Annotated in this window: 30 protein-coding genes and 2 pseudogenes; 21 read left to right on the top strand and 11 right to left on the bottom strand. The window is 41.4% G+C overall.

What is annotated here, in order from left to right; translation table 11 throughout:
• From Q4Q49_RS19710 to Q4Q49_RS19725, 4 genes and pseudogenes are all read left to right on the top strand, one after another.
• Window positions 1–1,132 (top strand): site-specific integrase (locus Q4Q49_RS19710; protein WP_312000229.1); only part of this gene is annotated, 1,132 nt, incomplete at its 5' end.
• Between the two features lie 651 nt (window positions 1,133–1,783).
• Window positions 1,784–2,209: a GNAT family N-acetyltransferase gene (locus Q4Q49_RS19715; protein WP_312000230.1), complete on the top strand. Its 426-nt coding sequence runs from the start codon at window positions 1,784–1,786 to the stop codon at window positions 2,207–2,209.
• Window positions 2,210–2,327: 118 nt separating this feature from the next.
• Complete coding sequence (locus tag Q4Q49_RS19720) at window positions 2,328–2,906, top strand: hypothetical protein (protein ID WP_312000231.1); 579 nt, start codon at window positions 2,328–2,330, stop codon at window positions 2,904–2,906.
• A gap of 208 nt (window positions 2,907–3,114) precedes the next feature.
• Window positions 3,115–3,708, top strand: a pseudogene (locus Q4Q49_RS19725) (tyrosine-type recombinase/integrase).
• A gap of 288 nt (window positions 3,709–3,996) precedes the next feature.
• On the opposite strand, the gene Q4Q49_RS19730 reads toward Q4Q49_RS19725, so the two are convergent.
• A complete protein-coding gene (locus Q4Q49_RS19730) occupies window positions 3,997–4,935 on the bottom strand; it encodes a diguanylate cyclase (protein ID WP_312000232.1) in 939 nt (312 codons plus the stop codon).
• Window positions 4,935–9,833 (bottom strand): PAS domain S-box protein, encoded by a 4,899-nt coding sequence (locus tag Q4Q49_RS19735; protein WP_312000233.1) that lies wholly within the window; start codon window positions 9,831–9,833, stop codon window positions 4,935–4,937. The genes Q4Q49_RS19730 and Q4Q49_RS19735 overlap by 1 nt, the downstream gene beginning before the upstream one ends.
• Window positions 9,834–9,944: 111 nt before the next feature.
• On the opposite strand from Q4Q49_RS19735, the pseudogene Q4Q49_RS19740 reads away from it, so the two are divergent.
• Window positions 9,945–11,019 (top strand): annotated as a pseudogene (locus Q4Q49_RS19740) (IS3 family transposase).
• A 203-nt stretch (window positions 11,020–11,222) separates the two neighbouring features.
• Here the strand turns inward: Q4Q49_RS19740 and Q4Q49_RS19745 are convergent.
• Genes Q4Q49_RS19745 through Q4Q49_RS19755 form a run of 3 tightly spaced genes read right to left on the bottom strand, consistent with a single transcriptional unit; the run spans window position 11,223 to window position 16,937 of the window.
• The gene (locus Q4Q49_RS19745; RefSeq protein WP_006083689.1) at window positions 11,223–12,662 is read right to left on the bottom strand and encodes a sigma-54 dependent transcriptional regulator; all 1,440 of its coding nucleotides are present in this window, start codon (window positions 12,660–12,662) and stop codon (window positions 11,223–11,225) included.
• 8 nt (window positions 12,663–12,670) lie between these two features.
• Complete coding sequence (locus tag Q4Q49_RS19750) at window positions 12,671–16,090, bottom strand: PAS domain S-box protein (protein ID WP_312000234.1); 3,420 nt, start codon at window positions 16,088–16,090, stop codon at window positions 12,671–12,673.
• Complete coding sequence (locus Q4Q49_RS19755) at window positions 16,035–16,937, bottom strand: phosphate/phosphite/phosphonate ABC transporter substrate-binding protein (protein ID WP_006083686.1); 903 nt, start codon at window positions 16,935–16,937, stop codon at window positions 16,035–16,037. The genes Q4Q49_RS19750 and Q4Q49_RS19755 overlap by 56 nt, the downstream gene beginning before the upstream one ends.
• A 321-nt stretch (window positions 16,938–17,258) precedes the next feature.
• Between Q4Q49_RS19755 and Q4Q49_RS19760 the strand changes: the two genes are divergently transcribed.
• The 12 genes from Q4Q49_RS19760 (at window position 17,259) to Q4Q49_RS19815 (ending at window position 31,411) form a co-directional block, all read left to right on the top strand.
• Window positions 17,259–18,497, top strand: coding sequence for a SpoIIE family protein phosphatase (locus Q4Q49_RS19760; protein ID WP_006083685.1), 1,239 nt, complete (start codon window positions 17,259–17,261; stop codon window positions 18,495–18,497).
• Complete coding sequence (locus tag Q4Q49_RS19765; RefSeq protein ID WP_006083684.1) at window positions 18,490–18,885, top strand: ATP-binding protein; 396 nt, start codon at window positions 18,490–18,492, stop codon at window positions 18,883–18,885. The genes Q4Q49_RS19760 and Q4Q49_RS19765 overlap by 8 nt, the downstream gene beginning before the upstream one ends.
• Window positions 18,886–19,169: 284 nt before the next feature.
• Window positions 19,170–19,526, top strand: coding sequence for an STAS domain-containing protein (locus Q4Q49_RS19770; RefSeq protein ID WP_006083683.1), 357 nt, complete (start codon window positions 19,170–19,172; stop codon window positions 19,524–19,526).
• A gap of 23 nt (window positions 19,527–19,549) precedes the next feature.
• Window positions 19,550–20,791 (top strand): polysaccharide biosynthesis/export family protein, encoded by a 1,242-nt coding sequence (locus Q4Q49_RS19775; RefSeq protein WP_006083682.1) that lies wholly within the window; start codon window positions 19,550–19,552, stop codon window positions 20,789–20,791.
• 13 nt (window positions 20,792–20,804) lie between these two features.
• The gene (locus Q4Q49_RS19780) at window positions 20,805–22,220 is read left to right on the top strand and encodes a hypothetical protein (RefSeq protein WP_006083681.1); all 1,416 of its coding nucleotides are present in this window, start codon (window positions 20,805–20,807) and stop codon (window positions 22,218–22,220) included.
• Entirely contained in the window at window positions 22,175–23,416 is a 1,242-nt protein-coding gene (locus Q4Q49_RS19785; RefSeq protein ID WP_312000235.1) for an O-antigen ligase family protein, read from the top strand. Before Q4Q49_RS19780 ends, Q4Q49_RS19785 begins: the two co-directional genes overlap by 46 nt.
• 241 nt (window positions 23,417–23,657) lie before the next feature.
• Window positions 23,658–24,998 (top strand): oligosaccharide flippase family protein, encoded by a 1,341-nt coding sequence (locus Q4Q49_RS19790; protein ID WP_063883078.1) that lies wholly within the window; start codon window positions 23,658–23,660, stop codon window positions 24,996–24,998.
• A complete protein-coding gene (locus Q4Q49_RS19795) occupies window positions 24,995–26,050 on the top strand; it encodes a glycosyltransferase family 2 protein (RefSeq protein WP_063883077.1) in 1,056 nt (351 codons plus the stop codon). Before Q4Q49_RS19790 ends, Q4Q49_RS19795 begins: the two co-directional genes overlap by 4 nt.
• A gap of 277 nt (window positions 26,051–26,327) precedes the next feature.
• Window positions 26,328–28,265, top strand: a complete 1,938-nt coding sequence (locus tag Q4Q49_RS19800) for a WecB/TagA/CpsF family glycosyltransferase (protein ID WP_312000236.1) — start codon at window positions 26,328–26,330, stop codon at window positions 28,263–28,265.
• Between the two features lie 10 nt (window positions 28,266–28,275).
• The gene (locus Q4Q49_RS19805) at window positions 28,276–29,721 is read left to right on the top strand and encodes an NDP-sugar synthase (protein WP_312000237.1); all 1,446 of its coding nucleotides are present in this window, start codon (window positions 28,276–28,278) and stop codon (window positions 29,719–29,721) included.
• Window positions 29,722–29,723: 2 nt separating this feature from the next.
• A complete protein-coding gene (locus Q4Q49_RS19810) occupies window positions 29,724–30,155 on the top strand; it encodes an adenylyltransferase/cytidyltransferase family protein (RefSeq protein ID WP_011846891.1) in 432 nt (143 codons plus the stop codon).
• Between the two features lie 8 nt (window positions 30,156–30,163).
• A complete protein-coding gene (locus Q4Q49_RS19815) occupies window positions 30,164–31,411 on the top strand; it encodes a CDP-glycerol glycerophosphotransferase family protein (protein ID WP_312000238.1) in 1,248 nt (415 codons plus the stop codon).
• Here Q4Q49_RS19815 and Q4Q49_RS19820 read toward each other — a convergent pair.
• On the bottom strand, window positions 31,404–31,841 hold the full coding sequence (locus Q4Q49_RS19820; protein ID WP_011846890.1) for a hypothetical protein: 438 nt from the start codon (window positions 31,839–31,841) through the stop codon (window positions 31,404–31,406). The two genes, Q4Q49_RS19815 and Q4Q49_RS19820, sit on opposite strands and share 8 nt — an antisense overlap.
• 270 nt (window positions 31,842–32,111) lie before the next feature.
• Window positions 32,112–32,249 (bottom strand): hypothetical protein, encoded by a 138-nt coding sequence (locus tag Q4Q49_RS19825; protein WP_227257753.1) that lies wholly within the window; start codon window positions 32,247–32,249, stop codon window positions 32,112–32,114.
• Between the two features lie 867 nt (window positions 32,250–33,116).
• On the opposite strand from Q4Q49_RS19825, the gene ltrA reads away from it, so the two are divergent.
• The gene (ltrA, locus tag Q4Q49_RS19830) at window positions 33,117–34,589 is read left to right on the top strand and encodes a group II intron reverse transcriptase/maturase (protein ID WP_312000239.1); all 1,473 of its coding nucleotides are present in this window, start codon (window positions 33,117–33,119) and stop codon (window positions 34,587–34,589) included.
• Window positions 34,590–34,847: 258 nt separating this feature from the next.
• Here the strand turns inward: ltrA and Q4Q49_RS19835 are convergent, their stop codons facing one another.
• The gene (locus Q4Q49_RS19835; RefSeq protein ID WP_011846888.1) at window positions 34,848–35,057 is read right to left on the bottom strand and encodes a helix-turn-helix transcriptional regulator; all 210 of its coding nucleotides are present in this window, start codon (window positions 35,055–35,057) and stop codon (window positions 34,848–34,850) included.
• A gap of 127 nt (window positions 35,058–35,184) precedes the next feature.
• On the opposite strand from Q4Q49_RS19835, the gene Q4Q49_RS19840 reads away from it, so the two are divergent.
• Genes Q4Q49_RS19840 through Q4Q49_RS19850 form a run of 3 tightly spaced genes read left to right on the top strand, consistent with a single transcriptional unit; the run spans window position 35,185 to window position 37,460 of the window.
• Window positions 35,185–35,400: a hypothetical protein gene (locus tag Q4Q49_RS19840; protein WP_011846887.1), complete on the top strand. Its 216-nt coding sequence runs from the start codon at window positions 35,185–35,187 to the stop codon at window positions 35,398–35,400.
• Between the two features lie 9 nt (window positions 35,401–35,409).
• Complete coding sequence (locus Q4Q49_RS19845; protein WP_312000240.1) at window positions 35,410–36,588, top strand: Arm DNA-binding domain-containing protein; 1,179 nt, start codon at window positions 35,410–35,412, stop codon at window positions 36,586–36,588.
• On the top strand, window positions 36,585–37,460 hold the full coding sequence (locus Q4Q49_RS19850; RefSeq protein WP_011846885.1) for an HD domain-containing protein: 876 nt from the start codon (window positions 36,585–36,587) through the stop codon (window positions 37,458–37,460). The genes Q4Q49_RS19845 and Q4Q49_RS19850 overlap by 4 nt, the downstream gene beginning before the upstream one ends.
• Before the next feature lie 12 nt (window positions 37,461–37,472).
• Here Q4Q49_RS19850 and Q4Q49_RS19855 read toward each other — a convergent pair whose 3' ends face one another.
• The 3 genes from Q4Q49_RS19855 to Q4Q49_RS19865 all read right to left on the bottom strand — a co-directional run bounded on the left by Q4Q49_RS19855 (window position 37,473) and on the right by Q4Q49_RS19865 (window position 44,066).
• Window positions 37,473–40,565: a site-specific integrase gene (locus Q4Q49_RS19855; RefSeq protein WP_312000241.1), complete on the bottom strand. Its 3,093-nt coding sequence runs from the start codon at window positions 40,563–40,565 to the stop codon at window positions 37,473–37,475.
• The gene (locus Q4Q49_RS19860) at window positions 40,550–42,820 is read right to left on the bottom strand and encodes a hypothetical protein (protein ID WP_312000242.1); all 2,271 of its coding nucleotides are present in this window, start codon (window positions 42,818–42,820) and stop codon (window positions 40,550–40,552) included. The genes Q4Q49_RS19855 and Q4Q49_RS19860 overlap by 16 nt, the downstream gene beginning before the upstream one ends.
• 62 nt (window positions 42,821–42,882) lie before the next feature.
• Window positions 42,883–44,066 (bottom strand): IS3 family transposase gene (locus tag Q4Q49_RS19865; RefSeq protein WP_312000243.1). Its coding sequence is split into 2 segments (ribosomal slippage): window positions 42,883–43,811 and window positions 43,811–44,066, totalling 1,185 coding nucleotides; the frame shifts between segments, so codons are not numbered across the junction.
• Window positions 44,067–44,118 lie beyond the last annotated feature (52 nt).

Raw genomic sequence — 44,118 nt, forward strand, 5'->3', positions numbered from 1 at the left:
TTCAAGCATGGCGAGAGGAGCACACTCAACCGAGCATGAGTGCTTCGCCTCGCCTCGTTTTGATGTGTTTGTTGAACAAACATGGAAGCCGATGATTTTTGAACACTGGAAACCCAGTACAAAACGGTCAGTCTTGCCCGCGCTGAATAGACGCTTGTTAGCTCATTTTGGCCGTTACCCGTTGCACATGATTAACCATAAGATGGTGCAAGCATGGTTTGATGAAATAAGTAAAACGCGCAAAGGTGCCGCGAACCGTAACCTTGATACATTACAATCCGTCTTCAAGTTAGCATTGAGGCAGGGGCATTGCCTGACTAATCCCTGTATTGGTATTCGGCAAAACAAAAGGCGGGTATTAAATCGCTTTTTGAGTGTTGCTGAAATGCAGCGTTTATCTGTGGCGCTTGATGAATGTGAAGCGGTCGGCGGCAGTATTGCTCAATGTGCTGATATTTTGCGGCTTTTACTGCTAACAGGCTGCCGATTATCGGAAATAACCTTTTTAAAAGGGGAGTATGTTCGCGGCAATGAATTGCATTTACCCGACAGTAAAACGGGAGCAAAAGTGCTTTATATTGGTCAAGCCGCAGTTGACATATTAAGTCGCTATTACTGTAAGGCCAATACAGAACTTTTTCCGATGAAACAGGGCGCTTCCACTTCATTGGTACAGTCGCTATGGCTAAGGTTGCGAAAACAGATAGGGATTGAAGATGTGAGATTGCATGATTTAAGGCATACCTTTGCAAGTTATGCCGTCATGGACGGATGCAGTATTCCGATGGTGGCCTCTTTACTGGGGCATAAAAAAGTCACTATGACGTTACGATATACCCATGTTGGGGATGATAGCGTAGAGCAAGCCGCTGAGATTATTGGGGCTGTCTTCAAAGGCATTTTTACTCAGTCTGAACCCCTTAAACCCTTAATACCTCAAACTAATGAGGCTCCAACGCTAGCCGTAAAAGTAAAGCAAAAGCGTCTGCCAGAAAGAAAACCAACAGCGAAGCCAAAGCCTAAAGCGGTGAAGACAATGAAGCAGGTTAAACCATTACAGACACCGGCCTCTTTAACGAAAGAGGAGAGCCGAGCGGTACAACGATTTAGGGATCGTGAACTATTCTTGTAAAGTTAAACGTTGAAAGGGGGCATAAAGTAAACATATTTTTGCCCCAAAGCTTGTTTCAAAGTTAAAAATGCAAGTAGGGCGAATAAAGCTGTGGCTATATAAAAGCTAATGTCACGAGGTTACTTTCAACCTAGAAGTCATGACCGTCTGATCTTTCAAAAGCCAGCCGGTACGCATGTCAGGATAGCCACTTCCACAAGACGAAGCGAAATGACCGACTGCAAAAAGCAGCCTGCCTTATGGGGTTAAACCTATGAGGGGATAGGGTGCAAGTGTCAGCCTAAATGTGGGGCCAAATGCAGTCAACCAAGGTCAGTAATCAGTCGATAGTGAGCGTGAAATAATGAGAAAGCTAAAACGATATCAAGTAATTACCTACCAAACGGCATAAAAAACCGCTACCGCAAAAAAGCAAATTCCTATAGCATCATTCATACCCATTTACACGGATGTGGCTGCGGCCACAACAAGCGTTTTATACCCTGCAAACAGCGCAGCGCATAAATACTAAGAAGTTATACATCACTAGTTCTAACTCTGGAGTAAATAAAAATTATAGACAACATAAAATCAAATCGTATTGAATTAATATCATCTTCAGCTACGCACATTCGAATAGAGCTTGAAACACCACACTTACTTGCTGCCAAGTTGAATTCAATTGTTTCAGAAGACTGGCCGACTGGAGAATATGATCGGGATGCAATGTCGTTCTTTCTATCTTGTTTCGAAAGCGGTGGAAAAGCTGTCGAAGGTTGGTATGGATGGTACGCAATTAATATTGATACTGTTTCAGGAGAAAGATCTTTAGTTGGTTCAGGTGGTTATTTCGGACCTCCAGATGATAAAGGTACCGTAGAGATCGGTTACTCTGTATTACCAGAGTGGCAGCGTCTTGGCTTTGCAAAAGAAATAGTAATTGCGTTAGTTTCTCATGCATTGTCGTTTAAAAATACAAAAAGCATTATTGCTCACACCTCACCTGAAAACGAAGCGTCTAAAAGAGTATTGATTTCTAGTGGTTTCAGAGAAACTGGAGTTAGTGAGGATAATTTACGTTTTGAGCATGTGCGCTAGCTAATACTATTTTTATAATGAGGTGGTTGCGTATAACAAGCGGTTCAAATCGTTCGCTTCGCTCACTTGGACTGCGTGCCGCAGCCCCTTAACCTAAACGTTATAACGTAGGGAAAGTATGAGAATAATCCAAAAAATAGGTGTTTACTTTCTAATGCTTATTTTCGCAGCGGTTGTAGCAGGAATTTATGGCATGTTGCACGACCAAATAAGTTATACATTTTCAGAAGAGTACTTTACCCAATTCAAGTTTAAGCAATTCGGTATTCCTTGGGCGTATGAAACTCCACGTTTGGGGGCTGCTTATGTAGGTGCCTTAGCTACATGGTGGATAGGTGTATTAGTTTTTATTGTCTTAGGTTTTTTTGGGGTCATGTTCCATTCGCCGAGGCAAATGGCAAGCAATCTAAGCAAATCATTTTTAGTTGTAATAGTTGTAGCTCTTTTAACCGGTTTAGCTGGTCTTGCATTAGGTTATTATCAGGTCAACGAACAAACAGTATCACAATACATGCAATGGGTAAGGCCAGACGTAACTAATCCCGTACAATTTGTTCGTGTAGGTTTTATGCACAATGCCAGTTATTTAGGTGGTTTAACAGGCTTGCTATCTGGCATTGCTTATCTAGTTATTTGTAAGCTACGTTATAACAAGTTAAGCCGGCAGGACGCGCAAAAAGCGCGCGCCTCTGCTTAAGACGTTACCCATAGACATTTTAATTCGAAACTCACTAATTCGAGCTAAAAATTTAACTTGGAAATGCCCCAAAGCAATTCAGCGCTTCATTTTTAGACTCCGCTTTAATTTTATTTATGCATGAGATTTTATAATCCATATTTGTTCAGTTAAGAGCGCTATTTCCTATACTTCAAGTGTCTATTCATTACAACCTGAGGAGGTTTGTATGGACGCTTGGAATAAAGGTCATCCCATGGGACAAAAACGACCTTTTAAATTGGAAGAGATTTGGCGCATTCGTACTCGTTTGGAGTTAGAACATAATATTGCTGAGTTAGCGTTACTTAATCTGGCGATTGATTCAAAATTGCGAGCCTGTGACTTATTACACTTGAAGGTCCAAGACATTACCCAGGCATAATAAATCCGCGAGTGCGATTAATACAGCGTAAAACCCATCGTGACGTTCAGTTTGAAATTACTCCAAAAACTCAGCACAGCCTGACATCTTGGTTGCTTGAAAAGGGATTAACCGTTGAGGATTATCTATTTCCTAGCCCAAGGAGTATTCATCAGCCGATGAGTTATAGCTATTACCGCTCAAGGGTAAAAAAACTGGGCGAGTCAATTAGGGCAGAATAGTGAATTGTATGGCACGCACTCGTTGCGTAGAACCAAGGTGACATTGATTTATCGTCGAACCAAGGATATTCGGGCGATTCAAATCTTGCTTGGACATGTCAAGTTAGATAACACCGTACGCTATTTAGGTGTCGAGATTGAAGATGCACTGCGGATTTCAGAAGCTATTGAAGTATAAATTTATCAAGTGTGATTATGATTAAACCATCATAGCTGCACTCTTTTGAAAGGAAAATGAAATTAAACAAAGTGCTTTCACTTTGTTGCTAAGGTGTGTTTATTTTTATCCAGAAATGAGTTAGTGAATCAGACTTACCTCGTCTGATTCACACGCTAACATATTTAATGTTATGTATTTTTTGGTTTACAAAGCCGTAGCCGAATTCAGTCGAACACTATGAATGTTAAATTTCAGTTTTTATAATTTCAAAAATCAAAATTTACAATTTGTACTCAATAATGCTGTTTACCGTAACAGGCTAACCCCGCTAACTTGATTACGACCATGTTCTTTCGCAAGGTACAATTGCTTATCTGCCGATTCGATAAGTGTTTGCCATTTTAAATGCCGATGAGGCTGCATGCTCGCAACGCCAGCACTAATAGTGACCTCTTGGAAACTGGAGCCTAAATGCTCGATGTGTAAGGCTTGCACTGCGTTAACGATGAGTTGTGCGATGTGCATCGCGCCTAAATGCTGAGTGTCTGGTAATAGGCAAATAAACTCCTCACCACCATAGCGCGCCACTAAATCGTTCGGGCGGTGTATCGCTGTGCGTAGCGCTTTCGCTACGAGACGTAGACATTGATCTCCTTCCTGATGACCATAGCGATCGTTGAAAAGTTTAAATGAATCGACATCTAACATCACCACTGATAATGGTGCACTATTTCTGCAGCAGTACTTCCATATTTCGGGAAGTCGTTGCTCAAACATGTGCCGATTCGCAACCCCTGTGAGCCCGTCCAGTAAAGCAATCGACTGGAGTAAATCGGCTTGTTGTTTGAGGATAAATTGATTATTCACCCTTGCATTCGTAATAATCGGATTGATAGGTTTATGAATAAAATCGGCGGCACCAAGCTGAAAACCTTGAACCTCTTCTTGTTCATTAAAATGCGCGGTAACAAAGATAATGGAGATATTGGCTGTTGCGGGATCGGCTTTGAGCCGTTGACACACTTCATAGCCCGTCATACCGTGCATTTCTATATCCAAAAGAACTAAATCAGGCAGTTCATTCTGACAGACGTTGATGGCTTGCTCTCCGTTTGTGGCCATAAACATTTCATAATTTTCATGAAAAAGCTGATGTAATATTTTTATATTGAGGGGTTGGTCATCAACGATAAGAATTTTTCCCTTCATTCGATTGGCTTGCGGGATGATTTCCGTAGGATGCATTATTTATTCTCCAACATGATGATGCGTAAAGTGTCTGATGCCTTATCGAATTCGAGTGCTTGTACTTGTCCCTGTAGTGTTATCCACTGTGGATGGTGTGGTAATTTTTTGATTAATCGGTCAACGAAAGTCATGGCTTCTAAATTGTTCGCTTTTAAGAGGAGCATTAGGGCGTTCAGTTCAGTCCAAGCACTTGGCATCGATTCTTGAGAATCGATGGTATGTGCTATTTTATCTTGAGCTAATGCAGTCGATTCAGGCTCGGGAATGTAGGTAGAAAGTTGCTGAGTACTTTCATTGATTAATAATTCTAATTGTTCGGTCCATGCTTTTATCTCAATAAACTCAAAGTCTTTTTGTTTGAGCTGTTTTTCTAAAAATGCGGCATAAGCGGCTAAACGCAGTGCACCAAAATTACTGGCAAGACCTTTGATACCATGTCCCACGGCCGCCGCAGTGGGATACTCGAACAGCTTAGTAGACTGCTTGAATATATTTAGTTGTTTCAACATTTCAGGTGCAAAACCTTTCGCCATTTTCTGGAAAAATGCCTGATTATTGCCAAAACGGCGCAGTATCAGCTTGATGTCATCCAGTAATGGCATATCGTCCATATCGTCAACTGGGACTGGTAACTCCGCTGGTTGATGCTGTTGCGCTAATGAGTGGACTTCTTCCTGTCCCACTAAACGCAAAATGCTGGGGAGTAATATCAGCATATCGATTGGCTTACCCACGTGGTCATTCATACCCGCATCGAAGCAATCCTGTTTATCGCTTTGGGATGCATTGGCAGTCATCGCTAAAATGGGCAGCTCCGCAAATCGGCTATCAGCGCGGATAAGCCGTGTTGCTGCTAGGCCGTCCATATCGGGCATTTGTATGTCCATGATCACGATATCGAATACATTTCCACTTTCTAAAACTTGAAACACCCCTTCAACGCCGCCGTTGGCAAGTTGCACGTTTGCCCCTTCATAACTCAGTAGCTCATCAATCACTTGTCGGTTGAGTTGATTATCTTCAACCACTAAAATGGCGAGTGTAGATAACCGTTGTTGCGAGTGTGGCATAGGATTCACTGTCATCGTTTTGCCTTCGATAGCATTGATTATCGCCTCGGCTAAAATCTGTGATGTTACTGGTTTAGTTAAAAAATTCACGAAGGGGACATTTTTTATATGCTGACTTTCGCTAATCACCTCATGGCCGTAGGCGGTGAGCATAACGATGAGCGGAATAGGGCTATCTGAGTGAGAGTTACATATCAAATCAGCCGTTTGTAGCCCATCAAGATCTGGCATACGCCAATCCATTAGTACGACATCGAATGGTCTTGCGTTTATATTGGCTTGTTTTACTTTTTCAAGCGCTTGATATCCCCCCGAGGCGGTTTCTGCACTGCAGCCAAAGTCAGTCAAAATCTTATGCAAAATTTCGACAGTAAGTTCGTTATCATCGACAATTAAAATATGATACCCACTGAGGTCAATGGCCTGAGTGGCTTCAACTTCCATGACGCAGAACGTTACATCAAACCAGAAGCGGCTACCCACACCTACACGGCTGGTGACGTTTAACTGGCCTCCCATGAGTTCGACTAACTTTTTGCTTATCGCTAATCCTAGCCCTGTACCGCCAAATCGCCTTGATGTTGACGATTCGGCTTGTTCAAAGCCCGTAAAAATGCGCTCTATTTGCTCTTCGCTAATACCAATACCGGTATCTGAAATTGAAATCTGCACCGTAACGGTATTGGCCTCATGACGTAAGCATTCCATGGTGACGGTGACTTGACCGTGGCGTGTAAATTTAAGGGCATTACCCGCTAAATTAACCAAAATCTGTTGTAGCCTCAGTTGGTCGGCTAAGAGCCAGGCGGGTAAAGCCGGATCAAGGTCAAACATGACCTCGACATTTTTGTTGCCATGGTTGCCCGACAGCACTATTGCAAGATCTCGCATAAGCAGTTCGATTGAACAAGGGTGTAGGTCGAGTGTTAATTTACCTGCATCGATTTTTGAAAAATCGAGAATATCATTCAGTAATCCTAGCAATGACTTCGCCGCGGTTTGGGTTTTGGTCACATAATCCTGTTGTTGCACAGACATTGAGGTATGTTGCATTAATTGCAGCATCCCTAAGACAGCATTCATTGGGGTGCGGATTTCATGGCTCATATTGGCTAAAAATGCAGACTTTGCCGCATTAGCTGCATCAGCCTCATGTTTAGCCTCTCTCAAGGTTTCTTCCAATTGCCGCTGTTCGGTAATATCTAAATTGATACCGATGACTTTTGTAACCTGCCCCGTGACATCGCGTTCGATTTGGGCGCCAGCTTGCACATAACGAATGGTGCCATCGGTTCTGACGACTCTAAAAATGGGGTCATATTGGTCTTTTTCTTCTACTGCCGCTTTTAGCTTCGCCTCGGCGAAGTCAATATCATCTGAATGGATCCGCATACGCCAATGTTCATAGGTTAATCCGATATCCTGTAAACTTAGGGGTTGATCGTAAATAGCAAACATCCGCTCATTCCATTCGAGGGAGTTATCGCGTAAATCCCAGCTCCAAATCCCAAGCTTGGCGACTTCCGCAGCCTTACTTAAGTGATTACTCGCAGTGATAAGTGCTTTTTGTTGTTGTAGTACTTGGGAAATATCAATCGCAATGCCTAAATAACCAATAATCTCGCCGACATTATCCAGCATGGCCGTGACAGAGAGAGAGACTTGGCATTGACTGGTGTCTTTTCGCACATATGTCCAAGTGCGCGTTTCAGAACCGAGGGTTCTCGCTTTATAGACGAACACATCAAAGCCTTGAATATCTTCACCATACTCACTGGACAATTCAGCTGATCTTGCCGCGACTTCCTCGGGCAAATGTAGCGGTGCCGGTGTTGATAGCCCGATCATATCCACGGCGGCGTAACCGAGTAATTGCTCAGCCCCACGATTGAAAATCGTGATCACGCCCTTTTTGTCCGTTGCAATGATGGACATTTCGGAGGCGGCATCGAGTACGTTCGTTAATAACGAACCTAACTTATTTTTTTCAATTTGCGCCAATTTACGCTCTGTGATGTCGGTTCTTAATGCGACAAAACGTTCTATATTGCCGTTTTCATTAAAGACAGGACCAATCACAGTATCAAACCATTTCAGCATTTGGTGTCGGTCACGATTACAAATCTCACCATGCCAAGATAGGCCCGATTTTATTTGGGTCCACATGGTGCGCCAGAATGCAGCATCATGCTCACCAGAGTTCAAAATGGCATGGGTTTCACCTAACAATTGTTTGCGTGAATAACCACTTACGTGACAAAAATTATCATTCACCTCTAAAATGACGCCATTCGGGTCGGTGGCAGAGTAGAGCAGCTGTTGATTGATGGTGTCGAGCAACGTCTGGTTTTCGAGTAATGCTTGCTGGAGCGCATTGGTACGCTTGGTGACTTCTTGTTCTAAACGTGCATTCAAGCTTAATATATATCGTTCTGCTTCTTGCTGCGCCGTAATATCGCGGATCGTTTGGCTAAGTCCCACAATGGCACTATCCTCATCATATATAGGCAGCGACGTTGTCGAAGTCGATACATGGCTGCCATTCTGTCGTTGATGGGTTGATATTTGATTTAATACCGTTTTTCCTGAAAACACCTCAGCAAACAACACCTGCTCTTCTAAAACAATGCTTGGTGGGATAATCAAATCGCAACTTGAATGACCAATAACGTCTGTCTGTGTATAGCCAAATATCTCCTCAGCACCTTGGTTCCAACTAGTAATATTGCCCGTTAAGTCATAGCTGATAATGGCATCGAGGGAGTGCTCCAGCATGCTAGCGCGCCTTGCCTGTTCAAGTTGCACTTGCTGCTTACGCTGTAGACTGATAGACCATATAGCGATAAAGGCCGCAAGCAATAAGCTTAATAAACTGCCGCTCAGTAATACTAAGCTTGGTTGATTAAGGTGTAATGACTGAATAAAGGCCGGGTAGGCAATGACTTCGACCTGCCATTTGCGGCCAAAAATTTCTTTCGTCAGTGTGTGGCTATATGCCGATAATGGAGACGCATCATCAGGGTGTGTTTCAAAAAAACTGATGGGACGCTCAGTTTGGGTGATATCGCTAAGCAGTAGCTTCGTCATCTTTTGATTTAATGCTAACCCTGTGAGCACTTCATTTGTCACTAAGGGCGCATAACTCCAACCATACCCTGCTGCAAGTCGTTCTTGTGGTGTTTTAGGCACAGAAATTGTTCGATAAATAGGTTGTAGTATCAAAAATGATTGTAGGGGTTTCCCCGTAGCCTGCACTAAAGTAATTGGCGCAGACAAACGTACTTCACCGGATAACATAGCTGCATCTGCCGCTGCTTTACGATGTGCCTCTGATGCAACATCTAACCCAATGGCAGCACGGTTTCTGTCTATCGGCTCAATGTATTCAATCACATACTTTTCGCCGCTATGGGGGGTCAGTTGCCGAATATTGAAGTCCGGCCAATCGTCATTTTTGGCTCTTGTTAAAAATGCGGCTTCATCTGAATTGGGCACTCGGCGAATAAAGCCAAATCCACGGGCTCCGGGGAACTCTTGATCCACATCCCTCGATAAACTATAGCGATGGAAGCTAGCACGACTAATACCATACTCGCCTGCGGTTAGAATCGAACCTCGGGCACCGCGTAAACCATATTGATATAAGGTTATACGATTAAGCACGTTCTCACTGATTTGCTCCGTGTTTTCGCGCAATGCTTGGCCAATCGTTTGGGCGTTCATGCGTCCTGTCAACCATGTGAATAGTGCGCTTAGCAGTAATCCAATCAACAGGACTAATAAGCTCCATTTCGAAGCATTTTTATAATTCATAGAAAGGAGCATAAATGCCTAATAATTTATAATCAGAGAGTTATGATTTTGGACTAAGAAGATTTTTTTTTCCACTTGTAGTAACACACTAATTTGGGGCACCTAAATAGAGGTGATATTTAGATGACTTTAGATGAACAGATGAGATCGACAACCCCAAAAACATTTAGTGCTGAATTTAAACTTAAAGCAGCCTAATTAGTCTCGATAAAACCATACTACCGGCGCCGCGAAGGCGATAAACGTGGGTAAATCAACTATGGATAAATGGGTTAGGTAATTAAAACTAAAGCATCAAGGTAGCCCTCTAAAAGCCTCGCCCATTATCCCTGAATAAATTGAAATTCGTGAGATGACGAAGCAAATTAACCGTCTAGAGGAACATAATCTCATCTTAAAAAAGGCTACACCTCTTGATGTCAGACTCTATGAACAATTTACGCTAATCATCTAACTCAAGCTGAGCCATTTTATTTCCGCTATTTGTTATGCATTCAATATACATAGAAGTGGCTATAAATATTGCCTAAACAGAAAAGGTTATATTGATGCTTATTTTACTATTTTATGCTGTGAAGGCTGTAAATGGTATTAGTCATCGCTCTGATAGCTCAATTAGTAACGAATAAAGGGATTAATCAGTTGCCAGCAGCCAAAACAGGATTATATGAAAGTAACACAAGAGCATTTAGCGATCCCCAACACGGTCAACCGAGAGTTTGCTGTTCATAGCCCGGACAATCATGATGTGGCGATGTGACGTATACTGGGGGGAATCGTTGGGAATATCTAACCGTTGTTCTGGACTTATTTCCCCGTAAACCTATTAGTTGGGTGTTGTCATTATCGCCTGATAGCGAATTGACATGTAAAGCATTGAATAAGGCGTTTGAGTTAAGAGGGGAACCAGAAAATGTGATGTTTCACAGTGACTAAGGCTTGAATTACACAAACGTAAATTTCAGACAAATTATTATGGCGTCTTCTGATTAAGCAAAGTATTAGTCGTCGCAGGAATCGTTGGGATAATTCACCCATGGAGCATTTCTTTAAAAGTTTGAAATCTGAGTGGGTACCTGTAAAGGGTTGTTGGAATTTTACAGAAGCAGATTAAGCGACAACAAACTACATAACAGAATATTACAGTGAATCAAAGCCCCATAAAAATAATGGAGGGTTAACGCCAAATGAGTCATAACGATTATATTGGGACTACTCAATTTTACTTTACAACTACAATGGTAAATATAAAAATTCTACACTACTAAATTTCATCTAGAATTACCTAAAAAAACTTACAACTCAATGTAATGCTCTGCCACTAATTGTAAAACATATAATAGTATAGAACATAAAATCATGTCTAATTGCTACCAGAAAGACAGCCTATATACTACTTATTTATTGTTGAGTCTCTAGCTCCTCCCAACTCATTCGTTTCCTGTAAATTGTTGATGGGCTAATATCCAATAATGCGGCAGCTTTGGGAATGTTTCCATCACACATAGCAATTGCACCTTCAATAGTTTGTTTTTCAACTAGCCATAGAGGTTTAATGGAATGACTGCTGGATTCATTTAGTAATAAAGTTGATTCACGTCGAGTGTCATTCTGTTCATATATCAAACTATCATTATCGCATTTATATTGTTTTTCTGCTGAACTAGATTGAATCTGTATCAATGGATGAGGAAACATTAAATGCTCTACTGTAGTCCCTTCGTTGAGTACGACAATTTGGCGAATGACATTTTGCAGTTGGCGCACATTACCTGGCCAAGTATAGGCTAAAAGTGTATTCGTGGCAGCAGGACTAAATTCAGTAAAATTTTTACCTTCTTCCTTACTGTAGGTTTTTAATATTTTTTTAGCCAGCAGTAAAACATCATTTCCCCTTGCTCGTAATGGTGGCAATTCTATTGGAATCACATGTAAACGATAGAATAAATCCTCACGAAAATGTCCAAGTTTTACCTCCTCCCACGGCTTGCGGTTAGTCGCACTAATCAAGCGAATATCCACATGCTCCTCCTTAGTGCCGCCTACTCGTTGGAAGGTACCCGTTTGAATAAAACGTAATAGTTTGCTTTGTAAGTCTAAATCCATTTCACAAATTTCATCGAGGAATAAAGTACCGTTATCGGCCCTTGTTGCAGCGCCATCACGGTTACTGTGTGCCCCCGTAAATGCACCTTTGCAATGACCAAAGATCTCACTTTCAATTAATTCCTTGGGAATAGAAGCACAATTAAGAGCGATAAACGGCTTATCTGCACGATTTCCCGTTTGATGTATTGCTTGCGCACAAACTTCTTTACCTGTACCACTTTCGCCCGTAATAAATACAGAAGCTTTACTTTTTGCGACACAATCTATTGTTTTATAAACACTTTGCATTACTAATGAATCACCAATAAAACCTTGATAGCGCCCTTTAGGTAGACTCTTTTCGTATTGTGTTACTAGCTCAAGCAGATGTTTCTGCTTGAGCGCATTTCGCACTGTAATTGACAAACGCTTGCTATCAAAAGGTTTGACCAGAAAATCAAATGCACCTGATCGCATAGCATCAATGGCAATATCAATGCTGCCATGAGCGGTGATCATGATAGTGCTAATATTTGGATATTTCCCGTACACTTGTTTTAAAATATCAAGCCCTGATATGTCAGGCAGTTTAATATCAAGGATCAGTAGATCTGGTTGCCACTTTACCAACTCTCGTAAGGCATCTTCACCGTAATGCACATGAGTCACATTGATACCTTCAGCGCGTAAATACTCAGTGTATAAAGCCCCTAATGACATGCTGTCTTCAACTAATAGCGCTGAATATTCCATATATATCCCTATTGAATAAAACGTTCCATGAAGGCGTCATGTGTCTCTTTACCTATAATTGCCACTTGTTTAATTAATGTATAAATTATTTCAGTCTGTTTGTTACGCGCACTAGATTCAAGTTGTTGTGCTAATAAAAATAAGGCAGCAGCACCAAAACTACCAGAACTACTTTTTAAAGTATGGGCTTGGTCTTCAATCAACTCAAATTGTGTAGGGTCCAATACTGTAAGAGTTGCTACCCTTTCTAATAATTCTTCACAGAAAACCGCCATCATATTCGACAGACTGTCTTTTCCAAGTGCAGTTGATAATTCTGACAATATTATTTCGTCCAATAAATTTTGAGAAAAACTCTTAACCTGCGAAGAAATGATAGGCAGTGTTATGCTGGCATTAGGTAGCCACTTTTGGATAATGCTTAATAGCATTTTTTGATTAACAGGCTTAGAAATAAAATCTTTCATACCAACGAGATAACATTGCTCAACTTCCTCTTTCATCACATTCGCGGTCATAGCAAGAATGATTTGATTAGGATTAGTAGACAGAATAATATGGCTAGCCTCGAGCCCATCCATTTCAGGCATACGAATATCCATCAGAACCAAATCAAAGGCTCTTTCATTCATTAATTTAACAGCTTCAACACCGTTACAGGCATAAGTGACATCAAAGCCAGCTTTTGTCAGCATTGTTCCCGCAATTATTTGATTCGCAGGACTATCTTCAGCTAGCAGAATATGACCTTGAAATAAACTTTCTGCCAAATACACTTCTTCAGATTCATTACTAGGTGCATCTTGACTGAGCAACGCAAACTGCATTGAGCGACTTAAAGGCTTATTAACAACTTGGTCTAATCCTATATTCGATAAAGATTGTGAAATTTCAGAGCTCATCGCCGAGACTAAAGCAACTAAGGTCCCCTCATCACTAAGGTTGGTTTGCTTAAGCCAATTAATTTCATTTTTATCCACTTCAAATAAAAAAGTTTCATCAAGAAGAACAAGATCAAACCTTCCAAGTAGAAGACTTTCTTCTTTTATCTCACCCCAGCTATTAACTACAACAGTTTCAATGCCATACTGTGAATATTGTTTAGAAACTATGCTTAACCATAATAAATCTGTGTGGGCTAACATCACCCGTGACTTGGTGGGAGGGCAATAGCTATGGCAATAGTTAGCTTCATGTGGTTGCAACGAAACATAGAAAGTAAAACAGCAACCTTTGTCAAGTTCACTCTCTAATTCAATTTCACCGCCCATCATAGTGATAAGTTCACGGCAGATAGCTAACCCTAAACCAGTACCTTTATAGTTTGTGTTATGGGTATCATGCACTTGACTAAACTCTTTAAACAATTTGCTCTGCGCTTCCTCAGAAATGCCAATACCAGAATCCGTGACTCGACAAAAAAGCTGCATCAACGACTGCTGGTTATCGGCTATCCACATTTCGACGGTGATTGTTCCTGATACTGAAAATTTAATCGCATTATCCACTAAATTATGGATGACTTGATTTAATCGCTGCCGATCACCCAGCAATGTCTGCGGAACATTACGATCTACAAAGCTAACGAGCTGCAGTCCCTTATCATAGGCTTTTGGCTCTAAAATTTGCAGAACTTGAGCAACAAGTTTATCTGGCTCAAATTCATTAGACTCCAACACCATTTGTCCAGCTTCAATCTTAGAGAAGTCTAAAATATCATTGATTGTATTGAGTAAAGCACTACCAGCCTCTCTAGTAATGTTGGCATGGATCCGCTGTTCTTTATTTAGTTTAGAATGGAGCAGTAATTCAACACCGCCTAAAATAGCATTGAGTGGAGAACGAATTTCATGACTCATTGTTGCCAGAAACCGTGATTTAACTTTATTGCCCAGCTCTGCTTGCTCTTTAGCTAACTGGAGCTTTAATTCGCTGGCTTTACGTTCGGAAATATCTCGTAAAAAAGCGGTAAAAAGGATTTCATTACCTAACTTGATTGGCACAACCTCCAGCTCTATTGGGATTTCATTACCAGCTTTACAAGTGGCCAATAACTCGATACGTTTATTGATTATGTTGCCAGAACCAGTCTGACGATAACGCTCCATTCCTCCTCTATGGCTTGAATGTTGGCTTTTGGGAATAATTAGTTCTTCAAGGTACCGTCCAATTGCTTCATGTCGTGAATAACCAAATAATCGCGTTGCCGCAAGGTTAAACTCAACAACACGGCCATCTATATCAATGGTTATCAAGCTATCTAGGCTTGCAGCTAAAGTCGCAAGTAGCACTGATTCGGTTTTAGCTGCTGCAACTTCTTTACGTTTTACATCAGATAAGTCTTTGACTAAACCTATAAACATTACCTTATTATCGATTTTCATTAGCGAAACCGATAGTGCAATTGGAAATAATTGTCCATCTTTACGTTGTGCCATCAATTCTCGGCTTGTGCCAATAATCTGAGTGACACCCGTTTCTAAATATTGATGAATAAAACTATCATGTGAAGAACGCATTTCGAAAGGTAAGAAAATAGCAACATTCTGGCCAATCAATTCATTGTGAGCATAACCAAATAATCGACTAATTGCGGGATTAATGTCCGTAATAGTACCTTTATCATTAATGATGACGAAACCATCAACGGCAGAGTCTAGAATGGTGTTTAACCGAATATTAGCTGCTTCTAGCGCTTTAGTTCTAGCGTCCACTTTATCAATCATATTGTTAAATGCTTTGCCCATTTGAGCGATTTCATCTTTCCCTTTAACAGGAATTCGCACCCCAAGCTCACCAGCCAATATTCGTTTAGACGCATTGGTAAGAATGGTTAAGTTTCGGGTCAAGTAATGGCCAAGGAGTAATGAAAATAACGCCACCAATAAAATTTCAATCCCAGCAATTGAGAGGATTTTTGTGGTTACCAACTGAATAAAATCATCAAGACTGCGAGTCTCAAAACCCATATTAATTGTGCCAAAACGATAACCATTATCTTCTATCTTATATTCTAAGTCGAAAATACCATCTTGTACTTGAGCTAATTCGGTATCGGGTTGATGTGAAACTTGAACATACTTGTCTGCCCCACCATAGGCTAAAATATGACTAGGGTCAGACACCGTGACATACAGTACCTCACTTTTAGTTAACAACTCTTCCACTAAAGCTTGCAATGTTGCTATATCATTACTTATAACAGCATCCTTTGCTGCAATCGAAAACAAAGTCAACGTGGTCTGAGCCCGCTTCTCAATTTGAGACTGATTAGATAGTTTCAGGTAATTAATACTTGTGTATACCAACAAAAATAGCAGCAAAGCTTCAATCAGTGCTATTCCAACAATCGTCTTCAGCCTAAAGGACACTTTATTTCTCTCCGAGCGGTTTAGATAGCGACCCGAGAGATAGTGACCGAATATCATCCCAATCTTTATCCTCACCCGCAGTAAAAGCTGAAAAATCCACTGAACTAAGTAATACTTGGCCTGCTGGGGTTGTAGATAGTTTTAGAAATTGTTCAAGTAATGCTTGTCGATGTACTTCAGATACCCGCGGGTGAGTTGCAATAGCATGTGGAGTATATTCAGGCGTTTTCCAAAGTATGTTAAGTTGCTGCTTCTGTGTATCGGTCAAATTATTAAAGGTACGCTGTACTCCTCCGCCAGCGTCTACAAGCCCTTGTATAACCGATAAATATACAGAATCGTGTGACCCCACGTATTTTACGTCGACATTAATTTTCGCATTTTTTAGATACGCCCTTGGCAAAACACTTGCTGCAAATGATGCTGGCGCAGGAAATGCCAACGTTTTACCTTCAAGTTGTTCTAATGACTTAATAGGCGAGTCCTTCCGAACAACAACGATGCCTTTGAGCTTCTTATTTTTCTCTCGCGCTAGAGCTTGGTAGCCAGGGAATTCATGAAATACTATGTAGTGATAAGGATTTAGGTAAGCGACATCATAAACCCCTGCCTTTAATCTAGCCTCAAAGGTTGGAATGTCGGGGGCTGTTGCAAATTGCAACTCATAATTAGCGCCTTGAGACAAGGCGGCCAAAATTGGCGGCCATAGCTTTGCGAGTTGAGCAGTTGATTGCTGAGGAACAACGCCAAAAATGAGTACCTGTTTAATATTATTGCTTGCTGGTGATTCTGACGCCATTACTCTTGGTGTATTGGTTACGCCTATCATTATCAAAGCGATAACGGAGAAAGATGTTAAGCGAGTTAGCCAAGCATGTGGGAATAAAGCAAGAAAGCTATTCATTCTAAATATCCTTTTATCAATGAAGTGCATAAAATTGTATGGTTGATGTATTTCACCAACTCAATACTGCATTAGCAACTCACATGCCATTAGTTAAAAAACATTAAAAACAATGGCCTAAATATTATTATATCGCATTAATTATTTACTATGGATGACAGTTTTGCATTTTGCAACTGAGTCATTTCAACCTGAACTTTTAACTCGCCATAATTGAGAATCTAACGAATTACTCAGCCTATCATCTTAAATTTATAGTCATTTATTATACAGGCATAGATTTTGCTCATCTTGAGCATCCCTTATGAAAGGAGGCGTACTATGCCATTATCCTCAATAACTACGCAGCAGCCTGAAATCTTATCTGTGTTGGTAGTGGAAGATACTGAGAGCGAGCGATTATTTATTTGTAACTTACTGAGACAATTTGGTTGGCTGGTCGAGAGCTGTAACAGCGCATACGCAGCACTAGCATATTTAAAGCATAGTTCTGTTCATGTAGTGATTAGCGATTGGCGTATGCCAGGTATGACAGGGATAGAACTGTGTCAAATATTGAAGAATGTAAACCTCCCACCTTTTGTCATTTTGCTAACCGCTAATAATCAAACAGCAGATATCGTACTAGGAATTGAAGCTGGTGCAGATGACTTTATTTGTAAACCATTCAATCCCGCATTGCTAAAAGTAAGAATGCTAGCTGCTATGCGGATCATGCAGTTACAACAAAACTTAGCAAAAAAAAATCAACTGTTACATCAAGGGCTTGAAAAAGAAACCGCGTTACTGAACACAATACAAAAAGATTTAATATCCGCAGCAAAGGTTCAACGCGAGCTATTACCCCGAGTGCAAGAGCTCCCAAATAATTGGCAGTTACATCATCGATTTCAACCTGCTAATTACCTTGCTGGGGATACTTTTCAATGTTTTGACTTAGGTGAAAATCAACTAGGTTTTTATCTCATCGATGCAGCCGGACACGGTATTACAGCTGCACTGCAAAGCGTGAGTTTAGCGCAGCGTTTATCGATGGAAAGAACAAATTGGCACCAACAATCCCCAAATGAAATCGTAAATGCATTGAACCAAGAACTAAGCGATCCAGATAATACTGGGCGATTTGTCACTTTGCTTCTAGGCAAGATTAATACTTCAAACGGCGAAGTGCAGATTTGTAGTGCCGGACATCCTTCGCCTCTCCTGTTAACTAACTCCGATTGTGAATCTCTCGTTCTCGAAACTGAGTTGCCCATAGGAATACACAGTGCAATACAGTATAAAAATCAAAATTTTAAGATGAAACCAGGTACACGATTAATACTATTTTCCGATGGCGCCTACGAATGCAAACATGAAAAATTTGGCATATTTGGTCTAGACCGTTTACAACAATTATGTGAAAAAGCAAAAAATCTGAGCAGTGAGCAATTACTACACCATCTAAGTCATGCATTAAAACTGTGGCAATGCAACAACATACAAGACGATATATCAATGATGTTAATTACTTATCCATCACAACTTATGCCAAGACTACACTGGAGGTATTATGAATAGTTTACAGCTCAAACTTACCCAAGAACAATGGCGTATTCAGCAGTTTTGCCCTGAGTTAGAACAGTTTATGCTTTTGCAGAATGTACATGAACGCCAAAGATTTAAAGTAATTATTTGTGTACTTGAGGCTATTAATAACATACTCGACCATACTGAAGCGGGCTTAGAGCAAATAGTGCTAATTATGCATTGCAATGATGATCGCATTATTGTTGACCTGCTTGACCACTCGACCGTTTTGCCTAAGATTGAGCCTCATCATTGCCCAGAACAAATGAATGAACATGGCCGTGGTCTATGGATTATGTATAACTGGATGGATGAAGTTCGATTTCAGCCCACTGTGCTTGGTACTCATTTAAGGTTAATTTTACTCCGCCGACATTAGTTTTGTGGCGAAACTATTCAAAAAATCCTATTCACACTTACTACAGTGATGTGATGACCATTATTTAACAGGTTAATCAAACAAGAATAATCATAGTAGAATTGAGTACTACTTTTATATGGTTAGCAATTTGCAATGCAAATTGCTAACCGACCATAAACAGAGTTGATAATTTAGAAAATCAATTAAAAATCAATTAAAAATCAATAGTTAAAGTATTGGCCTAATAAATGCTTTCCCAATATGCATACTAAATTGTTAACAGCCTTAAAGAGGAAAGCATCATGAAATTCTCCCCGATAGAAAAACAGAATGCGAGCATAGTGACATTCCCAACTGAAATGATAATGGCCAATACTCCAACTCATAGAGCAGCTTTGTTGCGGCATATGGAAAATGGTACCAATCGGCTAATTATTAATCTTGAAGAGGTGAAGTATATTGATTCAAGTGGATTATCAGTGCTTATCTCAGCCCTTAAATATGCACAGTTACACGATGGTGAGATTTTACTCTTATCCCCATCTGATAATGTTAGATCATTAATTGAGCTCACTCGACTACATCAAATCTTCACTATTTATGAATGCCAAGATGCTGCTATCGCACATCTAAGCCATAGTTCGATGCAAGTTAATTAAGCATCAATATCAAGGGGAAGCTCATGAATAACCGTCAAGGTAACCAATCATTAGTACTGAACTGCAGCTCCGCACTGCTTTGCTTAGCCTTAAGTGCCTGCACCACCCCTATGCACTCACAACAAGATAAGCTGTGCCAGCAGCAGTCAGATCAATATTGTCATTACTTCGGTACACAAGTTCCTTATCAACGACAGGCAAATCTCGCACTACTCAATAGTCAAACAGAGGGCGTGGTACTTAATTCTGATGAAAATCAGGTGATTAGTGCGGACTTTTATCAAGAAACCGTCCTTAACTTACAGCTTTCTGTGGGGGATAAGCTACATATTAGTATTTTTAATGGGGATGATTTCAATGCCGACGTTGAGATTGATGCAAACGGACAAATTTACTTACCTTATTTACCGCCGATTTTAGCTAAAGGCAGTAATATTAATACGCTTAAAACAAAGATCGCTCAAACCTTGGTAAACGAGCAACTAATGCACCCTAATAAAATTAGGATCAGCATCAGTCCAATCGCTTGGGCTCCTATAGAGGTCACTGTACTTGGTGCCGTGTTTGAACCTGGCCAACATTTGATAAATAAAAAATCCGATACCGAAATCAAAGACGACGATAAAATTCATAGCGGAGATCAAGCACTAGACAGAACTATTAGTGCCGCACTGCGTTCATCTGGTGGTGTGCGCCCAGATGCAAAAATAAATCAAGTCTGGGTTATCCGAGGAGATAAACAGTATTCTTTTGACTTAACGGGCGTAATGAACGGTGAACCAGTTCCCGATTTTTTATTAAGTGCGGGAGATCAAATCCTCGTTCCCAGTTCCCACAATTTTCAAGACAAACTAGTACGGCCTTCACAAATTACTATACCAGGTATAAGAGTTTTTATTTCAAATTTAACACAGCCAGCCAGTAGCAATTCTCAATCTGGGCTCGACACTGAAGCAACGCGTTTCCCCTATGGCACACGCTTACTCACAGGAGCGATAGCGGCAAATTGTATAGGTGGAGCTCAAAGTACTAATGCTAGCCGTCATGTACTTTTAGTAACCCGAAATCCCTTATCCGATGAAACCGATATTGTTGAGCGATCAATGGATAGCTTGATCCGTCAGTCTTGGCAACCCCAAATGAATCCAGTGCTGCTGCCTGGTGACGGCATAGCCTGTTATGACTCAGGTATAACCAATATTCGAGAGATAGCTCGCAGCCTGACCGATGTGCTGATTCCCACCAGTATTTTGGGTTTACTCTAATACTGAGGACATTATGATGAAAGCACGTCATGAGACACATCAACTGTTGTGGATAAAACGCGCTCTCGTCAATGGCAGCAATTTATCTCCAATAGCGCGCCGTAAGTTATACATAAAAACCGTACTATTAACTTTAGCTTTGATCTGGCTACTTGTACTCGTGATACTGTTCATTACTCCAACGCGCTACACCAGTAAATGGGTATTAATTTTACCCGGCGCAGGTGCTGGCGCCATGGTAAGTTTAGATAGTATTGGTCAAGCAAGCAGTTCAAGCAGTTCACCTTATTTAAGTTCGGCAATTGATCCTCGCGAAAACTATAAGGCTATTGCTTTGAGCGATATTTTACTCAGTACAACGGCTAAAGAACTAAATATCACGGCTTCGGCATTAGGTATGCCTAAACTGAAGTTACCCAGTCAAACCGGCTTAATGGAATTCACTATAAATGCCGCGACTCCAGAGCTAGCCGAGAAAAAAGCATGGGCACTATATCAACATTTACAAATAATGTTGTCACAGCTCAGAACAGATGAAATCCTTATCCGGGAAAATGGGGTCAGAATTGGACTCGAAGGATTCGCCAGTAAAGTAAAACAGAGTCAGTCAAATATTTTAGCATTCCAATCAAAAACAGGGCTGGTTTCTCTCGATCAATTTAAAGAAGTGGCACTCACAATAGAGCGCCTTCGTCAAAGCCAAGTCAATCTCAGAGCCAAACTTGAAGGCGGGCTAGCCAGTCAACACCTATTGGAGTCTAGCCTGTCGCTTACTGCCAGCCAATCTGCGGATCTACTCAAACTTAAGAATGATCAATTATTCCAGCAGTTATTGCTCAAATATACTGAGTCCAGCTCACTCTTAGTCAGTTTAAGCGGTAATTTTGCTCAACAACATCCCCAAGTTTTAACTGCAAAAACTGAACAAAAAGTCATGCTAAATGCACTTAATAGTCGTTGCCAGAAACTCCTTTTACGTTGCGATCCACAATTAATGGTGATCCTATCTGTGGATGATATTGATGGCCGAGCCGAATTGATGCAAAAACTAATTAATTTCGCCACTGAAAATGCAGGGTTTAGCGATGAACTAGCATCATTAACTGAACAAATTGACCTATGGGAAACTCGCTTAAAACACAGTAACGATGATGCCGCTAAATTAGAAGATTTACATCGAGATCATCAACTGGCGACGGCAGTATTTACCTCTGCAATTGCTAAAATAGATGTAGGTAAAGCTGATATTTTCTCTGCATATCCTTTATTACAACTATTTTCACCGCCCAGCCGTCCAGAAAAAGCCGATAAGCTAGGGTTTATTTTGACTCTCATTGGTGGCATTGCCGCCTCTATCATGGTAATTGCAGGATTGAGTATATTATGGATACGCAAACCCTTACTCCAGAGAATCCTGACGAACGAGTAGTTTGGCTAGCAATTACTGGGACCTACATCTTTTGGATCCTTGGCGCTATGTATTTAATAGCACCAGTAATTGGTTGGATTTTAGTTCTTAAGATCATTGGACGAGTACTCTTCCATGCCGAAGGTATACGCATTTCTTTTCCCGTAATAAGTTGGATTGGCGCGATGCTACTCATGTTATTTGCCCTAGTCATTGGGCATTTAATAGAAGGGTTGGGTCTTGCTCAGCTGATAAAATCCTCTATCGGCTGGGCAAAGGGCTGGGCATTATTGGCTATTTTTCCACTCATAGGCGGAATGCAAATAAGACCAGAATTAATTTATCGGGCTAGCTGTGTGGTCGGTAAACATACATTAATACTATTTCCATTATTCATTTTAGCTTGGAGAGTAGGTTTACCAAGTACGCTCTATGTCTCACCGTTAAGTATTATTGGTGGTCCTGGTCCTGAGTTTTTCAGCGTAAGCCTATATGAAATCGACCCTGGTAGCGGAATTCCACGCTGGCGCCTATTTACTCCATGGGCTCCAGCTCTTGGTATGGTGGGTAATCTGTATTTTTTATTTGCTCTTCAGGAAACGGATAAACGCTATCGTTTGTACGGGATCATTGGGAGCATAATTATGGTACTCATTTCCCAGTCAAGACTTGCGATACTTTGCTGTTTTGCACTAATCGTTTATTTCAATTTTATTCGTTATGCTAAATATCCTTGGCTTTATCTGCTATTGAGCCCAGTCTTTTTATTGGCCGGGGTGATCGGGGAGACTGTGCTATCCACGATAGAATCAAGCATTCATAGCGTCAAAGCTGCCAGAGCAGATTCAACTCGTGTACGCGAAGCACTTGGGAATATTGCCGTCGAACGCTGGGCAAATGAGGCCGTAATATGGGGTCATGGCATAGTTGAACGTGGTCCCCATATGGTTGAATACATGCCAATAGGCTCACATCACACTTGGTATGGGTTATTATTCGTAAAAGGTATTGTCGGTGCTATAGCGCTTGCATTACCACTGCTAGTAAGCATTTGCTGCCTACTATCCTCCGTTATGCAATCACGGCTTTCTGCCGTTGGTATGGCAATTATACTCATACTACTGCTATACACATTTGGAGAAAATCTCGAGATCCTTGCTTACCTTTTCTGGCCTGGATTAGTTATTCTCGGCGCCGCTCATACTCAAACTAAATAACCCCCCAATTAAGCCCTATTCAACGATACCGGCCTCTCACGTGTTATTTGCATCTTGATTTGCATTTTGCAACCAACAAATGTTTATAACGAAAGCATCGACTATACTCATTATCACAAGCAAACATAAGATATTGTTATTTAATAAAATAAATAAAATAAATAAAATAAATAAAATTTTGAATTATGGCACGGAAACTGTATTACCTCATCAGGTCAAACTCAGTTGAATAGGTTGTTTGATGAAAACGTTAGCGCAGATAGGTGCAATATGGCACATACAAGGCACTAAACGCCTTGCAACTAATATGCTTTGGCTTGGTTCAGCACAGGTATTAGGGCGTGTCGTTCGTTTAGGCAGCAGTATTATTCTTGCGCGTTTACTCACGCCAGATATCTTTGGCCAAGTGGCAATTATTCTAACCTCGTTTGAAATTATAAGTATTTTTATTCGCAGAATAACCTCTGCACCATTAATAAAAATGCAAGACTCTGATTTCATATCCCATTTAGCCAGTGCCAACGGACTTAACTGGTTTGTGTGTTTATCGTCTTTTGTTGCCTTGAGCTTACTCAGTGGCCCCATCGCTATTTACTATCAAGATATGTCGATAGTTAAGCCTATGATACTCATGGCAACAAGCTTCTTATTACTCCCCTTTGGTATGATCTATGCCACAGCAAACTTAAGAAACAATAGAATGCGCGTTGTTGGTAGAGCAAGTCTTTGGCAAACCATTGCTGATAGTGTTCTTACTGCAATATTGGTACTTTGTGGTTTTGGAATATGGGGAATAGTTATTCCCAAAGTGTTGGTAGTATTAATTTGGATAGGGATCCATCGTTATCACAATCATCTCACCATCAGTTCGACATCAATTTTTGATAGACAAGGGAAATATTTTATTAAACATTCCTGTGCACAAAAATGCCGGAATTTATTGCACTTCGGACTTATGGTAGGTATTGGGGATTTTAGTTTAGCATTAAGACAGAATATCGATTATTTATTAGTAGGTTATTTTTTAGGCGTAGAAGCACTTGGTGTATATTTTTTTGCAGTAAATGCCAGTTTAGGTGTAAGCCTTGGTCTAGTACAAAGTTTTGGTACCGCGTTTTACTCCCACCTCTGTCATCCCGATAGTGAAAACGCATTACAGAAATACCGTCACGCCCTGCTCAGTATCATGTTAGTTACACTTCCCATTATTAGCTTGCAAAGCATACTCGCACCTTGGTATTTACCGATTGTTTATGGCGAACATTGGCTTGATGCTGGCGCTTTGCCTATATTTATTTTGCTGTGCTTAAGTGGTTTAACGCGCCCATTAGGTGAAGCTGCAAGCCAACTGCTCATCTCAAGCGGCCTAAATCAATTAAATCTCTTGTGCAATTTTGGATTTGTTGCGCTTCTCACTCTTGCTATAAGCCTAGGATCACTGTGGGGACTTACAACTGTCGCCATGAATATCTTCGTTTGCTACCTGATTTACATGCCACTATTTGCTTATTTTGTTATGAAACCCACGGCCAAAAAACTTGGCTTAATCACTCTATCTCCCTCATTAGGAGGTTCATTATGATCCCTTCAGTTTCAGTCATTATGCCTGTTTACAATGTTGAAGCCTTTGTGTCTAAGGCGATTCAGTCCGTGTTAGCTCAAAGTTATACTGATTTTGAACTCATCATAGTGAATGATTGCGCAACCGATAACAGTTTAGCTAAATGCCAGAACTTCTCCGATAGTCGCATAAGAATAGTGACCCATACTGCTAACAAAGGGCTGGCCGCGGCGCGTAATACTGGAATACGCCACGCAATTGGTCGCTATGTGGCTTTTATCGACTCGGATGACCTTTGGCATCCTGATAAATTAATGCTCCATGTTGAGCACCTGAAAAACTCTCCAAAGGTAGGGATCAGCTTTTCACGGTCTAGTTTTATTGATTACCATGGAAATCCTATTAACTTTTTCCAAATGCCACAATTAACCAACATAAATCCTGGTCATCTACTGTGCAGAAACCCAGTTGGTAATGGTTCCGCCCCTGTGATCCGCCGCGAAACATTGAATGAAATCCGTTTTCAAGCATTGAATCATACCGAAAGCTACAGTTGTTATTTTGATGAAAATTTTCGCCAGTCAGAGGATATTGAATGCTGGTTTCGTATTTTGGCCACCACACAGTGGAAAATGGAAGGTATTCCCGAACCCTTAACTTATTACCGATTAAATCATGGTGGTTTATCGTCAAACTTAACTAAGCAGCTCGCGTCTTGGGAGCAAATGATAACTAAAGCACGCCGTTTCGCGCCTAAAATCTTAAAGATTCACGAAAATGCAGCTAGAGCCTATCAACTTCGCTATTTAGCACGGCAAGCTATTCGCCTTGGGGATGGGAAAATGGCAAAAAATCTAGTTAATCAAGCTTTAATTACCTCGCCGACAATATTGATCACAGAGACGAGTCGCACACTAACAACGCTATTTGCAGCTTATTTGCAGTGGTTACTACCCAGCAGTATCTACAAAATCTGTGAAACTGCGGGGCAGTATTATATAGGATACCGCCAAAAAATGCGGATTAAACGTGATGGTGTAAAGCCTTCAGTATTGTCATCAAATCTTAAGTAATCTTTATCGACCTTATCCCGCATATGCACATGCGGGTTAATAACCCTAACGTTAAACTTTATCACTGTAGTTCGTTTGATTTATTCCGACTTTTATTTGCAGCTTGCATTGCAAACTGCAAATAAGAAATTTTCTTTGTTAAAAAATAAGTTAAATCAATGATTTTCAATGAGTTTAAAGTATGGCCTACATTGTGCATTGTTAGGTAAAGGCTCTGAGTTAAATAATAAGTAGCAGTAACTCTTGAGCAACCAATAAAGTCAGTTAGGAGTTAATGATGAACACATTGAACCTGAGTAAAACATGTATACCAACTCTTTGGTCAATACAATTCGCAGATCGCATTATCGCACTAGCTGCATTGCTGCTTTTCTTCCCTCTAATCTCATGTATTTATCTTTATCTCAAAGTCATGAATAAAACTAAGCTAGAGCGCGTTTATATTCATGGAACCGATAACCTGGTCGGTTTATATCAATTCCCCTATCAAGGGTGGACTCATCAACTACCTGTTATTATTAATATTATAAAAGGTGATATAGGTCTACTGGGTGATGAAGTTCATTTTTCGTTTGAACCAAAACCAGTGCTTTTTTGCCGTCCAGGCTTAGTGTCAATTTCATCGATGCAACGCAGGATAGGCATCGACTTTGAAGACAGTTTTCCCTCTTTACGGAAAGCATATTCAAGTCTGTGGAATTACCTTTTAGCTTTAGTCAGAGTCACAATTAATAGTGCATTAACTTCCAACAAGACATCACAAGCAGAGCGAATTTCACTATTTGGGTTGTCACTACACAATGCAACGATGAATGGCATGCTAAATCTTATTGTGTCGAAAGCAAAAACACCGGCGAAAAGCCTAACTCAATTTGCTTTTGTTAATGCTGACTGCCTCAATAAAGCTTACACAGACAGTCAGTACCATCGTGAGTTAAATAACTGTGAAGCGATTTTTGCCGACGGAATCGGCGCTAGAATAGCTTGCCGTTGGCTAGGTGTTGGATTAAAAGCTAATCTCAATGGCACCGATATGCTCCCACTACTTTGTGAGCAATTGATAAAAGAAGAACTGTCCCTGTTTTTATTAGGCGGCGCACCAGAAGTGGCACATCAAGCTGCGCAACAATTACAACTTTCACATCCTATGCTTAAGATTGCGGGAACTCATCATGGTTTTTTCCATGAAGCCGACACGAAATCGGTTCTTAAAATCATTAACTCATCAGGTGCAGCAGTTTTACTTGTTGCAATGGGTGCACCTAAACAAGAACTGTGGCTTGCAAAATATCATTCTAAGTTAAGCCCCGCCGTTGGTATTGGTGTAGGTGGTCTATTCGACTTTTATTCTAATCGCATCAACAGAGCACCACTCTGGTTAAGACAAATGGGTATGGAATGGATTTGGCGCCTAATACAAGAGCCTAGGCGCATGTGGCGTCGCTACATATTTGGTAATCCTTTGTTTTTATTAAGAGTAAGAAAAGAAGTACGCCAACTTAATAATCAGAAACCACATCAATCTGAAACAAAAACCAACGTAATCAACTATCCAAATTTGAGTAAATCCAGCACACAGCAACGCTGCGGCCGTATTCAACTGCGCTTATTACTTAATCGTATTGCCAAACGCAGTTTGGATGTGAGTGTTGCAACATTTGCATTGGTGTTACTGGCGCCCTTACTTCTGCTTGTGGCGTTATTCATTCGCCTCGAATCACCAGGAGCGGTCCTTTTTAGCCAACAAAGGGTTGGGAAGTTCAATCACACTTTTACTATGTGGAAATTCCGATCTATGTATCAGGATGCAGAGGCTCGCTTAGCAAGCCTACAAAAGACTAACGAAATGCAAGGTGGGGTTATTTTTAAAATGAAATGTGACCCCAGAATCACTCGCATCGGTAAATTTATTCGAAAAACCTCTATCGATGAGTTACCTCAACTTTGGAATGTCATACTCGGCGATATGTCCCTTGTTGGACCGCGCCCAGCATTACCTAGAGAAGTCGCTCAATATAGCCCCAGTGACCGCCGTAGATTACAAGTAAAGCCTGGAATTACTTGTATATGGCAAGTATCTGGACGCTCAAATATTCCTTTTGACAGGCAAGTCGAGCTGGATGTTGATTACATCTATCAACAGTCTCTAACTGAGGATATCTATTTGTTAATTAAAACAATCCCTGCAGTTATCTTCAGTCGCGGTGCCTATTAAGGAGAATGCTATGCAAGCCATTATTTTCGCGAATCGTCATGGAAATGAGTTATCGCCATTGGATGAGCAATATTGCCCTGCGCTACTACCAGTGGGAAATCGAGCCTTAATTGAGTATACGCTCGAAGATGTTGCAGATGCAGGAATCACTCAAGTTAAGCTGGTTATTTCAAGCCATGCTGAAAAGATAGAAGCTTATTTAGGTGATGGTAGCCGCTGGGGTGTAAAGATTGAATATTTCCTGACTAAAGTACAGGAATCGGTTACTCAAGTTATGTCACGAATGAAACTGGATTTAAATGAGGAAACCTTAGTTGCTCGAGGCGATATATTGCGCTCTCCTTGTATAAATTGCTTCGTTAATTATTGCAAAAACATAAAATTACGCTTAGTACGCCCGAAGCTAGCTGATTTAAATCCAGGATTATTAATGCTGCCTGCGGCGCAAAATCACTTACATTTACTCGATTGGCCATTAGACAACACCACATTATGTGCGGAAGCTATAACTGAAATTTTACATGGTCAATGCGCCATGCTCGATAGCTTTGAATCCTATCTTTACGCCAACTTGACAATCGCAGATGCAAGCTTTTACGGGCTGACAGCCTCGGGACGTCCGAGTGCCAGTATCAAACCGACTAAATATTTTTACTTAGGAGCCAAAACAAGAACAGGGTTACTTTCGCGACTACATGCTTGGGGAGCCATAGGTGAACAAACATGGATTGCACCTAACGTAAACATGCAAAATAAAATTGTTATTGGCAATAAGTGTCTGATTGAAAAAGATTGTAATTTAAATGATTGCTTAATTTTAGATAATAGCTTTGTTGGCGAAGGTCTCAATATCGATAACTGCATTATTAGTCAGAATGTACTTATTAATGTAGGGCTAAAATCCGCGATAAAAATCAATGATCCTAGATTAATTTCCACAAGTCATAAACAGATACCTCATACTGAGTCTTTTTTAATTCGGCTAATTTCCCTATTAATATTATGTTTAAGCCTGCCACTCTGGCCCATACTGTTTACTTGGGGGGTCATACATTCATGGCATGGCTTTATCAAAATGCACTTAATAAGTAATCAAAATAAATTGCTTAACAGTTGGCGCTTTAATATACCATATCAATGTCTTGCATTATTACCTCAGCTTTACCATGTGTGCCTCGGAAAATTGCATCTAATGGGATTGAGTGCAAAAACAGAGCAATCACCATATACAGCACAAGAACCAAGTAAGCATGGCGTTTATGGCCCAGTTCAATTACTCGCACCATATGCTATACCAGAAGAAGAAAAAATCATTATAGAGCAAGACTTCAAGACAAAGAATAAACGTGATCAAGTTCGTCAACTATTAAAACAAAATTCTAGGGCTGTACATTCAGCCTTGGGTACACAATCAATACAAGCCCATATTGACTCTCACTCAAGCAAGAGGAATTAATCATGAAATCAATCATCACTTATGGTACCTATGATCTGTTCCACTATGGTCATGTGAGATTATTTCAAAGACTCAAAGCGATGGGAGATAAACTTATTGTTGGTGTATCAACAGATGAGTTTAATTCTCTCAAAGGAAAAGTGGCTTTTTTTAATTACCAGCAACGTATAGAGATGATAAGTGCCTGTAAATATGTAGATTTAGTGATACCTGAAACTCACTGGCAGCAAAAAGCTAAAGATATTGTAGAACTCAATGTGAATATCTTTGGTATGGGTTCTGATTGGCAGGGGAAATTTGATTATTTAAAAGAGTTTTGCCAAGTGATTTATTTGGAAAGAACAGATGCTATTTCAACCACTGAAATCAAAACCAACTTGGCAGTCCCTCGCTCAAACAGCATCAGATTGCCATCCTCCGCCTTGATTAAGTGAGGTTCATCATGAAAACAAACTTATTTACTTCATTATTAAAGAAATGTATTTATGGTCTTTCATGGTTTTTTCCGCGACAAGGAAATAAAGCTGTATTTGGTTGCTATAAAAACCTTTTTGCGGATAACAGTAAATATTTATATCTGCACTGGCACAAAAATAAATTTATGCATGTAATTTGGATTAGTGGTGATGCATCACTAGTTAACGCGCTGAGGAAGAAAGGATTTATCGCCTATGAACGATGGAGTTTAGAAGGTGTTTATCATGTACTAACGGCAAGATTTTACATATATAATAGTTATATTGGTGACGTCAATCAGTGGTTTGCTAGTGGTTCAATTAAAATCAATCTCTGGCATGGTTCCCCGTTGAAAAGGATTGAGTTTGATATAGACCACGGACCTCTAGCGCATAAGTATCAATCCAATTCATATTGGCAAAAAACTTGGCATTCACTACTATATCACCAAGAATATGTTCGACCTCAGTTGATGCTCAGTCCAAGTCCATTAGTTGACCGTTTATTTTGCAGCGCCTTCAGATTACAAAAAAAACAATTGCTCAGTTGCGGTAATCCAAGAACTGATTTTTATCGCCGCTATCCGGATAAATGTCAAAGTATCAATTCAAAACCTGATGGTACAAGCTATAAAAAGGTCATACTGTATGCCCCATCTTGGCGAGATGCCAACTTAAGTAATACTGAAACAGTACAATCCCCCTACGAAAAAGCCTTCAACTGGGGTGTGTTATCCCAGTTTTTAGTCAATTCAGACTGCTTGTTTTTGTTAAGATTACACCCGAATGAAAGACATTATGCTAAACACTTTAGTGCATACCCTAATGTAAGAGATATCAGCAGTTGGGAGGATGTCTACGGTATCTTACATCAAGTAGATCTGTTACTTACGGATTATTCATCTTTATTTATTGATGTATTACCGTTAAATATCGCTATAGTTTTCTACCTTTTCGACCATGAAAGCTATATTAAAAATAGCCGTAATTGTTACGAATATAGTCAATGTCTACCACAAGCTGGGCTAATTGCATATGGGTTCGAAGAATTAATAAACATATTAAAAAATAATACATCAAAAAAACAGACAGAAACGTTACATCTTGCCTATACACAATTACAAAAACTCTATTGGCAAGAAATGAATGAACATTCAGATTGCTTTGAGCTGCTTGAACGTTATATCTGTCGCCGCAATTTACTAAAGTCTCCATTAAATACACAAATTAGCTAAATAGGTCTTTAAACCAATCCCAAATTCCTAATGATATCTCGGGGAAAATATTAATACCTAGGGACGATTTCAGTAGATATAAGAGCAGCAGTCCAAACAGTACGCTCAGTAGCATAAAACCGAGCACTAATGCAGAGAAGGCCAGCAATGAAAACCGCTTTTCACGGCGAGTATAAGCGCGTTTATTTTTACCTAAGAGAAACACATAGTAAAAACGCCACTTAATAAATGGAAGCGAAAAAGTACCACGACTATCAACAAAATGCTTACCCCAAGTACGGTCACCTAAGGCAATTCTAATACCCATTAGTTGCTCATTCGTATAGCTATCACTTATCTCCGGCGGCAACTTTGAAAGTAACTTGGAAATAATGGGATCTTGTCGAATATTCGCTAGTTCGGCTATGTAAAACTCTTCTAATTTTTCCATTTTTTTTTAAGAAACTAGTAACTCACATTATAGACCGAAAGCGATAAAGCCACAAAATACATAATGTTCTGGTCTAACACCATCGGACATATATGGGGTTCAGTCTGTGGTGGCTTAACAATATTAAGCCATTGCCAAGATTTGTTGAGGACGTGAAAGTAGAAAAAACTTCAAGCCGTTGCGGTCGAGTTCGACAGTGATCCATGAATGGGAGGCAATCAAATCGACAAAATAGCGCTTCAAATCATCGGTAGTCAGGGTGTAGGGGCATCAGTCAAAATAAGTCGCAATGCGGCGTATCGCTCGGCTATAGGCATCAATGGTTGCAGGCCGCTTGCCTTGCAAGGTTAAGTTGGTAAGATGTTGTTCATAAAGTAAATCAAAGCGTTGTTGTTCGTGAATGTCCATGATGATACTCCTAGATTTGCGACCGAAGCTGGGCGCGCCTAGCAAGTATTTAGGACGAGGGTGAAAAGGATGGCTTTATCATGTTCCTACCGCAAAGCGGCTTCGTTCAACAAAGCGTTTAAGAGGGATTCATGCCGCGTGGCATTTTTTGTAAGCGATGAGTTTTTATGGTGAAGGTCGTCTGCGGAAAGTTGATTTAGGCGGCATTCACCCCTTAACGCGGCGTTACCCCATAGAAATATTAATCCGAAACCAACTGATTAGAGTAAAAAACCTAACGCGTTTTTGTCCGTGCGACCTGAGGTCGTATGAAGCGCTGTTCACCGCGATAAGAGTGAACCATCTGTATCACCAGATGACCCTAAGGCTCTGAATAAAGCAGCGAGTCTGACAATGTAACGATATTTGGCTTTATGCCGAATGGGAACTGAATCGTGAGAGGACGTTCTTCCTGATAACCACAATCGGGTAAGTGCTAGGGTGTCAGTATGATGAACGTAAGTGAATCCATATAAGGTGCGTTATACGTGAAACAGCGGAAGTGGTTAATACGCTGTGGCCAAAAGGCACGAGAGTTGGAAAGAGATTGGACAGTGCTCTTTCGTGATCAAATAACTCTCCGCACTATAGTGGGCATCTAACCTGACGTTGCGCGACATACGGAGCAGGGTAAGCCTGTATTGCTCCCCTTGGGAAAGCAGTCTGCGAAGACTGCCGATAGTCATGCAGGTAAAGGAGGCTAGAAAAAGCGAATGTCGCATTGTAATGATGCGGATACTGATTTTATCAGGCGCGAAAGCGAGCTGACTTCTAGCTGGTCTCCCGTTGCAAGATGATTTGAAGAACTTTATTCAAGGAGAAACGCAAATGATGGCTTCAAACGAAGTTAGTGCACCTCCTGACAATGCTCAATGGCAATCCATTAACTGGAAGGCGGTTAAGCAACATGTATTAAAGCTTCAAATGCGCATTGCAAAAGCAACCCGAGAAGGTAAACACGGCAAGGCGAAAGCATTGCAGTGGATATTAACCCACTCTACATCAGCAAAATTGCTTGCTGTTAAAAGAGTTTCTCAAAATAAAGGCAGCAAAACACCAGGGATCGACGGCATTATTTGGAATAGTGATGCTCGTTGTATGACTGCGGTGAATCAACTGAGCCGGAAAGGCTATCATGCCAAACCGCTCAGGCGTATCTACATCCCCAAGAAAAACGGCAAGCTCAGACCTTTAGGCATACCCTGCATGATAGACAGAGCGCAGCAAGCGCTTCATCTTCTCGCCTTGGAGCCTATTTCGGAAACGGTGGCCGACCTCAATAGCTATGGCTTTCGACCTAACCGAAGCGCAGCAGATGCAATTGCACAGTGCTTCAAATGTTTATGTATGAAACGCTCTAGCCAATGGGTTCTTGAGGGTGACATCAAAGCTTGTTTCGATAAGATAGGTCATCAATGGCTCATCGACAACATTCAATTAGATAAACGAATGCTGAAACAATGGCTTGGGTGCGGTTATGTTGACAAAGGATTGTTCTATAAAACAGCAGAAGGAACACCGCAAGGAGGGATAATTTCCCCTACGCTGATGTTGCTCACGCTGGCTGGGTTAGAACAATTGGTTAAGTCTATTGCCTGTAAAACAGGTAATAGTGTCAACTTTATCGGATATGCAGACGATTTTATTATCACAGGTTCTTCGAAGGAAGTGCTCGTTAATGAAATTAAGCCGCAACTAATTGGTTTTCTACAGGAAAGGGGCTTAACACTCTCTGATGATAAAACTCACATAACTCATATCGATGATGGTTTTGACTTTCTGGGATTCAATATCAGGAAGTACAACGGCAAACTGCTCATTAAACCGAGCAAGAGCAACGTTCTATCATTTTTGAGTAATCTACGTGAATTCATCAGAAAACATCCAACAATCCCCGTTAACGATTTAATCAAAATATTGAATCCGAAACTGAGAGGATGGGCGAACTATTATCGCCACAGTGTTGCAAAGCAAGTTTTTGGTTATGTAGGGCATCAACTTTTCTGGTTGTTATGGCGTTGGGCCGTTAGGCGTCATCCAACTAAAAGTAAGGACTGGGTGAGGCGTAAATACTATATGAATCGCATAGGAGGATGGCAATTTCACGGTTGGCAGAAAATCGCCAACATGGACTGCCATTTTAATCTGGTTCAGATAGCTCAAACGCTGATAAAGAGACATGTGAAAATCAGGAGCGCAGCCATACCTTACGACCCCGAATATGAAGCTTACTTAAGTAAGCGGAAACGGGCAAAGGAAGGTAGAAACTCTTGGTTCGAACCCGTCTTGGCTGCGATGTAGGGTGCTGGGTAACAGAATACGCCTTAGTGGAGGGGAGGCTTGAGCCGTATGCAGTGAAAGTTGCACGTACGGTTCTTAGGAGGGCGGCACTTGGTAACAGGTGCCGTCTATCCGACAAAAGCGTGCTGGGTATCTCCTTCATACAGACTGGTTACACTAGTGCCCATTAGCTATCCGCAATAGACTGCGGATAGCTGAGTAAGATAGACAAAGTTGAAAGCCGGCAAATTACATAATACTCATTTCAAAATCTTATTGTTAATTATTGGGCTTATCGAGCTCAAACAGATCACCCACCTGTATGTCTAAATACTTACAAAGTACCTCAATTACATCAAGTTCCACTCTTGTCGCTGTTTCATTGTAGAGACGGTGGAGGGTATTTCTGTTTATACCTGTATCTCGTGATACTTCAGCTATTTTTTGTTTTCTCTCGCCCAAGATCCGAGACAAGTGACACTTTACCATAAAATCCTCCTTGAGAAGAAAAAATACCTGCAAAAGAGAAAAATGACTTGCAATGATTTATTTTAGTGCTAAATTCTCTTCTGCGGGTCATTTTTGTTTTTAGAAGAGAAAAAAGCGAGGTTTGATTATGCCATATACCTATCTTACAACTGAAGAACTATCTGCGCGTATCCGCTATGACGCTCGTACTATCCGCCAATGCTTAAAGGATGCGGTGCTCTTTGAAGGTGTGCATTACATTCGGCCTTTTGGCGGACGAAAAATTCTCTACATATGGGAACGAGTTGAGGAGTCTATGTTGCTTGGAGCCTCTGCCCATGATCTGATAAATCAGCTGAACTAGGGGGTTGCCATGGGAACTGTAAATAGCCGAGATGGCAAACTTTATCTAGATTTTCGCTATAAGGGTGTACGTTGCCGTGAGCAGACCAGTCTTGCCGATACTCCGGCGAATCGACAAAAATTAAATAAACTGTTGTTAATGCTGGAACAGCAAATGAAAGCTGGTTCATTTGATTATCGGCATCATTTTCCTAATAGCTCTAAAGTCGAACACTTCACTCAGTTAGCTAAACTCAGTCAATTCCATGCTGCTGGTGGGCGCATGTTGTTTAGTGCCTTTGCTAATCTTTGGCTGGACGAGAAGCGGGTAGAATGGCGCGCGAGTCAAATTGAGACGGTAGAGGGGATCTTAAGGTGTCACCTCATACCCGCGATGGGGACTAAGATGATAGCCACTATCTGTAAGCAGGATATTCTGGGTTTGCGTCTAAGTCTTTGTGAGGTCGATGCACTCACAAATCGTTCGCTGTCAGCTTCAAGAATCAATCACATCATGACTTATTTACGATTAATCCTAAATGAGGCTGCTGAGCGCTTTGGTTTTCAGACTCCTTGGCGAAATATCAAAGCGTTACCTATGCCGCGAACGGATATTCAACCATTTTCGTTGGTAGAGGTATATCGGATTATCGAGAGTGTAAGGGATGATTTTCGCCCTTACTACACCGTTCGATTTTTTACAGGTATGCGCACAGGGGAAATCGATGGTCTGACGTGGGAAAATATTGATTTTACGAACAGATTGATCCACATCCGCCAGTCATTAGTTCGTGGCAGCCTTGGTCTAACTAAAACGTCAAGTTCAGACCGCGCGATTGCAATGAATCAGCCTGTATATGAAGCACTTCAGGCCCAAAGTGAGCTAACCAAAATTCGGAGTAAATTCGTTTTTTGTAACCGCCGTGGTGACGCACTGAGCCATCAGAATGTGACCAAACGTGTTTGGTATCCACTGCTGGAAAGTTTGGCACTCGAAAAGCGAAATCCTTACCAGACCAGACACACTGCAGCAACCCTGTGGCTTGCAGCTGGAGAGAGCCCAGAATGGATTGCTCGGCAGTTAGGTCATGCCAATACGGGTATGTTATTTAGGGTGTATTCTCGCTATGTACCTAATTTATTAGGGCAAGATGGCGCAGCGTTTGAACGGTTGATTGGTAATGGTCCAAAAGGGGGGGCGTCAAAATGAATATCAGATCCCGAACAAATAATGCTGATGACTTGGCCTGGGTACATCTGATAGAGCGGAGAAAACAGGTGGAGTTGTGGCAATTTAGCTGCTTAAGACAGTCTTATACACTAGAGCTATCCCCCAATGTCATGGAAGGTGTAAAACCTGAGGGGCAGCTAGTGATGGTTCAGTGGAGCCCTAGTAATGATTTGCAGCGGGTAAAAGTAACCTTGAATATCCATGAGGTTACCGATCAAGCTGCTGTGAATCACCATTTTAAACTTGTCCCCGCAGGTTGTGAGTCAATCATTATCGATATTTGGGGGATTTTGGGACTTATCCATGATGAGGCATTAAGACGCTTTTACTTAGCAGTATTGCTCAATAATGAGCTGATGGGGCAGTTTTTTAACGCTAGAGCGAGCCGAAGTCATCATCATAATCATGCTTGTGGATTACTGGAACATAGCCATGAGGTGGCAGTTACGGCGGCAATGCTGTGCTGGCGATACAATGTTGGGCCTTTAAGTGTCGGCGTAGCTTTTATCGGTGGTCTTTTACACGACATAGGTAAAATTCACCTTTTTTATAATGCAGATACTCGGGATGGCATTGCGGGGTCACACGAGTCATACAATTTTATGGTGTTGGCTGAGCCATTAGAGTTGTTGTATCGAAGCTCCCCCAAGGTATTTGAGGCGTTGAGTAGTTGCTTGTCGGTCAAGATCGGGCGCCGCTCTGAGGCTTATATTCCGGCCTCTATGGTGAGATTATGTGACAATCTCTCCATGGAAGTATGCCATTGGCGCACCGCTTTTGCAGATGTGCCTCCACATCATTGGTACGCTCATTCTGCTATGAACGATCAATGGTATAAGCGGCTTGGATGAAGCATGATGACATTAACGCTGTTCCCATTGCTTTATTTGCTCCGCTTTGAACAGGATAATCGCCAGCTGGTGGAATAAGGTTTTCAGTGCCGAGGAGGAATATTGGCTTATTGTTTCGTCGCCGCGTTTTTTGATGTGCTTTTGTTCATTGGCATGACGTAAAAATAATGCCCCAGATCCTTCTGGATATTCATTTTTTTTCTGTAACGTGTAGCAAGTTATCTGAATGTTGTGGTGGCATTTCCACTGATTATAGGGTTTTCCATATTGGTAATGCAGTTTTAGGTGCCAGCGCTTCCAAGTAAAAAGTTTGCTTACCACTGCCATGAATCGCTGAAACTCTGTTTCTTTGTCAAAGAAAATCGACGTGTGGCTGCTGGTTGTATGCGTTAAGCAATACTGAATAGCCCATTGTAATTCGACTTTTCCCTCTGGAGTCGAATTGAGTTCGCGACATGCTTGTAGAGCCGAAGAGATATCTTTTCGATCAGCAATGTCAGTGGGTTCTGCGGGTAGCAGCGCATTACAACGTCTTTTTGAAAACAATCGGTCAATACCTCGTGGTGTTTTTAACATCCGAAGTGCAGTTGCAGCATCTATCCAGCGTTTGACGAGTTCAGGAGTGAGGCGATACTGAAGGGCAACTTCTTGATATTCATGGCCACGCTCAATCCCCCTGAGCACAGCCAAGGCTTGAATATAGTGGCTGCTTTTTTCAACTTCATTTTTCTCAAGGATTATACCTTGACGAATACTGCTCACCGGGCCCATAAAAGGGACTAGCCGCTTTCTAAAAAATGGCAGCAAACGTACAGGGGTGATGTTTCCTGATTTTTGCATCACTTTATAACGGTGTGGGCGTACTCCAAGTGCAATGTTCGCTGTTTCTTCAGGTATTTCTTGAGCGTTTACCGCCAAATGGCAGCCCAGCAGTAAATCGGTAAAATGTAAGTAGCTTCTAAATGTTATGTCTGGACTACTATGGCCAGCAAACACAGCCAACGCAGAATATCTATCTCGCAACCGGCCTTCACCAAATATCAGTTTAGATATTGTCCACTTTTGTGAAGGTGGGTATGGCAACATCGCCTTGATAACTTCAGGTAATGTGATTAAGTCATCATGGGCAAGGAGTTGAAGTCTGGACAATGCTGTATGGCGAAGATGATATAGACGATAATAAATTCCGCCAGTTAACTGAGACAATATCTCTTTCACCATTAAGGATATTTGACCAGTATTGACAACTTCAAAGGGATTACCCTCTGCGTGAAAGAGCAATTCGTTATAACGCTTACGGCAAGCCATAAGGCGATCCCTAAGATAGCTTTCCATTAAACTTTTTTCGTTGTCGGTCAACAAAGGGAATAAAGGCACTTTTCGAAGCGCAGAGTCGGTTTTGTTATGCCCGTGGCGGCTTTCACGAACAAATAGCCAGCCGACAGAGGAAGGCTCAATGTCTTTTAGACGCAGTTTGGCGACTTCACCGGGTCTGAGACCTGTACGATAGGCAATGAGCAAATAGCACTTTAACATCCGTTTGGCAGCATGGTCTAAATCGTCTATGTAATCGATTTGGCGAAGCAGGGCTGAAAACAGTGCCTCATCAACAATGGCTGCACTTACATGGGGAGTAATATCGCTACCTTCGCTTAGTGGTTGATTAAGAGGAGGGAGATCAAATTCTTGTTGTGCGAATAAGTGTAGGTTCTCAAACCGACGAGCTTTATAGTGTAGTTCGTGCTGGGTATCAGTACGATTCATAATCTCTTGATAAAGCTCGATAAAATCGTCACTACTCAAGCTGTATAAGTCAACGCCTGCGGTCGCAGCCAACCAGTGGCCTCCAATTGCTCCAAAGTATCTATTCGCTGTTGATACTTCATTTTTCTCAGTAGTCAGGTGGTGAATTAGCCATTTAAGAAGGAGCTCTTCGTTTGGGCTGAGGCTTGCTTGTGTTAGTTCTTGTAAATGAAGAACAACTTGGCGCTTTCCTTGGGGATTGGCGTTATTCTGCTTAAATATTTCTCTTATTTGGTTAAGCAGGTATCGGTTACCTAGCTTAAAACGGTGTGATGGCGATGTTACTGAAGAGTCTGTTTGTATTGGATTATACCATTTCTTGAATTGAGCAAAGTTTCTTACGTTGCAGGATCCCGTTGCACCTTTAAATAATCTGAACCAGTAGGCATTGGGTAGGGATGCGCTTTTTTGACGTCCCAACGAATACTCTACCAACACTTGTGGTAACTCGACATCAGGTTGAGCCTCTGCAAAACAAATCCCACCTTGTTGAAACTGTTTTATTGGAAGAATGAGTTTAAGTTCTGACTTAATTATCTCTAAACATTGTTTGATTGATTTTGGGGGGCGCCAACTTCTTGTTCGGCTGTTTAGAAATGGCTTTATTAGCCCGAGACTTATTGGATCGGGGAAAAAATGAACCTCGACCTGAGCTTTATTGGGTCCCAAATCGTCTTGAACGGTGTAGACGTTACTGGCAAACTTCTTCCCTGGGGTTGGCCTCAACGTTAGCCAGCAAAGGTCCTTATTGCCATTTAACGGTCTATAGTCGGTTAATGCTTTCGCCAGCGCGGGCCAAAGTGCAGGTCGATTCAGGCCTCCATAGCAAATGCAGCTCATCAGCAATCTGGCAAAGCATTGTTGGGGATCGGATGTTTTATCAAGCTTGTCTAGCGAACCGTCAATTTTTGATGCGAAATCAGAAGTATTGTGTTGCCAAGTCAAATTTCTAAGCGGTCGAACTCTACGAAGAGTGAGATAGTCTGAGGGAAGATTGATCTGCCAAAGTCCTTGTCGGTTACCCGTTTCTAGTTGTCTGCAGATAAAAGCATATCCTCGGCGGTAAGCTGTTTCCGATTTGAGGGCCTTTCGCAGTTCTGAGTCAACCTGTGGCCAAACTGCCGAAAATCGGTCGTATTTCGGTGGTGTTTCAAACAGTTCAGGTAGATGATGTTCAAGTACGGCCAGAGCTTGTTTTATTATCGTTATATGACTTTTTTGCCGAGCAGCAGTTCTGGACTGATGCCCCAATAACCGTACTAGGGATTTCTGTTCATGTGGAAGGATCAGCGGGTTTTCCATGCGTCAACCACCGTAATTTCATGAGTGTTCAGTAGCGTTTCGATACGCTGAGCAATACGGTTGAGGTATTGAGTTGATAGCATGCTATGACGACCCATTGATTCTTCTCCAATATCTTCGTGTCCCATCCAACCATCTATTTCTGCCGGAACAACACCGAGACGCTTTAATTCGCTGCGCATGTGATGCCTCCCCCAGTTGCCAGGCCAGGGTAACTGGTCTCCAAGAAATGCTTTTACTCTGGCAGGCGTGAGTTCTTGCATAATTTGGGGGATGTTGTCCTGTTCTTGATGTTTTATAAAAAATAGAAGATTTCCGCTGCCTGTCATTGCCTCGTCTGCACGATTGAAAATATCTTTTGCGATGAGTTGACTGCGTTTTTTCAACTCTTGAAGATGTTGTAGATAATGTTCAAGTTGCTTCACTGCAGTCTGTGGAAGTATAAGTGTTCTAGCAGATATCCCATGTCGGTTTTCTTTATCGCTAATCCACCAGGTACTGTTATGGCTGTTGAAATCGGTACGTTGTCCCATTGGTGCATTAACATCGCGGTGACCGGTTGCAAACGTCAAAAGCGCCCATACGTAGCAGACATAGTGATTATGTAGTGTCGTGAGTTCTTCCAAAGATTGCTTTCGCGGGCGAGGAATTTGACTCCTCAAAACGCGAAAAAAATTGTGTAAAGTCCGTGGAGGGAGATGTAATGCACTTCCCAGTTGCTTTTTGATGGGCTTTACTTCGGGGAGTTGCGAAGCGATCTCAGCCATCTCGAAGATTGAACTCACGTATCTGTGGTGGTTTTCAATCAGTTTATCTGCATCGAAATTTGAATAGCTTAGTGCAGGCTGATTTCGGGGGGCTCGCACCTTTATGAGTCCGACTTCGGCACGATCTAGTCCATTATTGATATACCAGTGTTCAAGAAAACGGGTGATTCTTCCGAGACTTAAACGACATCGGTGTTGCTTGTTGATGTCATTAATGACTGACTTCAAGTCTGCAGTGCCCACGTTTTGAGTTAGCTTATCTTGTAAAAATTGAGGGAGCGGCAGCACCAAATGGTTTGTTATATTGTTCAAACATTTTTCTAGTCTTACATCTTGTTTGCTTGCTGGTACTGTGTGGGTTAGAGATATGCAAGGGCGATTTTTGTAATGTGTGAGACAAAATGTATTTGAAGATTGTCCTAGTGAAATAGGATCTCGACCGCATAGCAAGCACAGAAGTAGGGTTGAGCAGCTATCTGGGTTTACTCCAGTTTTAATTCCATTAGTCGTAAAACGAATGAGTTGACATATATCCCATTCGGTCAGCTGATTGTAACTGCAATTTAAGGACAACTGCATAATGCGGAGTTTTTCGGTCAGACACTTATGCTGTATAGCCCGTACCGCTCTTGAGGATGGGGGAGGGGATGTTTTTAGTCTATTCGTTAAGGGTTTATCTTCAATACGAAATGTTCGACCGGCTGTTACCGATATTGCCTCATCTCGTTCTTGAGCTGTCGTCGGTTTTGTGGATGCGACACATAGTTCTTTAACCTCAAGGCCTGCGTCTTCAAATGCATCAACGGGATTAAGTTCGATGAAGGTGTCAGGGCCTGAAATAGGAGGTATTCTAATTCTTCGTCGTCGTCTTTTGCTCCCTGATACTGCTTCTCTAAGCACTAACTCCAAGTAGCCAAGGCCGTATTCTTGTGGGGCAGGATATTTTTCCTTTCGTAGTTCTTTTAGTTTTGACACCAGTAGTTCAACTGATGTTTCATCCAATTCTGGCAGTATATCTAATAGTTTTCGATGCTTGGGGTCCATCGCTACCAGACGTAGCTCGCGTAATGCATTTTCATTTCCAGAGATTGCGAGTTGCTGGTCATGGGTATAGCGTATGAAACAACAGATAAGAACAATCGATTGGTATGCTGTGTATTTCGTTCTCCATTGTGGTGTGGCATTGGGGGGTAACACTGCACAAATGGTGGCAGCAAATGGGTATGATGTAAGATGCTTATTTTTCTTTAAAATTCCAAATATTTCAGTGTTACTGACAGAGCCTGAAGACATTTTTGTTATCAGAATTTTTACTAGCCTATCTATTAGTTCGAATTGCTCCCAATAGCCTGCTGGAAATGCTTGAATACTATAGGCTAGTTGCATTAACAGCGTTTGCTTGAGCTCTGGATTTAAATGCTCTGGCGCAAAATATTTGCTTAAAAATTCCTTTAATTTTTTGCTGGTGTTGCGTGCAGGAGGAGTCATTATTTGGGCTCCCATGGCATTGCTAATTCGGCGAGAATATCGACAGAATCAGATTGTAGTGGTCAACTAAATTTGGCCACAGCTTTAGAATCTTCCCAAAATCTTCGCTCTGATTCATTTGGGCTCAATCCTGCATTGTAATGATGTGGCCTGACTTCACAGTAATAACCAATGATGTAATCGGTCACATCTTGTTTAGCTTCGCTAAAACTCTTGTAGCCTTGTATCGGGAGCCATTCCGTTTTTAAACTTCTGAAAAACCTTTCCATTGGCGCATTATCCCAGCAGTTACCGCGACGGCTCATGCTCTGGCTGATTTGATATTTCCACAGCCGCTGACGGTATTTCAGGCTGGTATAATGACAGCCTTGATCTGAATGAAATATCAAGTTTTTAGGCTTCCCACGTGATTCAAAGGCCATACCTAAGGCCTTCACCGTTAACTCAGTATCCGGTGAAAATGACATCGCCCAACCGATGGCTTTTCTCGAAAATAAATCCAGCACAACCGCTAAATAACACCAACGATTACCCGCCCAAATATACGTCACATCGCCACACCAAACGGTGTTTGGTTCGACAACTGCAAATTGTCGTTTGAGTACATTTGGGATGGTCACATGCTCATTTTCAGCCTTCTTATAGCGATGCTTGGATTGTTGGCAACTCACTAAGCCAAGCTTTTTCATTAACCGAGTCGCCCGATAACGGCTTAACGTAAAGCCACGTTCAGAAGCGATGGTGGCTATACTTCGCGCACCCGCAGACTCCTTACTTTCAGCATGTATCGCTTTGATTTCACATTCTAAATGCCGCTGCTCAGGCGTCACCACAAGCTCACAGCTTGCCCAATAACGGTAGCTACTTCGGTTCACGTTGAATACGTGACATAACACTGAAATAGGGTATTTATTGCTCTGATTGAGTTTCTCGATTATCGAGAAATGTTCAGCGAGTCCGACATCAATAGAGCCGTAGCCTTTTTTAAGATTTCTTTCTCGAGATTTATCCGCTCAATTTCACGTTTAAGTGCCCTGATTTCAATCTGCTCAGGTGTCATGGGTGAGGCTTTAGGAGCAAGCCCTTGGCGCTCAACCTGAAGCTGTGTTACCCACTTACTGACTGTCGATTTACCCACGTTCATGGCTTTCGCGGCCGCTTCTTGTGTGTAACCTTGATCTATGACTAATTGAGCTGTTTCAAGCTTAATGGCGGCGCTATATCGTGCACGTTTACTTTTATTCATGTTGTCACCTAAATGGGTTATGAGGGGATCATAACATTTCTTATTAGGTGGC

Origin of the sequence: Shewanella sp. SP1S1-7 (assembly GCF_031932105.1) — a bacterium.
In the GTDB taxonomy this organism is placed as follows: Bacteria; Pseudomonadota; Gammaproteobacteria; order Enterobacterales; family Shewanellaceae; genus Shewanella; species Shewanella baltica.

Excerpts from the sequence above, each read along its gene's own strand:
- Q4Q49_RS19810 (WP_011846891.1), top strand. The coding sequence starts at position 29,724 with ATGAAATCAATCATCACTTATGGTACCTATGATCTGTTCCACTATGGT.
- Q4Q49_RS19785 (WP_312000235.1), top strand. The coding sequence starts at position 22,175 with ATGGATACGCAAACCCTTACTCCAGAGAATCCTGACGAACGAGTAGTT.
- Q4Q49_RS19730 (WP_312000232.1), bottom strand. The coding sequence starts at position 4,935 with ATGCATCCTACGGAAATCATCCCGCAAGCCAATCGAATGAAGGGAAAA.
- Q4Q49_RS19845 (WP_312000240.1), top strand. The coding sequence starts at position 35,410 with ATGGGAACTGTAAATAGCCGAGATGGCAAACTTTATCTAGATTTTCGC.
- Q4Q49_RS19805 (WP_312000237.1), top strand. The coding sequence starts at position 28,276 with ATGCAAGCCATTATTTTCGCGAATCGTCATGGAAATGAGTTATCGCCA.
- Q4Q49_RS19815 (WP_312000238.1), top strand. The coding sequence starts at position 30,164 with ATGAAAACAAACTTATTTACTTCATTATTAAAGAAATGTATTTATGGT.
- Q4Q49_RS19770 (WP_006083683.1), top strand. The coding sequence starts at position 19,170 with ATGAAATTCTCCCCGATAGAAAAACAGAATGCGAGCATAGTGACATTC.
- Q4Q49_RS19755 (WP_006083686.1), bottom strand. The coding sequence starts at position 16,937 with ATGAATAGCTTTCTTGCTTTATTCCCACATGCTTGGCTAACTCGCTTA.
- Q4Q49_RS19720 (WP_312000231.1), top strand. The coding sequence starts at position 2,328 with ATGAGAATAATCCAAAAAATAGGTGTTTACTTTCTAATGCTTATTTTC.
- Q4Q49_RS19745 (WP_006083689.1), bottom strand. The coding sequence starts at position 12,662 with ATGGAATATTCAGCGCTATTAGTTGAAGACAGCATGTCATTAGGGGCT.
- ltrA (WP_312000239.1), top strand. The coding sequence starts at position 33,117 with ATGATGGCTTCAAACGAAGTTAGTGCACCTCCTGACAATGCTCAATGG.
- Q4Q49_RS19850 (WP_011846885.1), top strand. The coding sequence starts at position 36,585 with ATGAATATCAGATCCCGAACAAATAATGCTGATGACTTGGCCTGGGTA.
- Q4Q49_RS19860 (WP_312000242.1), bottom strand. The coding sequence starts at position 42,820 with ATGACTCCTCCTGCACGCAACACCAGCAAAAAATTAAAGGAATTTTTA.
- Q4Q49_RS19795 (WP_063883077.1), top strand. The coding sequence starts at position 24,995 with ATGATCCCTTCAGTTTCAGTCATTATGCCTGTTTACAATGTTGAAGCC.
- Q4Q49_RS19800 (WP_312000236.1), top strand. The coding sequence starts at position 26,328 with ATGAACACATTGAACCTGAGTAAAACATGTATACCAACTCTTTGGTCA.
- Q4Q49_RS19825 (WP_227257753.1), bottom strand. The coding sequence starts at position 32,249 with ATGGACATTCACGAACAACAACGCTTTGATTTACTTTATGAACAACAT.
- Q4Q49_RS19840 (WP_011846887.1), top strand. The coding sequence starts at position 35,185 with ATGCCATATACCTATCTTACAACTGAAGAACTATCTGCGCGTATCCGC.
- Q4Q49_RS19780 (WP_006083681.1), top strand. The coding sequence starts at position 20,805 with ATGATGAAAGCACGTCATGAGACACATCAACTGTTGTGGATAAAACGC.
- Q4Q49_RS19775 (WP_006083682.1), top strand. The coding sequence starts at position 19,550 with ATGAATAACCGTCAAGGTAACCAATCATTAGTACTGAACTGCAGCTCC.
- Q4Q49_RS19735 (WP_312000233.1), bottom strand. The coding sequence starts at position 9,833 with ATGCTCCTTTCTATGAATTATAAAAATGCTTCGAAATGGAGCTTATTA.
- Q4Q49_RS19790 (WP_063883078.1), top strand. The coding sequence starts at position 23,658 with ATGAAAACGTTAGCGCAGATAGGTGCAATATGGCACATACAAGGCACT.
- Q4Q49_RS19750 (WP_312000234.1), bottom strand. The coding sequence starts at position 16,090 with ATGATATTCGGTCACTATCTCTCGGGTCGCTATCTAAACCGCTCGGAG.
- Q4Q49_RS19765 (WP_006083684.1), top strand. The coding sequence starts at position 18,490 with ATGAATAGTTTACAGCTCAAACTTACCCAAGAACAATGGCGTATTCAG.
- Q4Q49_RS19820 (WP_011846890.1), bottom strand. The coding sequence starts at position 31,841 with ATGGAAAAATTAGAAGAGTTTTACATAGCCGAACTAGCGAATATTCGA.
- Q4Q49_RS19835 (WP_011846888.1), bottom strand. The coding sequence starts at position 35,057 with ATGGTAAAGTGTCACTTGTCTCGGATCTTGGGCGAGAGAAAACAAAAA.
- Q4Q49_RS19855 (WP_312000241.1), bottom strand. The coding sequence starts at position 40,565 with ATGGAAAACCCGCTGATCCTTCCACATGAACAGAAATCCCTAGTACGG.
- Q4Q49_RS19760 (WP_006083685.1), top strand. The coding sequence starts at position 17,259 with ATGCCATTATCCTCAATAACTACGCAGCAGCCTGAAATCTTATCTGTG.